A 57,671-nucleotide genomic window follows, 5' to 3' on the forward strand; every position below is an offset into this window, starting at 1 on the left:
TCATTTTTACCGGGAAATCTTCTTCTTTGAGGATCGTATCGCGGTAAACATTGGTAACAGGTACTTCTGCCGTGGGAATCAGGTAAAAATCATCTTCCGTTGCATGATACATCTGTCCTTCTTTATCGGGCAATTGTCCGGTTGCATAAGCAGAATCGGCATTCACCATGAAAGGAGGCAGGTATTCTTTATAGCCGGCTGCGGTATTGTAATCGAGAAAATACTGCACCAGCGCTCTTTGCAATTTGGCGCCCTGTCCGGTATAAACAGGAAAACCACTGCCGGTGATCTTGTTACCCAGTTCAAAATCGATCAGGTTGTATTTTTTGGTCAGGTCCCAGTGTGGTGTTGCATTAGTTGGCAGCACAGGTTTAATACCTCCTTCCCTTACCACTACATTGTCTTCCGGCGTACGTCCTTCCGGCACCTGTGTGCCGGGCAGGTTGGGTAATAATACCAGGGTATCGTTCAGTTCTTTTTCTACCCTGGCCATTTGTTCTTTCAGCGGCTCCAGGGCTGCTTTCCATCCTGCTACATCGCTCTTAAGGGTTTCGGCCGCTTCTTTTTGTCCCTGTGCCATCAGCTTACCGATCTCTTTAGATGCTGTGTTGACTTTCGATTGTGTATTGTCGAATTCGGCCTGCAGGCGTTTACGCTCATCATCCAGTTGAATGATGGTATCCACCAGTTCGGGTTGTTTGAAATGCTTTACTGCCAGTCTTCTCTTTACTTCAGCCGTATCATTGCGCAATACACTCACTTGTAACATAAGGATCGATTTGCCGCAAAGATAACAGTCATTTACCTTTGCCACATGGTATTCGCAACAGATGATTTACAGCAGCGCTGGTGGAACCTCGAAGCCAAACTGGTGGAGCGGTTCGGTAAAAAGCCCGACCTGGAAGCCGTATTGTTCCTTATTGGCATGCAGGAAACCGGTTTTGTGAAAGAGAAAATATCGAAAGAGCAGAAGCAGGACCTCATGCATGTAGCGATATGTACGGTGTTGGCACAGAGTGGCTATTATGCACTGGAGCAACAGGATGCAGAAGGCTGGCCCCATTTCAGGCAATTGAAAGAATTACCTGTGATGAGCATGCCCGAACAGGAGAACTTCATCAAAGACCATATTCTCCTGTATTTTGAACAACAAGGTTTTTGAAAGATCGTTTTTTATTCAATATTTGCACTATTAAACCACGCTTTATGAATTTTCCCGCAGAACTGCGCTACACCAAAGACCACGAATGGATACGCCTGGAAGGCAATACCGCTATCATCGGCATTACCGATTTTGCACAGCATGAACTGGGTGATATCGTTTATGTAGATATTACTTCTACCGGCAAAACACTGGCCGCTGAAGAAGTCTTCGGAACCGTTGAAGCTGTTAAAACAGTAAGCGACCTCTTTCTGCCTGTTGCCGGAACTGTGGTTGAAGTGAACAGCCTCCTGGAAAAACAACCCGAACTGGTAAACACCGATCCTTATGGAGACGGATGGATGATCAAAATGACCGTAGCCAGTCCGGCAGATGTAGCCGCACTGATGACCCATGAAGCTTACAGCACACTGGTAGGATAAATTAATTTTGATTGAAAGCGATTCTTTTTGTCCCTGCGATCCTGCTTTTCGTTCTGTGCACGGTACTGTTAACCCTCCCGGGTGCAGACCTGCCTACGAATTGGTTTTCCGCTATACCTCAATTCGATAAGCTGGTACACATTGGTATGTTTACCTTATTGGGGTTATGCTTTGGCTATCCCGTGGTAAAAAGCCCCTGGACATTGCAAAGACGTTTGAAATGGGTATTGCTCATCGCCTTGTTGAGCATCGGATATGGTATTGCTATTGAATTCATCCAATTATTCTGGATACCGGGGCGGAGCTTTGAAGGATGGGATATACTGGCAGATAGTACAGGCAGTTTGATTGCTTATATATGGAACAGGAATGCCTGTAAAAAAATTGGCCCCGATGGAAATCGGGGCCGCAACCAAAACTAACTGCTTATGAGAAAATTGACTACTTAACTTGTTTTGCGCTTCTACTTATATTAACTCAAAATCGGTGCCAAACCCTTGCTGCCTCTGTTAATACTTTCTAAACCCAGATACACCAGGCTTTTACTTCGCTGCTTTTCTAACACAAAGATCTGTATAAAAGACAAAAACTTTTGTCAATGGTTTAACAATGAAATGTTAAAGGAAATACTACACCCGTCCGTGTTTTAGAACACACTGAAAAATAGCTACTTATATTCCCTTTCCCATAACCCCATTTCCCAAAAAGACCTTTTAATTTACCCAGTAAGTTAAAGAATACAGGGTTATTCTCATAATTATTTTAATAATATTTTTTGCCATTCCAGGGAGTCCCCATTGAAGACATTGAAATCGGTGATATTCCTGACCCCATTCACATGCCCGGCATCGCTGTGCTGCCAGAAAGTCCAGGGGCGGTTCACGTGCGGACTTTCCTGCTCAAAATAATGCGCTACCCATAAAGGATATGCATCGAAAGCCCGCCCCAGGTTCCGCTCATAAAAATCGGCATAAGAATATATGATGGGTTTCACCCCGTATGCTTTTTCGACGGTTACCAGCCATTCCCTGATCCGGCTGCGCATTGAGTCGGGCTTCACGCCATACAACTCTTCAATGTCCAGCACCGGCGGCAGATCGCCCTTCGTCAATTTTACCTGGCTGATAAAATTTTGGGCCTGCAATGCACCGCTCTTGTTAGCCAGGAAAAAATGATAAGCACCGCAAACCATACCGGCGGCTTTCGCCTTTTCCCAGTTCTGTTTGAAACGTTTGTCGGTATCGTTGAGCCCCTCTGTTGCTTTGATGAACACAAAGCCCAGTCTCGTGTTGTTGATCTTCATTGCCCTGACTTCCTGCCATGCAATAAGCTCCTGGTGACTGCTCACATCGATCCCGTGTATGGAATAGCCTGTAGGTATATCGATGCCGAAAGCAGTAAAATGAACAAACTTCGCTTTCGACTCCTCTTCTCTCTCCCAACGCTGGCGCAGGAAAAGGTACGATGCCGTGCCGCCCAGGCAACACAACACCACCAACCACAATATCCTTTCTATCCTGTTCTTTGTCCGTCTGCTTTTTTTCATCCGTATCTTTATGGTTCGCCGCCCCTGGCGGCTGTTATTTTTGCTGGATGAGGCGCTTCAGCTATCTGTGCGCTCCATCCCTTGCAAAACTCGTGCATTTAATACTACTTTTACAATCCTATGGCCTATTTCAACTGGAACGATAGTATCAATCTCCTACAAAAACTGACCCTGCGGCGCTTCTGGAATGCCATCAAAGTGTACGGTAGTTACCAGCTTACACGTTTAACAGGAAAACCCGTTCAATGGGGATACCCTGTTTCCATCTCTTTTGAACCTACCACTTCCTGCAACCTGCGTTGTCCCGAATGCCCCAGCGGACTTCGCGCGTTTACCCGGCCTACCGGCATGCTACAGAAAGACTTCTTCAGAGAAACCATCGACGATATCCACCAGGACCTGCTCTACCTGATCTTCTATTTCCAGGGAGAGCCTTACCTCAATCCCGAATTCCTGAACATGGTGAAATATGCGCATGATAAAGGAGTCTATACCGCTACCTCTACCAATGCGCATTACCTCACCGATGAAAAGGCCAGGCAAACGGTAGAAAGCGGGCTCGACCGCCTCATCATTTCCATTGATGGCACTACACAAGATGTGTACCAACAATACCGCGTAGGCGGAAAACTGGATAAAGTACTCGAAGGCGCCCGGAATATTGTTAAATGGAAAAAAAAGCTGAAAAGCAAAACGCCTTTTGTTTTCTTCCAGTTCCTGGTGGTGAAACCCAATGAACATCAAATTGAGGAAGTAAAAAGATTGGGTAAGGACATTGGTGTAGACCAGGTACGTTTTAAGACCGCACAGGTATACGATTATGAAAATGATCCGCACCAATTGATCCCTCAAAATAACAAATACAGCCGTTATAAAAAAGACCGTAACGGAAAGATGCAAGTGAAAAGCGGTCTGAAAAATCATTGCTGGAAACTCTGGCATGCGAACGTGATCACCTGGGATGGATTGGTAGTACCCTGTTGTTTTGATAAAGATGCCACCCATCAATTGGGCAACCTTACAACACAAAGTTTCCGGGAAACATGGCATAACGACAACTACAGGCAGTTCCGGCGTGAACTGCTCAGCAGCCGCAAAAACATTGACATTTGTGCCAATTGCAGCGAAGGGTTGAGTGTTTGGGAAAACTGATGAGTTGTGAGTTGATAAATGTTAGTTGTTAGAAGGGATTTGCATCTTTCATATTAGTTTAATATATTGAGAGTCACAACCAGTCAATCTAATAACTAATACCCATCAACTCACAACTAAATATGTCTCTCGAACAGGATATACAACAACCACTTTTTCGGAATGAATACCAGAAAGCGGCTATTAATTTGATCTTTTCATCCAACTGGTTGAATGAAAAGATCAAATATCTGTTAGAATCGGAAGACATCACACAACAACAATACAATATCCTTCGCATACTCAAGGGATGCCAGCAACCATTAAGCACATTGCAGATCAGGAGTCGCATGCTCGACCGTATGAGCGATACCAGTCGTATCGTGGAGCGCATGCTGAAAAAAGGGCTCGTGGAAAAAAGAACCTGCCCTTCCGACAAACGCCTGGTAGATGTAAGCATTTCGCACAAAGGGCTTGAATTACTGGAAAAACTCGAACACAAAAATGCAGCGCTCGATAGTATTCTGCAATCCCTCTCTGAATCAGAAGCAATCACATTGAATCGTTTACTCGACAAAATGCGCGGATGAATGGTTAGCTCTACACTTGCTTCTTCTTTATCTTCGTGGCATGAAAAAATTTCTGGCGTTTTGTTTGATAGTTGTAGCCGGCTTGGAGCCGGGTATTGCGCAATATTCTCCTAATTACGAGTTCCGTGGCGTATGGGTAGCCTCCGTTAGCAATATCGACTGGCCCAGCAAGAAAACCCTCTCCGTGGCAGAACAAAAAGAAGAATTCATCCGGCTGGTAGAAATGCACAAACGCAATGGCATGAATGCGTTGATTGTACAGGTAAGGCCCGCCGCTGATGCATTGTATCCTTCTGCTTATGAGCCCTGGAGCGAATTTCTCACGGGTAAACAAGGACAGGCTCCTGTGCCATTTTACGATCCGCTCGCTTTTATGATCGGCGAAACACACAAACGCGGCATGGAGTTCCACGCCTGGCTCAACCCTTACAGGGCTGTATTCAACATGCGGAATTCTTCCATTGCATCCAACCATCTCACCAAAACACATCCTGAATGGTTCCTGGTTTACGGCGATAAAAAATATTTCAACCCCGGTCTGCCGCAGGTAAGACAACACACTGTGAAAGTAGTGGAAGACCTGGTGAAGCGATACGATATAGACGGCATTCACCTCGACGATTATTTCTACCCTTATCGTATTGCAGGAAAAGAATTTCCCGATGCAAAAGAATACAAACGCTATGGCAACGGATTGAGTAAAGACGAGTGGCGCCGAAGCAATTGCGACAGCATTATTTACGATCTGTTCACAGCCATCAAGGCAATCAAGCCCAAGCTGCGATTCGGCATCAGTCCGTTCGGCATCTGGCGCAACAAAAGTCAGGATCCCATGGGCAGCGATACAAAAGGCGGGCAAACCAATTACGACGATCTCTATGCCGATATCCTGTTATGGCTGGAAAAAGGCTGGATCGATTATGTAGCACCTCAGTTGTATTGGGAACGTGGTCATAAGCTGGCCAATTACGATGTATTGCTGGAATGGTGGAACGATCATGCCTATGGCAAAGACCTTTATATTGGGCATGGTATTTACCGCGCCGGCAGCAATGCTGCATGGAGGGATCCCAATGAGTTGCCGGAACAAATACGCGAACTAAGAACATACCCAACTACCCGTGGGAGCATTTATTTCAACAGCAAGGTATTTGAGAGCAATCCGAACGGATGGAGCGACAGTTTGCGCAATCACTATTACCGTTATCCGGCCCTGGTACCTGCCATGCCCTGGGTAGACAATACTGTTCCCATACAACCCCTGGTTGAGAAACTGGAGGGGAATAAAATAAAGCTGGTGTATAAAGGTGAAGAAAAGATCAAGGCATTTGCCATACTGGTATTGCAACCAGGCGCCGAACCACAATTCATCAATACACAACTGGTACAGGTGATCCCCACCAGCAAAACTGCTACCGTAGACCTTGGCTCTTTGCCTGATATCGCCACAGGCAAAAAAATATATGCCATAACAGTCAATCCGAATAACAATGTGAGTCAGCTTACAGAAATTAGATGAGTTAATCACGCTGTTTTGCCTTTTGACTTTTAATTTTGACTTTAAATCAGTCATTTTGGGCAACATCCTTCTCATAGACGACGAAGAAAAGCTCCGCACCCTGCTCAGCCGCATCATCCGGCTCGAAGGGTTCACGGTATGGGAAGCGCCCGACCTCAAATCGGCACGCAAGCTGATGGATAAAGAGGCCATAGATGTGGTGCTCTGCGATGTAAAATTACCTGATGGCAACGGCCTGCAGTTTGTACAGGAACTCAAGTCCAAATATCCTTCCGTTGAAATCATATTGCTCACCGCTTATGGCAATATTGCCGATGGCGTTCAGGCCATGAAGAGTGGTGCTTTTGATTATATCACCAAGGGTGATGACAACGAAAAAGTAATTCCTCTCCTCAATCAGGCAATGGAAAAAGTACAACTGCGCAAGCATGTTGAGTTATTGGAACGACGCGTGGGCAAGCGATATGGTTTCGAACAGATCCTTGGCCGCTCACCCCTGATCAAGGAAGCTGTAGCCCTGGCGCAAAAAGTAGCACCTACCGATGCCACGGTTTTGCTACTGGGAGAGACGGGCACCGGCAAAGAAGTTTTTGCCCAGGCCATACACCATGCCAGTAAAAGAACGGGCAAGCCTTTTCTGGCACTCAATTGCAGCGCATTTGGGAAAGAATTGCTGGAGAGTGAATTATTCGGACACAAAGCCGGTGCTTTCACCAGTGCAGTGAAAGACAAAAAAGGACTTATAGAAGAAGCGAATAATGGCACCCTGTTTCTCGACGAGATCGGCGAAATGCCGATGGAACTGCAGGCCAAATTATTGCGCGTGTTGGAAACAGGAGAATTCATCAAAGTAGGTGATACCCGCTCTACCAAGGTGAATGTGCGCATCATTGCCGCTACCAACCGCAGTTTACAGAATGAAATACAATCAGGACATTTCCGCGAAGACCTTTATTACCGGCTGAATGTTTTCACCATTACATTGCCGGCCCTGCGCGAAAGGGTCAAAGACATCCCATTACTCTCCGAACATTTCCTGCGCCAGTTTGCTCTCAAAACCAATCAGCATGTTACAACTATGAACACTGAATTCATAGAGCGCCTGCAGCAACACGATTGGAAGGGCAATATCCGCGAACTCAAGAATGTCATGGAAAGAGCAGTGATACTTGCCACCGGCGATACGCTTACAACAGAAGACCTGCCGGTTGAATTGCAATCCAGTTTAGGCTCTATCCATAAGAGCTCATCCCAACTTTCCGCTTTTGATCTCTCCAGTGTTGAAAAACTGCACATACAACGCGTATTAAACCATACCAAAGGAAATAAAACCGAAGCCGCCAGGCTATTGAACATCGGGCTCACTACTTTATACCGGAAGATTGAGGAGTATCATATCCTGTGATGTCCCTATGAATCAATGCACGCCTCTTAACTGCAAAAACATTATCTTAGAAAACACTAACGCCCCCGGTACTACAACACCAGGAGTCGAAAGATCAAAAATAATAGTAAGCATGAGAAAACTATTCCTTGCTCTTACAGGCATTCTCTCAGTTGCACAGGCACAAACAAACAACAGGCCTCAAACCCCTAAACCTCCTTTCCATTACAATGTTGATAGTGTTGAATATGACAATACAGAGAAGACCGTTCATTTAGGCGCCACATTAACGTATCCGAAAACAAAGGGCCCCTTCCCGGTAGCCATAATGATCACCGGAAGCGGGTTACAGGATAGAGATGAAACCATTTTTAATCATAAGCCTTTTGCTGTAATTGCCGATTACTTAACCAACCATGGCATTGCCGTATTAAGGGTAGACGACAGGAATATCGGCAAAAGCAAAGGAGATGTATTAAATGCTACCAGCGCTGATTTTGCAAATGATGTGGAAGCAAGTATTCATTATTTATTAACCAGAAAAGAAATTAATAAGCGCAAGATAGGCCTTATCGGACATAGTGAGGGCGGCTTTATTGCACCTTTGGTGTACACGAAATGGCCCCATTTGTCTTTTATAATCTCCTTAGCGGGAACGGGTGTATCGGGCGCAGAAGTATTGCTGAAACAGCAAACGGACCCTTTAAAAAATGCAGTAAATGGCGATACATACAATGCTTTCTATTCACTTACGAAACAAACACTACAAATGATTCATGATCATGCTAATGAAAATGACTCGTTGATATTGAATAGGGCAAAAGAATTATTTGCCAGTTGGAAAAATGGTTTACCCGATAGCATTTTAACACCGCTTAATGCAAAAAAAGTAACACCAGAGATATATGCTGATTTCCAAGTCAAAGCGGAATTGAAGCCCTGGCTTAAATATTTTATTGCTACGGAACCGGATCTGTTTTGGAGTAAAGTAAAATGCCCGGTATTGGTATTAAATGGTGGGAAAGACATCCAGGTATCCCCGGAACAGAATGTGTCTGCGATTACAGCGTCACTAAACAAAGCCGGAAATAAAAATGTAACGGCTAAGATCTTCTCCGGATTAAACCATTTGTTTCAGCATTGTACCAAATGCACCATCCAGGAATATGCACAATTGTCAGAAACCTTCGCCCCGGAAGTATTAGAAGTAATGAACAATTGGCTCGTTAGTAAAATACTGTAAATACCCCATTTCTCAGCTGACACTGTTATTATAGCTCGTCTTAAGGATGGCCTCTCTCTTCCTTCCCAAAATGAAAAAACCACCCCAAAATGAAAAGGTACAGCGGAGCGGCTTTTCTACCTCTTTTTTCTTCCGTAACAGCAAACCCTCACAAACAAAGGGCTTTCCATCCCCAATACGCTAACCTGTCTTTAGTGGCACCTTTTTGGCACATTGCTCAAAAACATGCTATGCAAACAATTCTGCTCATTGCCACCGGGCTCGTCCTCTTCGTCCTGTTTTTCAAATTCATTCAATGGTTCGAAAAAATATAATCCATGTTATTACTATTCATTATTGCCATCCTGGTTTTCTGCTACCTCTGTTATGTACTGGTAAAACCTGAGAAATTTTAAACCCCAACAGACTGAATTATGAACACAGAAATTTTGGGCATCAGCGTCACTTTTATTCTTACCCTGTTACTGGCCCTTCCACTGGGCCGTTATATTGGGAAAGTGTACAGTGAAGAAAGAACCTGGCCCGACAAATTCCTGGCGCCCCTGGATCGCCTCTTTTTCAAACTCTCAGGCATCCGGCCGGAAAAAGAAATGAATTGGAAACAACACTTAACCGCCTTACTCACCATCAACCTGGTATGGTTTCTCTTTTCCATGTTCGTACTCATGAATATGGGATGGCTGCCACTCAACCCCGATGGCAACCCTGGCATGTCGGCCGATCTGGCTTTCAATACCACCATCAGTTTCGTTAGCAATACCAACCTGCAGCACTACAGTGGCGAAACAGGTGTTTCCTACCTGGGCCAATTGGTGTTGATGTTATTCCAGTTCATCAGTGCAGGTGCAGGTATGGCTGTTTGTGCAGTAGTATTCAATGCAATGAAAGAAAGGACCACCGACAAACTCGGTAATTTCTATAACTACTTTGTAAAAAGCTGCACCAGGATATTATTGCCGCTTTCAATTGTGCTGGCCCTGTTACTGGTATTCAATGGTACGCCCATGACTTTCCAGGGTAAGTCGCAGTTTATTTCATTGCAGGGAGATACCGTGCATGTGTCAAGAGGCCCCGCCGCAGCAATGGTGGCCATCAAGCAACTCGGCACCAATGGGGGCGGCTTTTTCGGCGCCAATTCTGCCCACCCGCTGGAGAACCCCAACTATCTCACCAATATAGCTGAATGCGCTTCTATCTTTCTCATCCCTGTGGCACTTGTTTTTGCCATGGGATATGTACTCAAAAAAAGAAAGCTGGCCTGGACCATCTTTGGTGTTATGACCATCGGATGCCTGCTCTTCCTGCTGCCTTCCGTGTATTATGAAATGAAGGGCAATCCTGCCATTGCACAAATGGGTATTGACCAACGAATGGGTAGTATGGAAGGAAAAGAAGTCAGGTTCGGTTCTGCAGCCACCGCTTTCTGGTCGGTCGTTACTACGGTTACTTCCAACGGTTCTGTTAATGGCATGCACGATAGTCTTACCCCATTACCGGGTATGATGGCCATGCTGGGGATGATGGTGAACTCATTTTACGGAGGTGTAGGTGTAGGCTTTCTCAACTTCTACATTTTTATCATCATTGCTGTTTTCATCAGTGGGTTGATGGTAGGCAGAACGCCTGAGTTCCTTGGTAAAAAGATCGAAGCAAAAGAAATGAAAATCGCTGTCATCATTGCATTGCTGCACCCTTTGCTGATCCTTGCTGCCACTGCTTTGTCTTCATACCTCTATGCACAGGATCCTGTTGCCCATGCAGCCTGGTTGAACAATCCCGGCAGCCACGGTTTCAGCGAAATGCTGTATGAATACACCTCCTCTGCCGCCAATAACGGAAGCGGTTTTGAAGGATTGGGTGATGGTGTCCCTTACTGGAACATCACTTGCGGCATTGTAATGTTATTGTCACGCTTCCTGCCCATCATTGGTCCATTGGCCATTGCAGGCATCCTGGCGAAGAAAAAATACATACCTGAAAGTGCAGGAACACTTAAAACAGATACCGGCACATTCGGTATCATGGTGCTGGCAGTGATCTTCATCGTTGCGGCGCTGAGCTTTTTCCCTGCACTGACCCTTGGTCCTTTGGCTGAATTTTTTGGAATGAAATAATTGATTGAATATGTCAAAACACAGAACAACCCGGCTTTTTGAACGCGAGCTCGTTGGAGAAGCATTGAAACAATCTTTCATCAAGCTCAATCCCCGCATCCTGTTCCGTAACCCCGTGATGTTTACCGTTGAAATCGGCTGTATCATCATGCTGGGCGTATGTTTATGGATACTCAGCGGTAACCAGTCGCAAGGCAGTCTTACTTACAATATCCTTGTCTTCGCCATACTCTTCATCACCATTTTGTTTGCCAATTTCGCTGAAGCCCTTGCCGAAGCCCGTGGTAAAGCACAGGCCAACAGCCTGCGCAAGACAAGGGAAGAAACACCTGCCAAATGGATTCAAACGGTAGGAGAAATATTCGTGAACGAGATCAAGATCGTTCCTTCTTCCCGTTTGAAAAAAGGCGATCTGTTTTTATGCGAGGCGGGCGATATCATTCCGATGGACGGAGAGATCGTACAAGGTTTGGCCACCATCGATGAAAGCACCATCACCGGCGAATCAGCGCCGGTAATACGTGAAGCCGGCGGCGATAAAAGCTCTGTTACAGGCGGCACCAAAGTATTATCAGATAAAATCAAAGTGCGTGTAACTACTGAACCCGGCGAATCATTCCTTGATAAAATGATCGCATTGGTGGAAGGCGCTTCCCGTCAGAAAACACCCAATGAAATTGCGCTCACTATTTTGTTGGCTGGTTTCACACTAGTGTTTGTGATCGTGTGTGTTACCCTGAAACCATTTGCCGATTTTGCGCACACACCCATTACCATCGCTGCATTCATATCATTGTTCGTATGCCTGATCCCTACCACCATCGGTGGTTTGCTCAGTGCCATTGGCATAGCGGGTATGGACAGGGCCTTGCGCGCCAATGTCATTACCAAAAGCGGTAAAGCAGTAGAAACAGCGGGAGATATCGACACGCTCTTGTTAGATAAAACAGGTACCATCACTATTGGTAACCGTAAAGCCACTCATTTCTGGCCGGCAGAAAACATATCGCAGCAGGATTTCATAGAAGCTTGTGTACTTGCTTCTCTTGCAGACCAGACGCCGGAAGGAAAATCCATTATTGAACTGGCCGTAGCACAGGGACTGAACGCCCCTTCTCTCAAAGGCGGTGAAGAAAATGGCATGCGTTTCATTGATTTTACTGCCGAAACCAGGAGCAGTGGCGTAGACCTGCCGGGTAATATCCAAATACGCAAAGGCGCTTACGATTCCATTCACCATATCGTAAGCAAAGCAGGTAATTCCTTTCCCGATAAGACCACAGAGAAGGTAAAATCCATCGCCTCCAACGGTGGTACACCACTGGTGGTATCGCATCAAAAAAAGGTATGGGGTGTGATAGAGTTACAAGATATTATCAAGCCCGGCATACAGGAACGTTTTGACAGGTTACGCAAAATGGGCGTGAAAACAGTAATGGTAACCGGCGATAACCCGCTCACCGCAAAATACATTGCACAAAAAGCAGGTGTAGATGATTTCATTGCCGAAGCAAAGCCGGAAGACAAAATGAATTATATCAAAAAAGAACAGAACAGCGGTAAGCTGGTGGCCATGATGGGTGATGGCACCAACGATGCACCCGCATTGGCACAAGCCGATGTGGGCGTTGCGATGAACAGCGGTACACAGGCTGCCAAAGAAGCCGGCAATATGGTGGATCTGGATAATGATCCTACCAAGCTGATCGAGATCGTGGAAATCGGTAAACAATTGCTCATGACACGCGGCACACTTACTACGTTCAGCATTGCGAATGATGTAGCCAAATATTTTGCCATTGTTCCGGCACTCTTCATCACTTCACTGCCCTCTTTGCAGGCATTAAATATTATGCGCCTGCACAGCCCGGAAACGGCCATTCTTTCTGCCGTTATTTTCAATGCCATCATCATACCCTTGTTGATACCCCTGGCATTGAAAGGAGTAGCTTACAGGCCCATTGGCGCCAGCGCTCTGCTGAGAAGGAACCTGTTGATATATGGGTTGGGCGGCATACTGGTACCCTTCATCGGCATCAAACTGATCGATATTTTGATTGCAAACTTTCTTTAATCATAGATATGAAACAGCATATTCTTCCCGCAATAAAATTGACACTCGTCTGCATAGTAGTTTTTATGGTAGCATACCCGCTGCTGATATGGATAGCGGCGCAGGCTGCTCCGGCCAGGGGACGCGGCGAAACGGTAGTATCACAAAACAAAGTCGTAGGCTATCGATTGGAAGGCCAGTCGTTCACACGCGACAATTATTTTCAGGGCCGTCCTTCAGCAGCAGGATACAATGCAGCCGGCAGCACGGGCAGTAACAAAGGCCCTTCCAACCCCGATTACCTGAAAGAAGTGAGCGCGCACATCGATAGTTTCCTGGCACACAACCCGGGAATTGAGAGAGCCGACATTCCTTCCGATCTGGTAACGGCTTCAGGTAGCGGACTAGATCCCCATATTTCTCCGCAAGCTGCCATGGTGCAGGTAAAAAGGATTGCTGCTAACAGGCATATTTCCGAAGAGCGGCTCAAACAACTCGTTCAGCAATATACGGAAAGCCCGTTTTTAGGCGTTTTAGGAACAAGTGTGGTGAACGTACTGCAATTGAACCTGGCATTAGACCAATTAAACAATCAAAGATGAAAGGGAAACTATTGACGATCATTGGCTGCATTACAACCATCGCAGCACAAGCACAGCAAGACACGACCAAGCCCAAAATACCTTTTGATGGCATTGACATGACCTGGCAGAACGGCAACGACCGTCGCGATTCCAGCGTATTCAAAGGGGTTTATTTCATACCCAGTATTTTGTTGGATGTGAACTACAATTACTCCTTCAACAACCCCATTGATAATACTGTTGTAGGATCTACTGCAATGGCCAGGCATAACGAAGTACAGTTGTCGGCCCTGCATCTTGGCGGCGATTTCACCTACCTGAACGCACACGCAAGGATCATGACGCAATTCGGCACCCGTTCTACGGTGGTACCCAGGAACGATCTCAGTATATACCGTGGCCAATATCATCTCGATGATGTGTATCGTCACCTCAGCGAAGCTTATGCCGGTTATCACATTGATAAATGGTATGGCATCAATATCGATGCAGGATTGTTCATGTCTTATATCGGATTGAACTCTTATTACCAACCCGAGAACTGGGAATACCAGGCTTCTTTCACTTCAGATAATACACCCTGGTTTTTTAACGGTATTCGCATACAGATCTTTCCTTCCAAACACATCAAGTTCGAACCCTGGATCATTAACGGATGGCAGAGTTATGGCAAATTCAACAGCATGCCGGGTTTCGGTTTCAATTTTACCTGGATACCCAACGACTACATGAAGCTCCTCACCAACAACTATTACGGCACCGATGCGGGGGGTATTCCCGGCAGGAAACGTTTCCACTCGGATAACAGTTGGCTCTTGCGCTATTATAACCGTCCAAATTCCAGTGGCATCAGTAAAATGGCATTTTCTCTTACCGGTGACCTGGGCTTTGAAACCGGCGCCGGTGTAAAAGCTTTTGGCGGCGATGCAAATACACCATCACAAAATTTCCTGAGTGCTATGTTCTACAACCGTACCTGGTTTGCAAAAAATAAATTCGCCTGGACCATCGGTGGTGGTGTGATGACTAACCCGGGAAGATACCTGGTACTTTATCCAACTGGCCAGGCCAGTCCTTTACCCAACCCGAATAATCCCACCCTAACCGAGGGAGCATTCCCTTTCAGCGCAAATCCGGGGGATAAATTCAGTGGATGGGATGCTTCCACCAACCTGGATTACCTGCCCAATCAAAGTATTACCTTTCGTCTTGAATTCGTTACGCGGCATACCAGCGTTCCTTATTTCGCAGGCAGGGGCGGTGTAACTTCTCCCGACGGATACACTACTACTCCCTTGCCACCCAACTGGAGGCCCGACCTGGTGAAATCGGAAAACAGGCTGATCCTGGCTATGCTTTTCAGGCTATAACTACTTGTACTATGTCTGACGATAACAACAAAGAAACCAATGTGCAGCATTTCCTCGATCTCATCAAAAGATCAAGAAGGGGCAAGCTGAAAATATACATTGGCATGAGCGCCGGCGTAGGTAAAACTTACCGCATGCTGCAGGAAGCCCATGCTTTGTTGCGCAACGGAGTAGATGTTAAGGTCGGTTATATAGAAACACACCAACGGAAAGAAACGGAAGCGTTATTGGAAGGATTACCCCTGATCCCGCGCAGGACCCTGTTTTACAAAGGCAAAGAGCTGGAAGAAATGGATGTACCTGCTATACTGGCGCTCCGGCCCGAAATCGTGATTGTTGATGAACTGGCCCACACCAATATAGAAGGCAGCAAAAATGAAAAACGCTGGCAGGATGCGATGGACATCCTTGATGCCGGCATTAATGTGATCAGTGCGATAAACATCCAACATATTGAAAGTCTGAACGACGAGGTTAAACAAATCACCGGGGTTGATATGGCTGAAAGAGTACCGGACAGTATATTACAACAAGCCGATGAAGTGGTGAACATTGATCTCACCGCAGATGAACTGATCACCCGTTTGAAAGAAGGGAAGATATATACCCCGGATAAAATTGAGATCGCGTTAAAGAATTTTTTCCAAAGTGAAAAGATCCTGCAGTTGAGGGAGCTGGCACTCAAAGAAGTGGCCTCACAAGTTGAAAGGAAGATTGAAACCGAAATGCCCGGCATCAACAATTACCGCCAGGAGCGTTTCCTGGCCTGTATCAGCAGCAATCATGAGATAGCCCGTAAAGTGATCCGCAAGACTGCGCGACTCGCCGCTTACTATAATTCCAAGTGGTTCCTGCTCTATGTGCAAACACCCAGGGAGGAAGGCGATAAAATAGGCCTTGCCGCACAACGTCACCTCATCAATAATTTCAAGCTGGCTACCGAACTTGGTGCCGAAGTGATCCGCGTGAGAAGCAGTAATATTGCCAGGGGTATTTTTGAAGTCACTGGGCAGAGAAACATTACTACCATCTGCATCGGCAAACCTCATATTAACCTGCTGAATGTGATCATGAGTACTGCCGTATTCAACCAACTGCTGAATAAACTGTCTGCTTCCGATATCGATATTGTAATCCTTTCCTGATATGGCCATCAAACTAAAAACAAAACTCGGACTGGGATTATCCTTCCTCTTCATTGTCATCTTAACTTATGGCATACTGGCCATTTTTTATATCAACCGGTTAAGTGGCGATGCAGAAAAAGTGCTGAAGAACAATTACGAATCGCTCGTGTATTGTAACAATATGCTGAAATCCCTGGAAGATATCCCACAGAAAAAAGAAGCCATCCAACTTTTCGATAATAACCTGAGCAAACAGGAAAACAACATCACAGAGGTCGGCGAAAAAGAAGCCACGCAGACTTTGCGCAGGAATTTTTCAGTACTTCTGTCCGATCCGGGCAGCCCGGCTAATTATGCCACAGTACGGCAAGATATCTTACGTGTTGACGAGCTCAACCAGCAAGCCATGCTCCGGAAAAATGCCGTGGCATTAAAAACGGCAGAAGACGCAACTTTATGGCTTACGATCATTTTTGTAGTGTTGGGGCTGGTTGCTTTCTCCTTTGTAGTGAATTTCCCCGCCATCATTGCCACTCCCGTTCGCCTGCTCAACGACGGTATACATGAGATCGCCAACAAAAATTACCGGAAAAGGATTTTCCTGCAACAGGAAGACGAGTTCGGCGAGCTGGCAGCCGCGTTTAACAGTATGGCTGAAAAGCTGGATGAATACGAGCACAGCAACCTGGCACAGATCAAGTTTGAAAAAAGCCGGATAGAAACCATCATAAACCAAATGAAAGACGGCATCATTGGACTGGACGCTAAACGAAACATACTTTTCCTGAACCCGGTAGCCGAAGTTTTATTGGGCATCAAAGAAAGTTCCATCATTGGCATGTATGCTCCTGATGTGGCTTTAAGCAATGACCTGATGCGTACTTTGTTACACGAGGATAAAAAAGAATTGAAAATTTTCGCAGATAATAAAGAGAGCTATTTCAACAAAGACACACTCAATGTAACCAATAACGAAACCATTATCGGGCAAGTCATCATTTTGCGCAACATCACTCCCTTCCATGAACTGAATACAGCTAAAACCAATTTCATCGCTACTGTTTCACATGAACTGAAAACGCCTATTTCGGCCATCAAAATGAGTGCGCAGCTCCTCACAGACAACAGGGTGGGCTCTCTGAACAATGAGCAACAGGAGCTTATCGGCAGTATCCGCGACGATGCTGAACGGTTGTTGAAGATTACCGGCGAACTGCTGAACATGTCGCAGGTAGAAACAGGACATATTCACCTGAAATTACAGGCCACCAATCCAGCCTCCATTATAGAACAAGCTACACAGGCCGTTGCATTACCTGCACAACAAAAAAACATTGCTATTCATCGTCAGTTGGCCAACGACTTGCCTTCCATCCAGGCGGATGCTGAAAAAACATCCTGGGTACTGGTTAACCTGCTCACCAATGCCATCAAATACTCTTCCGAATCCTCATCCATCGAAGTGAGCGCATCACTGCACGAAGGCAAAATCATTTTTACCGTAACCGATCATGGCAAAGGCATTGATGAGAAATACCTACCCCGCATTTTCGATCGCTATTTTAAAGTGCCGGGGGTTCATGAAGGAACTGGCACAGGACTGGGTCTATCCATTTCCAAAGAGTTCATTGAAGCACAACACGGACAGATATGGGCCGTGAGTCGCACCGGTGAAGGCAGCCAGTTTTCTTTTTCGTTACCCAAAGCATGATTAAACAGAAGAAGACCTTCTGTCAACACGCTGCAACGGCAGGTATACTTTGGGGTTTATGAGTAACGGCACGTTTTCAATAACAGTGGATGCATTGTCGAGGCCGAACGCTTTCTGGTCGGATTGTGCCCAGTTTTTGATGGCAAAATAGGAATCCATGATGAATCCTTCCTTGAGCGAAAGCTCGTTCTCCACCGAGAGGAACGATTCTATGATTACAAAACGTATGTCGGCATGGAAAGTTTCTCTTTGCAGGCTTTCGTATTTATTGACCACACAGATCTCTCCCCTGTTAAACATTTCCTGCACTACTTTCTTAAACAGCAGGTTGATACGAGGTTGTACACGGAAGCCCAGCTTAAAGTCGATCCGTATCACTTTCCCTTTCACGAGTTCTTTGGTAGAATACTCCATGGTAAAAGGAGCATCAGCTCTGTCGATATGTATAAACCAGTAAACTTCGGCCCGCTTGGCCCTGCGGTGCAGGATGGAATGCATGATCCTTTTTTCAATCTCTCCATCGTAATCAGCCTTGGTAAGGTAAACCAGGTGGGTGGCGTATTTGGGGAAATTCGTATCCTCGCTGAGTTCTACCAATCGTGGGAGATATTCCGAGAACTTCACAAACTGTAAATAGCGATTGGTGATCTTGCGGGCCCTGAACCATATTACCATGATGAAAGTGAGTCCGAATTCAAAGAAAAGGAACATCCACCTTTGCTTGATCTTGGCCACATTGGCAATGAAGAAAGCCACTTCCACGGTAATGAACACCATCATAATAAGGGTGATCAATGCAAAATTCCATTTGCGAACCCGGTGCATGTACACATACATCAGCGTGGTGGTCATCAGCATGGCAATGACAATGGAGAAGCCATAAGCCGCTTCCATATGTCCGCTCTCCCGGAAATACAACATCATGGCTATACATCCGATCCATAATATGATATTCAGGCTGGGAATATAGATCTGCCCTTTGATGTCGGTGGGGAATTTAATGGTAACCCTCGGCCAGAAGTTCATGCTGATGGCTTCACTGATAAGTGTAAATGACCCACTGATCAAAGCCTGGCTGGCAATGATAGTGGCCATCGTGGCAATGATGATACCCACAAGCAGGAACCAGTGTGGCATCAGCTCATAAAAAGGATTCAGTGCGCCCAGCGATTTACTGTGCTGCATCAGCAGCCAGGCACCTTGTCCCATATAATTGATAACAAGGGAGAATTTCACAAATATCCAGCTCACCTGGATATTCCTGCGGCCACAATGTCCGAGGTCGCTGTACAAGGCTTCTGCTCCTGTTGTACAAAGGAAAACGGCACCCAGTATCCAGAAACCTTTGGGATAGTTGACCAGCAGCTCAATGCCATAATAAGGATTGATGGCCTTAAGAATTTCAGGCATGTGCACAATCTGCGCAGCCCCTAATATCATGATCATGGCAAACCAGATGAGCATGATAGGTCCAAAAGAAAAGCCCACTACTTTGGTACCGAACCGCTGGAAAAAGAACAGTAGGGAGATGATACCGATCACAATACCTACCGTAAGGTTATTGCCGGGAACAATGGTAGTTTCCAAACCTTTTACTCCACCCAATCCTTCAATGGCCGAAGCCACGGAAATGGGCGGGGTGATGATGCCATCGGCCAGCAGGGTGGCCGCACCGATGATGGCCGGTACATAGAGCCATTTTACATAACGGCGAACCAAGGCATAGAGCGAAAAAATCCCTCCTTCACCACGGTTATCGGCTCTCAAAGTGAGGAATACATATTTGAAAGTGGTTTGCAGCGTCAGCGTCCACACCACACAGGATATACCACCATAGACCAACTCTTCCGTAATGGGCCGTTCGCCGATGATGGAGCGGAATACATATAAAGGAGAAGTTCCGATATCACCATAAATGATACCCAGCGTTACCAATAAGCCCGCAAAACTCAATTTGCTCAAATAATTATGACCAGCCGAAGAAGAGGTAGGCATGATAAGTCAGGATAGTTTAGTTTATGATTAAATACAAAATAAGTAAAAAGGATATTGGAAAGATGGCTGGCAATCATAGCAATTATCAAGAATCAAAACTATTTTCAAAATCAGCACCTATACAGTTTTTACCAAAATATTAATCGACATTTAAGCAATAACAATTGTTCGTTTTACCTTTCGGGTCCGAATCCCTTCATCCAGTTATCTTTAACTCATGTCAGCACACCAGCACTTTACGAACCTGTTCACCGATATTTACGGCTCGCTCAACGAGCAGCAGAAAAAAGCCGTAGATACCATTGAAGGTCCTGTGATGGTGATTGCCGGTCCGGGTACAGGTAAAACACAGATACTGGCGGCCCGCATTGGAAAGATATTGATGGATACCGATGTTTTACCCGAAAATATCCTCTGTCTTACTTATACCGATGCCGGTGTGGTGGCCATGCGCAAAAGACTGGTTGGCTTCATGGGTCCCGATGCCTATAAAGTGAACATCTATACTTTTCACGCCTTCTGCAACGACATCATCCAGGAAAACCTCTCACTCTTCGAAAAAACAGCCCTGGACCCTATTTCAGCGCTTGAAAGCATCGAACTGTTCAAAACGCTGATCGACAACTTTCCCAAAAACCATCCTTTAAAACGCTACCGGGGCGATGTTTATTTTGAGGTCAGGAACCTGCAATCGCTCTTCAGCACCATGAAGCGCGAAGGATGGACACCAGGGTATATTTCGTCTCAAATCGACGCTTATCTCAACGACCTGCCCAACCGGCAGGATTATATCTACCAGCGCAATGGCAAAAATTATAAGGCCGGCGACCTGAAGACAGCCCGCATAGAGGAAGAAACTGAGAGGATGGAAAAGCTGCGCGCCGCTGTCAACGAATTCAATCGTTTCCAGGAGATGATGCTCAGGAAGAACCGTTACGATTTCGACGACATGATCAACTGGGTGATACGAGCTTTCAATGAAGAAAAGCATTTACTGGCCCGCTACCAGGAACAATACCAGTATATATTGGTTGATGAATACCAGGATACCAGCGGTACGCAGAACAGGCTGGTGGAACTGCTCATCAGTTATTGGGATAAACCCAATGTATTCGTGGTGGGCGATGATGACCAAAGCATCTATCGCTTCCAGGGAGCCAACGTGGAGAACATGCTCCATTTCGCCAACCAGTACCGCGAGCACCTGCGAACAGTAGTGCTGACCAACAATTACCGTTCAACCCAACCCATCCTTGATGCTTCCAAAACACTGATTGACCGGAACAGTGAAAGGCTGGTGAATAAAATAGAGGGGCTTTCCAAAACATTACTTGCTTCTAATGCTGCTATCGCCCAACTGGATCACCAGCCACAACTAAGGGTCTATGAAACGCAACAGGATGAAATGATCGACATCACCCTGCATGTTGGCCGTTTACTTGAACAAGGCATTCAACCTGGAGCCATCGGTATCATTTATAAAGAGAACAAATACGGCGAAGAACTGACGCAATACTTCAGGCAGCAAAACATTCCCGTGTACAGCAAACGCAGGCTGAACATATTGGAATTACCCCTGGCCAGGAAGATCATCTTATTGCTCAAATACCTGGCAGCAGAGCACGATATTCCTTATGGTGGTGATGAAATGTTGTTCGAGATCCTGCACTTCGACTGGTTCGGCATCGCACCGCTCGACATTGCCCGGTTGAGCATTGAAGTGGCTGAACGGAAGTTTGGAAAAGATAAGACTTCTATCAGGCAATTATTGCATGACAAAATTAACCAACCTCCGCAGGACCTGTTCAGTCAGCCTGTTCCAGCAGCATTGAAAAACGCCGGGCTCATGCTTGAATCACTGATTGCTGATGTGCCCAATATCACCCTGCAAAACCTTTTTGAAAACTGTATCCGCAAAGCAGGGGTATTGAACTTCATCATGCAGCAGCCCGATAAACACTGGCACCTGCAGGTACTCACCGGCCTCTTCAATTTTATAAAAGAAGAGACTCGCCGCAACCCCTTGCTTTCCCTGGAAACACTGGTGAACAATATAGCACTGATGGAGAAAGAAGTCATCAGCCTTCCGTTGGTACAGGTAAGCGGCACCGACAAGGGCGTTAACCTCATGACTGCGCATGGTTCAAAGGGATTGGAATTTGAGCATGTATTCTTTGCAGGTTGCAATGCCAGTAACTGGGAAAAGAAACGCAAGCCGGGCGGTGGATACAGTTTCCCGGATACACTCTTTATTTCTCAACCTGCGCATAAGGAAGAGGAAGAATTGCGCCGCCTGTTTTATGTGGCCCTTACACGTGCCGAAGAGCACCTCGTTATTTCTTATGCCCGGTTCAAAGACGATGGCAAAGAGCTGGAGCCTTCCATGTTCATTGCCGAGATACAGGAAAAACATGCATTGCCTGCAATGACGGTATTGGTTGATGAGGAAACCCGCAGCAGATTTGCCGCACTGGCTTTCCAAACCGCTTCGGCTCCGGAGATCGACCCCATGGAAGCCGATGTGGTTACACACCTGCTCGACCGATTCGTGATGAATGTGACTGCATTGAACAATTATTTGAAATGCCCATTGCAATTCTATTTCAATAACCTGGTTCGCGTTCCCTCGGGTAAATCGGAAGCCACAGAATTCGGTTCCGCCGTTCACGATGCCTTGCACAAGCTCTTCAGCAAAATGAAGGATACCAATACTTTCCCGCCGAAAAGCAGTTTCATTGAGGACTTTGAAAAATACATGCACCGGCATCGCGAGAGTTTTACCAAAGAGCAGTTTGCAAGAAGGAAGGAATATGGGCAGGAAGTGTTGTCCAATTATTACGATCACTATGTTGATACATGGAACAAGATCGTAGTAGTGGAAACCAGCATCCGGAATGTGGTAGTGAAAAATGTTCCGCTCAAGGGCAAGATAGACAAACTGGAATTCGACGGTAAAAATGTAAATGTGGTGGATTACAAAACCGGTGATATTGAAAATGCAAGAGATAAGTTGAAGCCGCCGCATGATAAAAATCCCAACGGGGGCGATTACTGGCGGCAGGCAGTATTCTACAAAATACTGATAGATAACATGGAGCAGAAGAACTGGAACGTGGTGAGCGCCGAATTCGATTTTGTAGAGCCCGACAAAAAGAAGCAGTACCGCAAAGAAAAGATTGTTATCAAGCCGGAAGATATTACCACCGTTACCCAGCAGATCAGCTCTGTATGGCAGAAGATACAGGATCGCGCGTTCTATACCGGTTGCGGCAAGGCCGATTGTCACTGGTGTAATTTTGTTAAAACCAACAGCCTGGCCATATCACTCCACAATCTTAACGAAGAAGAAGACAACGATTAACCTCAAACAATATAAGTTTGCAACTGATCAATGATCCAGATGAAGCATACGGTATCCTTTTTTATTGCAATCCTGTCGGTCTCCATCGCCACACTGGCGCTGCATTCCTGTGCCAATATCATTCCGCCGGGCGGAGGACCCAAGGACAGTCTCCCTCCCCGGCTGGCCCTGGCATCGCCCCGGGACTCATCCCTCAATATTCCGCTGACCACTAAAAACATCGTACTCACTTTCGATGAGTTCGTGCAGTTGCAGAACATACAGGAAAACCTCATCGTTTCTCCCACGCTTAAAAATATTCCAACAGTAGATGCACACCTGCGCAATGTAACGGTGCGGCTCAGGGACACACTGGAAGCCAACACAACATACACGCTCAATTTTGGCGATGCCGTTAAAGATGTGAATGAAGGCAATGTGGCAAAAGGTTTCAGCTATGTTTTCTCTACAGGAAAAAGCATCGACCATTTTACTTATAGAGGTAAAGTCTTTTTAGCAGAAACAGGTAAGGCAGACAGCACATTGATCGTTGTACTGCACAACAACCTGTCAGACACAGCCATTTCGAAAGATCGTCCGCGTTATTATGCACGCATCAACGGCAAGGGAGATTTTGTATTCCGCAACCTTCCCGCGGCTACTTTCAACGCCTATGTAGTGCCCAATGATTATACCAAGCGATATGATGACAGCACCAAGTTGTTTGCTTTCCTGGATTCGTCTGTAACGGTGGCCGCCAATACCAGGATTGATACTTTTTATGCTTTTCAACAGGTAAAAAAGAAAGAAAAAATTACGACCGTTCCTAAAAACACTGCTGCACCCAACAAACCCAAGGAAGATAATAAGCTCAAATTGTTTGCCGGTTCATTGGAAGGTGGCAGTCAGGACCTGTTGAGCGATCTCCAATTGAATACCAACCATAAGCTGGCAACGATCGACAGTACGAAGATCCTTTTATGCGATACCAATTACCAGGTGGTAAAAGGATATACCCTTTCGCTCGATACCAGTAAGACCAGGATCCATCTCCGGTACGATTGGAAAGAGAACATCCCGTTCAGGCTGGTCATTGCCAAAGATGCTATGACCGATACGGCCGGGAATATGCGGGCCAAAGCAGATACCATCCGCTTTTATACAGAAAAAGAATCCAGCTATGGCAGCCTTTTTCTTCAATTCAAAAACCTCAACCTGCAGCAGAATCCGGTATTGCAGTTTGTACAGAACGACCACATCGTGGAATCGGTAGCGCTGACCTCGCCGGAATTCAAACGCAAGCTTTTCAAGCCCGGCAATTACGAGTTGCGTGTATTGTACGATACCAACCAGAACGGTGTATGGGATACCGGAAGATTCCCGGACAACCGCAAGCAGCCGGAACGCGTGCAGTCCATTCCAACCCAATTGAACATCAGGGGCAACTGGGACAACCAGGTATCGGTGAATCTCTGATGATGTATCTTTGCAGCTATGCAGCTTCCTTCCGCTTTATTAGAGAATGCAGTGGCGCAGTTTGCCAAATTGCCGGGCATCGGCAAAAAAACAGCGCTGCGGCTGGTCCTGCACCTGCTCAAACAGGAAGTGAACGAAGTACAACATTTTGGAGAGACCATCGCCCGCATGCGGCGCGATATTAAATTCTGCCAGCGTTGCTTCAACATCAGCGATGGCGATATCTGTGCCATCTGTTCCAATTCCATGCGCAACCAGCACATGATCTGCGTGGTGGAGAACATCCGCGACGTTATTGCCATTGAAAGCACCCAACAATTCAACGGCGCCTATCATGTACTGGGGGGCGTTATTTCGCCACTCGACGGTGTTGGTCCCGACCAGTTGAACATCAGCGCCCTTATACACCGTATTGAAAAAGAAGAAACGGAAGAGCTGGTGTTCGCGTTAAGTCCGAATATACAGGGCGATACCACCATTTATTATATCCAGAAAAAAATAACCCACCTCCGCTGCCGCGTTACCACCATTGCCCGTGGCATTGCTTTTGGCGGCGAACTGGAATATGCCGATGAGATGACATTGGCGCGCAGCATCGCCAACAGGCTGCCTGTACAGCAATATGTAAAGTAAAATAGCGCAGCAAGCAACCTTTCCTTACCCATTACCGTAATAGTATATAATTAATGCATAACATTGAATAATTTGCATATCAACCGCAAATTCAATTTTATGAAAAGATGGATACGGATCATTTTAGTAATTGCTGTGGCATGCGCTGTAACCGGCGGCATCATTGCCTATCGCATTTTCAACAAACCCCACAGGGATGTTACACAGGAAACAGGCGTAGCGCTTACCGCACAGCAGCTTTATGACGCTTTCAAGACCAACGAGCAGGCAGCCAATCAAAAGTACCTCGACAAAGCCATCCAGCTTACCGGAGAGATTGTTGATATCAGCAAAAACCAGGAAGGCAATATTGTCGTAAATTTTAAGACCAATGACCCGCTTGTTATGATCAATTGTACTTTCAAAACCAACCCCGGCGAGTTAAAACCGGGACAGAACATCACTTTCAAAGGCATCTGCACAGGGTATATCCCCGATGCCAACGTAGTTATCAATGAAGGCGTTTTAGCAAAATAAACAACCTATGAAGCAAATCATTACCATCCTCCTCCTTGCATTGGCAATGACCGGCGATCTGCATGCACAAAAAATATTCGGCACACGGAATGGAAAGATCGGCTTTATTTCGCCTACCGACGACGATGTGAAAGCCGTGAACAACGAAGTCTCCAGCAGGATGTCTGACAATGGACAGATGACTTTCAGCCTGCTCATCAAAGGGTTTCGTTTTAAATACGCAGAAATGCAGGACCATTTCAATGACCAGTACCTGGAAAGCACCAAATTCCCAAGGGCCGATTTCAAAGGCATGATCACCAACCTGGGCGATATCAACTTCTCGAAAGATGGTACTTATAAAGCCATTGTAAAGGGCGATCTGCTCATGCACGGCGTTACCAAAAATGTTCTGGTGAATGGTGTGATTGAAGTCAAAGGAGGTAAACCTTCGGTCAAAGCCTCTTTTGTGATTGTGATGAAAGACTTTAAAATAGATGCGGCCAATGTAACCGACAAGGTAACAGTCGAAATCAATTGCCAGTACCAATAAACATCATTGTGATATAATAAACCATCTGTATGTACCGCTCCTATAAGAAACTCGTTGTACTGATCACTTGCTGCTTGACTGCCTCATTGTTGCAGGCGCAACAGGTAGATCTTTTTAAAATGCAGGACAGCGCCAATAAAGCAACCGACAAAACCATTACTGCCGGACCTGTGATCAATACTTTTTATTCCACACGACTGGTAAATGCACATACGACAGAAATCACGGGCCCTGGCAGTATGGACTTTCGCATCAATCACCGTTTTTCACCGGTGAACCAGGGTTTGTATGAATTATTCGGTCTCGACGGCGCCTCGTTTCGTTTTGGGTTCGACTTTGGTATTGCCAAAGACCTGATGATCGGTGTGGGCCGTACTACATATAACAAAGAATACGACGGGTTTATCAAATACCGTCTCATGCACCAGAGCAACGGAGCAGGGGCCATGCCTTTATCCATTGCAGTACTCGGGTCGGCCATGTACAAGACCATTGATTTGGATACCAGTCTGAAAGCGACCACCACTGACCGGCTCACTTATGTGCTACAGCTGATGGTCGCCCGCAAATTCAATGAGCATACCTCTGTTCAAATATCGCCTACCATCACACATTACAACCGGATCATCGGCTTCACCGGCGGATCTTCCGATATGCTTTCCATAGGTTTTCTCGCCCGGCAGAAAGTGAGTAAACGCATCAGTATCAATGCTGAATATTTCTGGCAGGCGAATCGCTTCAACGGCACATACGACCCGCTTTCCATTGGTGTGGATATTCAAACGGGCGGGCATGTTTTCCAGCTTCATTTTACCAATTCCATTGGTATGAACGAACATGCGTTCATCCACGAAACCACTGGTTCATGGGGCAATGGGGCCGTTCGCTGGGGCTTTAATATATCCCGTATCTTCAATATCAGCTCGAAGAACAAGAAAGGGAATTGGTAATCCATTCCCTTTTTCCTTACCTTTGCACTGCCTCAGGCGGATTTGTTTATTGTTCAGCCTGGCGTTCCGCACCATTGCGGAATCAATTGAACTAATAAACGTATTGAAGAGCTCCTCATTTTTTCTCTCACAAGCGTTTATTGGTTCCATAATTTAACCGGTTGCTCATGTTCTGTTACAACGGAACGGCAGCAGCCCAAAGTGTGCATTATGGATATCAGAAAAGAGCTGGAAAAAAGGATACTGGTGATCGACGGCGCTATGGGCACCATGATCCAACGACACAAACTTACAGAAGCCGATTACCGCGGTGAGCGTTTCAAAGACTGGCAATGCGATGTAAAGGGCAATAACGACCTGCTGTGTATTACACAGCCACAGATCATCAAAGGCATTCATAAGCAATACCTTGCTGCCGGCGCCGACATTATTGAAACCAATACCTTCAGCAGCACTTTCATTGCCATGGCCGATTATGAAATGCAATCGCTGGCTTATGAGTTGAACGTAGCCGCTGCGCGCTGCGCCAGGGAAGCTATTGATGAATTCACCGCAGAAAATCCGGGCACTGCACAACGATATGTGGCAGGTGCTATCGGTCCGCTCAATAAAACCCTCAGCCTCTCTCCCGATGTAAACAATCCCGGCTACCGCGCCGTAACATTCGATGAAGTGGCCGATGCTTATTATGAGCAGATACGCGGACTGGTGGATGGCGGCGTTGATATCTTATTGATTGAAACCATCTTCGACACCCTCAATGCCAAAGGCGCCATCTATGCGGCGAAAAAATATTTCAGAACAAGCGGCAAACCGGAATTGCCCATTATGATCAGCGGTACCATTACCGATGCTTCGGGGCGTACGTTGAGCGGACAAACACTGGAAGCCTTTTATACTTCCATCATGCATGCCAACCCCTTGAGCGTGGGATTGAACTGTGCATTAGGTGCCGCCGAAATGAGACCGCATATTGAAGAACTGAGCCAGATAGCCGCTTGTTATACTTCGGCATATCCCAATGCAGGTCTGCCGAATGCCATGGGTGAATACGATGAAGCACCCCATGAAACGGCACATTTTATAGAAGAATGGGCCAAAGAAGGATTCGTGAACATCGTAGGCGGTTGCTGCGGTACCACGCCCGATCACATCAAACACATTGCCGACAACGTTAAAAAGATTGCGCCGAGAGCAATACCGGTTATCGAGACCGAGTTGGTTTAATCATCAAGTCAAGTATCATGAGTGGAGACATCATCATCAAACCTTATTTGCGCCTTTCCGGACTGGAGCCATTGGTTATACGGCCTGAAACGAATTTTGTCAATGTAGGCGAACGTACCAATGTAACCGGTTCCAAAAAATTCGCGCGGCTCATCAGGGAAGGTAAATACGAAGAAGCACTGTCCGTAGCGCGGCAACAAGTGGAGAGCGGAGCACAGGTACTGGATGTGAACATGGACGATGCACTGCTGGAAGGCGTAACAGCCATGACCACTTTTCTCAACCTGGTCCAGAGCGAACCCGATATTGCCAAGATTCCCATTATGATCGACAGCTCGAAGTTCGAGATCATTGAAGCGGGATTGAAATGCGTACAGGGTAAATGTATTGTGAACTCCATCTCCATGAAAGAAGGAGAAGAGAAATTCATTGAGCAGGCCATCATTTGCAAATCTTTTGGCGCTGCGGTAATTGTGATGGCATTTGATGAAATAGGACAAGCCGATACCAAAGAAAGAAAAGTCACCATCTGCCACAGGGCTTATAAAATATTGACTGAGCGTGTTGGTTTTGCACCTCAGGAGATCATCTTCGATCCCAACATCTTCGCTATTGCTACCGGTATTGAAGAGCACAACAATTATGCAGTTGATTTTATTGAAGCGACACGCGAGATCAAGCAACTGATGCCGCTGACCAAAGTGAGTGGAGGTGTTTCCAACGTTTCTTTCTCTTTCCGCGGTAACGACCATGTGCGGGAAGCCATTCACTCGGTATTCCTGCTCCATGCCATCAAAGCCGGTATGGACATGGGTATTGTGAACGCAGGTCAGTTAGTGGTATACGATGAAATAGAACCCCACCTGCGCGAATTGTGTGAAGACGTGATCCTAAACCGCAACAACGATAACAACGAGGCAACCGAAAAACTCATTGCCCATGCCGAAACAGTGAAGGCCAAAGGCAAGGTGGAAGTGAAAGACGAAGCATGGCGGAATGAGCCCATCGAGAAAAGGCTGGCCCATGCACTGGTGAACGGCATTACCGATTATATAGATGCAGATACGGAAGAAGCCAGACAAAAATATCCCAAGCCATTGGATGTGATCGAAGGCCCGTTGATGGATGGTATGAACATCGTAGGTGACCTGTTTGGCGCCGGCAAGATGTTCTTGCCACAGGTGGTGAAGAGCGCAAGGGTGATGAAAAAAAGCGTGGCCATCCTTACACCATATATAGAAGCCGAAAAAGAAGAAAAGAAAAAAGCACAGCTAATTAGTGGTGAGGCAGATACATCATCTGCCGGTGCTGCCAAGATATTATTGGCTACTGTAAAAGGCGATGTGCACGATATCGGGAAAAACATCGTAGGCGTGGTATTGGGATGTAACGGCTATGACATAGTTGATCTGGGTGTGATGGTGCCGGCTGACAAGATACTGGAGACGGCGATCAAAGAGAAGGCAGATATTATTGGGTTAAGCGGATTGATCACGCCTTCACTCGATGAAATGGTGCATATAGCCAAGGAAATGAAGCGTCGCAATATGCAGCAGCCGCTGCTCATCGGAGGCGCTACCACTTCACGCATACATACTTCGGTTAAGATTGCACCGGAATATAATAATGGCGTTGTGCACGTGCTTGATGCTTCACGAAGTGTTACTGTAGCAGGTTCTTTGTTGAATAAGGAACAGAAAGAAGCCTTCCTGAAAAATACCGCTGAAGAATACGCCCGGTTGAAACACAATTTCGACAACAAAAAGCCGGTGAAGCAATACCTTCCTTACGAAGACGTATTACAGAACAAAACAAAGATCAACTGGGATGATTTTCAGGCAACCGACCCGCAATTCCTGGGCACTAAAGTATTCAGCGATGTAGACCTCTCCGAGATCAGACCTTATATTGACTGGAAGCCTTTCTTCATTGCCTGGGAAATGCACGGCAATTTTCCCGACATTCTCAGCGATGAACTGGTTGGAAAAGAAGCCACCAAATTGTACAACGATGCCAATGCACTGATTGATAAGATCATTGCGGAAAAATGGCTCACAGCTAAAGGCACCATCGGCTTTTGGGAAGCGGGCAGCGAGAACGACGATGTGGTGGTAAAGAACGGAACAGCAGATACCCGTTTATCCTTCCTTCGACAGCAGGTAAAAAAAGCGCCCGGACAACCCAACCTGTCGCTGGCCGATTTTGTGGCGCCTGTTTCCAGTGGTAAAAAAGATTTCATCGGGGCTTTCGCCGTTACCATACACGGCATTGAACCGCATATCAAAAGATTCGAGCAAAACTTCGACGATTACAACAAGATCATGTTGCAGGCCCTGGCCGATCGTTTTGCAGAAGGTTTTGCCGAATACCTGCACCTGAAAACAAGAAAAACATATTGGGGTTACGATCAGGCCGAACAGCTGAGCAACGAAGAACTCATCAAGGAACAATACACTGGTATTCGTCCTGCACCTGGTTATCCTGCCTGTCCGGATCATACCGAAAAACACAAACTCTTTCACTTACTCAAAGCCACCGATACAGTGGGCATTGAGTTAACGGAAAGCCTGGCCATGTACCCCGCTGCTTCCGTCTGCGGCTGGTATTTCTCTAATCCAAGCAGTCAATATTTCGGTGTGGGTAAGATCCTGCGCGATCAATTGGAAGATTATGCCCGTAGAAAGAACATGCCCCTGGCAGAAGCAGAAAGATGGTTGAGCCCGGTTTTGGATTAGCCCTTACCTTTGCGCCGAACAACCGATTCAGTATGAAATGTGTAAGTAAAGCGCTGTTGGTATTGGCTATGGCATTGCCCGTTTTAACGCAGGCGCAAACAAAGAAGAAAGAAAAAAAAGGTGAGTTTTATTTTTCCTGGGGTTATAACAAAGAATGGTACACGCATTCAGACGTTACGGTAAGTCAGCCTGAGCTGCAGACTAAGTATACAATGAAAAGTGTGCACTCGCACGATCATATCGGATGGGATGAAGGTATTTTCAGCATTCCCATCAGCATACCACAATACAATTATCGAATAGGATATTTTTTTAACCGAAAAAAAGGATGGGCTTTCGAAATCAATTTCGATCATACCAAACATATCATACAAGACGGACAGCAAATTGAAGTGAAAGGCATGCTGAATGGAAGGCCGGTTGATTCCACCATCAATTTCTCCAAAACCAATGGCTTTTATTATTACCTGAACAATGGCGCCAATTTCCTGTTGTTCAACATCGTGAAAAGATGGAACTGGTGGGAAGCAAAAAACAGCTGGTTCAAATTGGATGCACTTGCAAAAGCGGGTGCAGGTCCTGTTATCCCGCACGTAGAGAACAGCCTGTTCGGTCAGCACAACGATGCCGGTTTCCAATTGGGCGGATGGAACATGGGTTTCGAAGGCGCTTTACGCGGCACTTTCTGCAAGCATGTTTATCTTGAGTTTGCCAATAAGCTGGATTATGCCAGCTATTCTGGATTGAAAGTGTACAAAGGAACTGCGTCGCAGGCTTTTGGAACTTATGAGCTTATCCTAAACCTGGGATTTACTTTTTAATATCATCTTTTCTCAAACAGCCACCATAATCTTCTACGTGGTTTAACCTTGAAGTTTTTGCGCACATACGTCGCGATGTGGTGCATGGCTTCATCCATATCATCGGTAAGGAACAACAATGTTTTGTCAACCGGTGCGATGGTTCCGGCGGCTTCCATGGAGTCGATGGCTTTCATCAATGGTTCGTAATAAGTTTTACCATAGAGTACGATGGGAAAATCGTAGATTACTTTTGTCTGCGCCAACGTAATGGTCTCGAAGAATTCATCCATCGTGCCAAAGCCTCCCGGCATAATGATGAATGCGTAAGAATATTTTACCAGCATCACTTTACGGGCGAAAAAATAATCGAAAGTGATCCATTTGTGCATATACGGATTGGTATGCTGTTCACGCGGCAGTTTGATATTACATCCTACCGAAGTACCACCGTTTTCAAAAGCGCCGCGGTTGGCTGCTTCCATAATGCCCGGTCCGCCGCCTGTCATGGTGGTAAAACCGGCAGCAGCAATGCGCCTGCCGAACCCCCTGGCCACGTGGTAGTAGGGATGATCTTCTCCAAACCTGGCAGAGCCGAACACCGTAACACAGGGCCCAAGGAAATGCATGGTCCTGAACCCTTTGATGAACTGCCAGAATACATCCCAGGCAAAACCCAGTTCACTGATCCTGGGGCGGGGTCCTTCGAGATAAATGGATTGTTTTGCAGGAATGACCCTGTCTGTCTTTTTCATATACACATCTTGAATACAAAGAAGGGTCAAATTAGTAAAAAAATAGCATGCGGTGAATGTGGTTTTTGATGCATCTTTATATTCGCTTAAACCCATCAACATGCGCATCATTTCATACAATGTCAATGGCATCAGGGCTGCTATCAAAAAAGGATTTCTCGACTGGTTGCAGACAAATCCGGCAGATATTATTTGTTTGCAGGAAACCAAAGCACAAAAAGAAGACATTGATATTGCATCCATAGAATCGCTTGGCTACCAGACACACTGGTTTTCGGCACAGAAAAAAGGATACAGCGGGGTGGCCATCTTTACCAAAATCAAACCCGACCAGGTTATATCGGGAAATAAAATTGAACAAAGTGATTTTGAAGGAAGGGTGATTCGAGCCGATTTCGGAGATATCACGCTCATCAATGCTTATTTCCCTTCGGGCACCAGCGGCGATGAACGGCAAACTTATAAATACCAATGGCTGGATGAATTCTTTGATTATGTTCAGGACCTGCGTAAAAAAAGACCCAAGTTGATTGTTACGGGTGATTATAATATTGCACATACCGAAGTAGACATCCACGATCCCAAGGGAAATAAAAACTCATCCGGCTTCCTGCCCGAAGAGCGGGCCTGGATGGATAAATTTCTTGGGAAACAATGGATCGATACTTTCCGCCTCTTGCATCCCGATACCAAAGGCGCTTATTCCTGGTGGAGCCAACGTTTCCCTTCTGTAAGATTGCAAAACAAAGGATGGCGGATCGACTATATCTGTATCAGTGAAGCATTAAAGCCCCAGTTGAAAGCCGCTGCTATTTACCCAGATGTAAAACACAGCGATCATTGTCCCATCTACGCAGAAATTAAATGAGCATGTTCATCTACAACGTCACCACGAAAGTCTCCCCGCATATCCACGAAGACTGGGTACGCTGGATGAAAGAAGAGCACATACCGGCTGTTATGAAAAGCGGTTGCTTTACGGAGTACCGTTTTGTAAAACTGTTGGAAACCGACGAATCAGAGGGGCCTACTTATGCCACGCAATATTTCGCAGCTACCAGGGATGATTATGAGCGGTACATTGCACAGCATGCAACTGCATTGCGGCAGGATGCCCTGGATCGATGGGGCAATCATTTCGTTGGTTTTCGCACACTCATGCAGATTGTGAATTGAGTGTGGATAGTTTTTACAGGCGATGTTGGCATATCCAAATCTTCGTTATATTTCTCTGAAACCCGCACGGGAACTGAATTCCAGCCATCTAACCGTTAAAACCCTTTGCTGACAGGCATTCTAGCCGGAAGGCATTTACGGAATTATTTCCAACTATTTGAATAAAATCGGCTGAAATCCTTTACGGCAGGGTGTTTGCAGGTTCCAAAAAAGAGGATAAAAAAGCAATGAAATATTTTGCTGAACGACAAAAGCCAATAAATTTGTTTTATAGAATTAAAACAATCTAAAAACACATCTATGAACAAAGCTGAATTGATCGCCCAGATTGCTGAAGATGCTGGCGTTACTAAAACCCAGGCAAATGCTGCCCTGGATTCTTTTGTTGACACAGTAACCAAAGCGCTGAAGAAAGGCGACAAAGTTACCCTGGTTGGTTTTGGCACTTTCTCTGTATCTAAGCGTGCTGCTCGTACAGGTCGTAACCCTCAGACTGGCGAAACTATCAAGATCAAGGCTAAAAAAGTTGCCCGCTTCAAAGCTGGTAAAGAATTAAGCGCTAAGATCTAACTGAAAGCTCTTCAAAAGAATTGAACCCCGCATTAGCGGGGTTTTTCTATTTTTGCAACTCATTTATTTTCAAAACCAAAAACAATACCATGGGTAGAGGTGATAAAAAGACCGCAAAAGGTAAAAGATTTCAGGGCTCTTTTGGAAAAACGCGTCCTGCCAAGCCGAATAAGAGTAAGAAGCCTGCTGTAAAAGCTTCTTAATCCACTCCGTCGTCATCCCGAGCGTTGCTCGGGATGACGATATAATGGTACGTCAACGATTCTTCGTTGCTATCGTTTCTATTGCCTGAACCAATCTGTCCAGGTCATCTATCCTCGTATATACATGCGGCGTAACGCGCACGCAACTGATGTTTTCCCACACAATACCAACGGTATGTATTTTATAGCGGTTGAATAAAGCGCTGTCGAGCTCTGCCGGTGTCATACCCTCAATGCTTACGCCCGTTATAGCGCAGGAATATTCTGGTTTCAAAGATGTATGCAGTTTTACACGCGGAATGGATTTTACCTTTTCAGCCCAATAATTTTTCAGATAGCGAATGCGTTCTTCTTTCCGTTTGCTCCCGATGGCTGTATGAAAATTGATCGCTTCGCCTATTCCCTGCTCTATCGGAAAGCTGCGCGTGCCAAGGGTTTCAAATTTGCGAATGTCGTCGCTGTGCGGTTTATCGTTACAGAGTAGCGGCCATATCTTGCCAATTTTGTCCTGTTTGATCCATAACATGCCACTGCCAATGGGTGCACTTAAGAATTTGTGCAGACTGGTCCCGAAATAATCGCATTCCAGATCCGGGATCTTGAAATCAAGCAGTCCGAATGAATGTGCACCATCCACAATTACTTCCAGGTTGTGCCGGTGCGCCATCTGGCAAATCTTTTTCACGGGCATGATCTGCCCCACCCAATTGATGATATGGGTAACATGCAATATCCGGGTTTTAGGTGTGATGGCTTTTTCATAAGCGTTTACAATCGCCTCATCATCTTCTATGGGAAAATCAAAACTGATCTGCGTATACTGTAATCCGTCGCGCATGGCACGCTGCTTCCAGGCCTGTATCATGTTCGGATAATCCTGTTTGGTACCGATCACTTCATCGCCCGCTTTGAGTTCCAGTCCATAGATGACTGTATTAAGCGATTCGGTGGCATTCCTGTTCACCGCTATTTCTTCGGGCAGGCAACCGGCCAGTGTTGCCAGCTTTTGGCGCAGCGGCTCCCTTCCCTGGTCCAGTATCCGCCACATATAATAAGAGGGGCCTTCATTGGACAATCGGTTGAAGCGTTCCACCGCTTCCTGTACCACACGCGGAGCGGGACTCACCCCCCCATTATTGAGATTCACCAGGTTGGGATTTACAGTGAAAGATTGTTGTATCACTGACCAGTAGTCTTCATCAGTTGCCACAGTCTCCGGACTAAGACCTGCTACCTTTTGTGCAGCCTGCTTCCATTCTGCCGCATGCAACTGGTTAAAAAGGCTATTGGCAGAGAATGCCCCCGCCATCAGGCCAAGCTGCCCGATGAATTTCCTGCGCTGGTTCATACCCATGAAGTTTAGTGAGAAAGTTAATGATAATTTGTTGTTTTAACCTTTCCGCCTGTAAAACAGGTATGAATACTCAATTTGACTACGCCGCCTACTTGTAGTTTTATCAATCGATCCACAAAATCATTCACGCGAAATGTTACCGATTTGGTAACATTTCATATATTTGCTTCAACTGGTTATGAGAGTTATTGCCGTTAAAACACTCAAAGCTTTTTATTCAAAGTTTCCTGATGCCAAGCAGGGATTATTATCATGGTATGAGGAAGCAGAGCTAGCCAACTGGGATCATCCCAATGAATTAAAAGCAGTGTATTGCAATGCATCTATTCTGAATAAAAAAAGAGTGATATTCAATATTTGTGGCAATAAGTACCGTTTGATTGTTGATGTAGAATATCGTTTAAAGATCGTATTCATTGTGTGGGTGGGTACGCATAAACAATATGATAAAATTGATGCCCAAAAAATCGATTATGCTAAAACCAATAAAAAATGAAAGACAATATGAAGATGCGCTGGCTCGTACTTACGCACTATTGCAAAAAGAATTGAAAGCCAATTCAAAAGAGTCAGACGAATTAGAGATATTGTCTATCCTGATCAAATCGTATGAGAATGAACATCATGCGATGCCTACGCCCAACCCATTGGAAGCCATCAAATTCAGGCTCGAGCAATTGGGCATGTCAGAAGCTCAATTATCTGAAGTATTGGGCTACCGCTCCCGGAAATCAGAAATCCTGTCCGGCAAAAGAAAACTCAGTTTGGCTATGATACGGAAGCTGAACGAGGCACTTCATATTCCCGCCGAAGTGTTAATACAGGCTTATTAAACGCCCATAACCTGGTTTGTGTGTATCTTTGCATCAGAATACAGTTGTTATGAAAACGAAGGGATGGGTACTGGCGGTATGTTTGGTATTGTTGCTGTTGAATGCAGGATATTTACAGGCGCAGTGTTCCATTTGTACCAAAACCGCTTCTCAAATGGGCGAAGGTCCGGCCAAAGCCCTCAATTCTGCCATTATTTATTTAGCAGCAGCCCCGCTGCTCATCATGGGTTATATAGGCATGCGCTGGTGGAAGAACGAGAAAAATATGCATAAATAATGCATGGTCACTGACCGGCTTTTAATACAATCCGCGGTAGATATCTATATACTTTCGAGCCGTATTTTGCCAGTTGAAAGAATAGGCCCTTGCTTTCAGTCTTTCTACCAGGTCCATATCTGTTGAATAAACAGTCATCCCCCTTTGCAGGACTTCCCGCATATTCTCCGGATCAAAATCATTGAAATAAAAAGCATCTTCTCCTCCTATCTCGGGTAAAGAAGTCTGTGTTGATAAAAACACCGGCTTGCCAAACGCCATGGCTTCTATCACCGGTAAGCCGAATCCTTCTGCCAGTGATGGAAATACAAATGCTTCACAATGCTGGTAATACCAATATTTTTCTGCTTCTGTTACCGGCCCTGTAAAATGTACCCTGCTTAGTACACCAGCCTTCTGCGCAGCTGCTATAATCTCCTTTTTATATGCTTCATTCTGCACAATGCCCGCAATAACTAAATGGTTGTTGTTATTCACCAGCAGCGCCGGCAATACATGAAAATTCTTTTTTACCACAATTGTTCCTATGGTAAACAAAAACGGGCTGCCAGGTTGCACAAGTGGGGCAGCAGGCAAAATATCCGCATTGATATTGCATCCGTTATAAATAACCGTTGCCGGTTTGTTATTCAATCGAACATGAGCATACAAATCATCCAGCACAAATTGCGAAATGGCTGCAATATGATCTGCCCGGTCTATTTTATGCTGCAACGCTTGCAGGTAAGTTTTCCTTTTTGCAGCAGATTTAAAGTCTCCTTTTAAAAAATTCAAATCATGTACCGTTAATACAATAGGTATCTTCCTGTTAGCAGGAAAATATTGACTGCCTTGGTGCGTTGCATGCCACACATTGTATCTGCCGGTAGCGGGCAATATCCATTTATGCACAGCATGCTGGTATATATATTGCGCGTGACTGCCAAAAACAGGCCCGCATTTACGAGGCATGAAAAAAGAAATCGCTTCCTCCACAGTTTCTTTCAGCAACGAGCGACCCAATTGCAAACAGAAATGGTATAACCCCGTATGAGGGTATTTCATTCTTTCGCAATCGAGTATGATCTTATGCATGGGTCGGGTGTAAATTATTTGATCTTGTAAAACATTTTCAGGCAAAACAGCCATCGCCTGAGTTGGTTTCGCCGTTTATACGCCAGTATCCTGCGATTGTATCGAAAAAATAAGATCATTCTTTTGAAATTGTTCATCAACGAAAAATCCTGATACGACTGCATCACATCAGCCAGCATCTTTTTTTCATTCACCAGCGACTCGGGACATTTCTCATACTGCAATCGCATCCGTTCCCTGATTTGCGCCAGTTCTGTTTCTTTACCAGGCTTTTTCTTTTTCGCCGGCACCGGCTCTCCTTCCGCCTTCACTTTTGCTGCACCAAACACATTGGCATTGTGCTGCCGGTATTGTACCAGCACCTTATCTACGAATTTGATTTTGCCTGTCAATGTAGCCACAAACCCAAGCCAATGATCGTGCGGTATCATAGGTGCCAATGGAACCGACGCTCTTACCAGGCTTCTCCTGATGATCATCGCATGTCCCGGCGCCGAATTGCCCACCAGAAAACTCAGGCAATCATCAAAATCGCCCAACCTTTTAATATCCGATAATTTTTTCCCTGTCAGGTTGCCATTATAATCGATCAGTTCGGAATTGCAGTATACAACCGGGTGATCGCCTATTTCCTGCATCAGCAGGCTCAGCTTTTGCTTATCCCAAATATCATCCTGATCACTGAGCGCCAGGAAATCACCGGCCGCCAACAGCATGCCTTTTTCAAAATTGCGTACATAGCCGATGTTCTGTTCGTTGAAGAACAACCTGATATTGTTGAACCGTTCTGCATATTGCTTCAGCAGGTTCGCCGTACCATCTGTTGATCCATCATCTACGATGATCAATTCCAGGTTAGGATAAGTTTGTTCCAGGATGCTGTTGAGTTGTGCACCTATGAATCGTTCTCCATTATAAGTGGCCATCACTACCGATATCAATGGTAATTCTGCTGCAGGATTCATGTACTATTTACAGGTATTGCTGAACGAAAGTAAATAAATTAAACCCAGGTTCTTCCAAAGCCCTCGTAATCGATCGCTTCATTTCTTCTTTGTCAATGGATGCCATTCTGTGTTTTTGGATGAGCCGGTAAGCCCTTTCAGTAAATAACCACGATTTTCTTTCCAGTAAACGTGCTGTATGTTGATGCGCCACGATGGCTTCCATCAGGGTATCTATACCTTCTTTCTGCGAAGCGATTGTTTTGATCACAGGCACCTGCCATGCGCGCTGCTGAAATGCAGGCGCCAGCATTTGTTTCAGGTTTTTCACAAACAGATCGGCATCCGGCCTGTCGCTTTTATTTACCACAAATACATCTGCAATTTCCATAAGTCCTGCTTTCATAGTCTGTACTTCATCTCCCGCCTCAGGCACCACTACTACTACTGTTGTATCGGCCAGTCCCGCTACTTCAATCTCGCTTTGCCCAACGCCCACAGTTTCAACAATGATCTCATCAAACCCCGCGGCCTGCATCAATGCAGTGATCTCGATCATTTGCGGATGCAAACCACCCAGTGCCCCCCTTGAAGCAAGCGAACGGATAAAAACATGCGGGTGCTGGTACCATTCACTCATGCGAATCCTGTCGCCCAACAATGCACCCAGGTTAAAGGGGGAAGATGGATCAACGCAAAGCACACCCACTTTTTTCCCTTGCGCCACCCAGGCGCCGATAAGGGCATCTACCAGCGTACTTTTCCCGGCCCCGGGAGGGCCTGTAATACCTGTTATGGCAGTTTTTCCGGAAGGCAACCGGCTCAGGAACGTCTCGTAACCACTCACCGCATTTTCCACCAGGGAAATACTTCTGGCAAGTGCTTTAAAGTCGCCCTGGCCTACCCCTTTTATAAACTGCTCCCACATAGTTCTAAATATAGACCTATTATTTCAACAACCGGTAATTCCTGAAATCAAACAGCCTGATGCCGGTGATTCGTTCAAAATAATAAAGGAACCTGTCTTTCAATGAAAATTGCTTCCTGGTAATATCCAGTTCTACCTGCCAGTTCTTGCGCGCGATCCTGTCTTTCATCACCGCCGGATGGGTATCCGAAAAGCGTTGTAACGAATCGAATTCATTGAAATCATAAAAGTCAGGGCTCGTAATCACCGATCGTATGTTGGCATTGCTATCCCAATACTGGCTGATCTCTTTTTGCTTCTTCATCATTTGCTCAGGACTCTTTACCCAGCCATAGTGATAGATATAAGCATCTGCCGGTTTCACCCACAATTTCCTTTCACCTACGCGAAACCCCTGCGCATCTTTATATGCGGCGATCTTTTTATCATTCCGGATGATACGTACTTCGTGATCGTACCATTTACGGCTATCGCCCACATAATCATAGGTTCCATAAAAATGGAGGTATTTGAAGAGCAATCCTTCTACTTTTTTATCATCTTTATATCGTATACAGGCTTCTTTAATAGCGGGATGATATTTTTCATGCACTACTTCATCGCCCTGGATATAAAAAGCCCAATCACTTTCGGGATCAATCAATTGAAAAGCCTTGTTAGTTTCAACCGCCAGTACCGACCCGCCACTGCGCAATCCGGAATCCCAGACCGACCGGTGTATGCGGATCTTGGGGTCGTTGATCGACTGCATCAGTCCCAATGTATCATCGGAAGAATCTCCTACCAATACGATCATTTCATCCACTACCGGCAGAATAGAGCGAATCGCTTCTACAATGGGATAGTCATTCATCACAGCATTGCGAATGATCGTAAAACCTGAAATTTTCATAATCCAAAATTGTCACGGCAAAGAAAGGCTTTAATTTTGACCTGTAACATACTCGCTTATGCCAACAACCCTCTGCTTCGATTTTGGAAATACCCGCCTCAAATCTGCCGTATTTGAAAACGATGTGATCAAAGAAGTGGTTGTATTGGAAAACGATACCCCCGATGCCATTCGCCCGCTGGTAGAAAAATACAAACCTTCCCGATCGATCCTTTCTTCTGTGATCAGGCATAACGTTGAAACGGAAACTTTCCTGGCAGCACATACACAATTTCACAAGCTCGGCCACCATAGTCAATTACCCTTCACCTCACCGGTAGGCAAGCCCGAGACCATTGGGGCCGACAGACTGGCCATTTGTGCAGCGGCTGTTAAGCTGTTCCCGCACCAGCACAACCTGGCCATCGGGTTGGGCTCCTGCATCACCTATAATTATATCAGTCCTGTTCATGAATTCCTGGGGGGCAGTATCTCTCCCGGCCTCAATATGCGTTTCAGGGCCATGCACGAACAAACCGCCCTGCTGCCCCTGGTGAGCCCTGAAAACAGGTTCCCGCTGATAGGTTATGATACCAAAACCAATATTTTGAGCGGTGTGATACTGGGAATGGCCAAAGAAATAGATGGAATAATTGATGCTTATGCATTGAAATACAGCAACTTTAACGTGCTGTTAACCGGGGGGGATATGGGTTTTTTTGTCTCACATCTAAAAAACAGGATATTTGCCGACCCTTATTTAATCTTTAAAGGCCTCTATGCGATCAGTGAGTACAACAGTGGCCAGGCTTTGCCTGGCTCTATTAGTAACCGGAACCACCCTGCTTAGTGCTGTTGCACAAGAGAATTCTCCCTTTGCACGTTACGGACTTGGTAATATTTATAGCGGATCCAATGTGGTGAGCCGCTCCATGGGTGGACTGGGTGTTGCCTATGCAGATGGCCTGAACAATAATGTGGGGCAATCCGTCAACTTCAGCAACCCCGCTACTTACGGGAACCTGTACATGACTTCTTTTGACCTGGGGCTGATGATCGATTCCCGCACGTTGCGCAGCAATAATCCTTCGGGCCATTTCCAGTCGAACTATTTCATCCCTACTTATGTGGTGGTGGGAATGCCCCTGAACCGTAAAAAAGGATGGGGACTGGCTTTTGGCCTACGGCCTGTTACCAGAATCAGCTATTCTGTACACACTTTTGAACAGATCGGTACCGACAGCCTGGCCAATGTGTATGAAGGCTCGGGTGGGTTGAACCAGCTCTTTGTGGGATTGGGGAAAAAATGGAAATCGCTCAATATCGGTTTCAATGCAGGCTATCATTTCGGAAACAAGGATATTTCTACTAAAAAAGCTTTCGTGAACGACACGGTTTTCCATTACCAGTCGAAATCCTTTGCCAATACGCATTTCAACGGCCTCTTCTTTGATGCAGGCATGCAGTATGAGATAAAACTCAGCAAGAAAGAATTTAAAGAAAAAAAATCGACCGATCAATACGCGCTCCGTTTGGGGGCCACTGCCAGCCTGAAGCAGCAATTATCTGCCTCGCAGGATGTCGGCCGCCAGACCTATACGCAAACTTCCAATGGTGAAGTGACCATCGACAGCATCTATGAAATAAAAAATACCAAAGGCAAAATAACCCTGCCATTCAGTTATGCAGGCGGTATCACTTTTCATAAAACCACTACAGGTGTAAGAGGTGCATTCGAAATGTGGTCGATCGGTGCGGAATATGCTGTTACACAATGGACCCAATACCGTTTTTATGGACAACCCGATCCACTGGTGAATAGCTGGCAGATGAAAGTGGGTGGCCAATTCTGTCCGAATCCCATCAACGGAAAAAACTACTGGAGCAATGTCAATTACCGTGCAGGGGTTTACTACGGCAAGGATTACGTGAACCCCGATGGCAATGGGTTGAAACAATTCGGTGTCTCCCTTGGCGCGGGCCTGCCGGTAAAAAAATGGCGCTCTTACGACTACCAGTTCACGACAATCAACACTGCCTTCGAGTTTGGCAAACGCGGGTCCAGTGTTAACAATATCACAGAAAATTATTTTCAGTTATCTTTCGGACTTAGTTTGAGCGACATTTGGTTCCAGAAACGCAAGTATGATTAATCGCAGGATACATAAAAAACTAATTACAGCAGCCGTGATCACCGGCTGCTTTTTTATGTTTGCCTGCGAAAATGATGTGAATGAAGTGAGAGCGTTGGGTAAGAGAAAGCCTGGTGTTGATGAAGGAAGCAAAATTGAAAGTTACCTGAGTGTAGGAGGCCACATGCGGGCCAAGCTTACTGCACCTGTGATGCTGAGTTTCCAGGGCGATAGCGCACGCAAAGCCGAATTCCCTAAAACGCTGCACGTTGATTTTTATAATGACAGCCTGGTAATCGAAAGCCAGCTCGGCGCCAAATACGGGCGCTACCTTGAAGGAGAAAGCAAAGTATTTCTGAAAGACAGTGTGGTAGCGTTCAATATCAAAGGAGATACACTGTTTGCCAAAGAACTTTACTGGGACCAGTCCCTCGGCCAGTTCCATACCGATAAAGAAGTGACCATCAGTCAACGTACCCCCCGCCAAAAACTGATCGGACTGAAAGGCATCCGCTGCAACCAGGATTTATCGAACATTACATTGTTCGACCTCAAGCCCGGCAGCTTTTTCATTGTTCCCGACAGCACTTCTACGGCTAAAGACACAAGTAAAACTGTAATAAAGTAAATTGCGAATGGATGAGTTCAAAGAACGTCATCCTGAGTGAGCGAAGCGAATCGAAGGACCTACCGAACATTCAGGCAGATCCCTCGACTGCGCTCAGGATAACGACCAACAAACACTCAGGATGACGCGTCAATCAATTATTAAATCAAAAATAGAAAAGTATGGAATATCGCAGGATGGGCAAGACCGGCCTTCAACTCAGCATACTCAGTTACGGAAGCTGGGTAACCTTTCACAAGCAAATCAACGATGGCATTGCCGATGAATTGATGGGACTTGCTTACGACGCCGGCATTAATTTTTTCGACAATGCAGAAGCGTATGCATTAGGCGAAAGTGAGCAAATGATGGGCCGGGTATTGAAGAAAAAAAACTGGGACCGCACCTCCTATACCCTTTCTTCCAAAGCGTATTTCGGCTGGAGAGGTAAACAAAACAAGCCCAACCAGACCGGCCTCAGCCGCAAACACCTGGTAGAAGCCTGCCATGAAGCCTTGCAACGGCTGCAGACAGACTACCTGGATATTTATTTCTGCCACCGTCCCGATCCCGCCGTACCTATTGAAGAAGTGGTATGGACCATGCATAACCTGATACAGCAGGGCAAAGTGTTGTATTGGGGCACCAGCCAGTGGAGCGGTGCAGAGATCATGGAAGCCCATCGCGCAGCGCAACAGTATCACCTCATCGCTCCTACGGTTGAGCAACCGCAATACAATATGTTCGAACGTTTTAAGATGGAGCAGGATTACTTGCCGGTATTCAGGAACGTTGGACTGGGTACTACCATCTGGAGTCCGCTCGCCGCCGGTTTCCTTACAGGCAAATACAACAATGGTATTCCGGAAGGATCGAGACTGGCATTGGAAGGATTCGACTGGTTAAAAGACCGCTGGGTGCAGGAAGCCAAAATAGAAAAGGCGAAGCAATTACTACTCCTGGCCAACGAACTAGGTGTATCCCTTGCCAGTCTGGCCATTGCCTGGACCATTCACAACCCGCATGTAACCACTGCTATCCTGGGCGCTACAAAAGCATCGCAACTGGAAGAAAATTTGAAAGCACTGGACGCTTTGCCACTGCTTACTGCAGAAGTAATGGAGCGGATTGAAAAAATATTACAGAACAAGCCGGTGATGGATCTTTCCTGAGACGATTAAACACTGATCACAACATGAGATTCTTTATCCTGTGCATACTTACCTGTTCCCTGTCGCTTGTCCATGCGCAGCATTTTCAACAGGCGTTATCATTGTTAACTGAGAATAAAAGAACCGAAGCCAAAGCAGCGCTTACTCCCTTCATCAATAATCCATCTGAATCGCAGCAGGCATTGCTTTCACTGACACTGTTGGAATTGAACAACTCGCATTTCGATGAGGCCCTTGCCTATTTCAATCGTTATGTTCAGCAGAGCAACAATCCTTATCCTTATATCTATGCACTTTGGAGCACCGGTATTTTTTCTGCCACCACGCCTAAGTCGGAACCACTGTTAGACAGTTTCATGAATAAGATAGCCGGTGATGAAAAAGCACCGCTGGCCATGAGAGCTATGGCTTATGATAATATGGCGCAGCGGATCGAGAACGGTCCGAAGTTCAAAGAGGCCCTGGCGCTTTACAACCGCATCGGAGATATCCGTAACTGGTCTTCTGTAGGTGTATTCGAAAATATTTCGGCAAGTGGTTTCAATAAAGATTTCGGTGTACTGACCCATCCCGAGCCAGGCTATGTTTTTAAGAACAGTACCGGCGCCGATGTAAGCTGGTTCACGATTCCCGATGCCCGGAACGACCGCTGGCTCGATCTTACTTTTCATTACGATGTATCCAATGCCATTATCTATTCACAAACATTCCTTCAATCCGATGCCGATAAGGATGTAAAAATGCTGTTGGGTGTTTCAGGATCGGTGAAAGTATGGATCAATGATTTCCTGGTATTGAGTGAAGAGGAGGAACGCAATACCGACCTGGATGTTTATACCGCTGCCGTAAAACTGCAAAAAGGCGTGAACCGTATACTGATCCAGTCGGGCTCGAGCGAGATCGACAAATCGAATTTCCTGCTCAGGTTTGCCGATATGAACGATCATCTGCTCACCAATTTCACTTCCACTGCTGCATACAGTCCTTATCAGAAAGCCCTTCCGTATAAAGTTGAACGCTATCCGTTCTTTGCAGAAGCCTATTTCCAGCAACTCACTGCCGGCAAGGCCAACGATCTGCTCAACGCACTCATGCTGGCTTATACCTACAAACACAACGACGCCCGTTTTGAAGCCGCCGGCATCAACAGCAAACTCAAACAGCAATTTCCACGCAGCACCATTGTTTCTGAATTGATGACCGAAGCATATAGCCGCGACAACAACAATACCGATCTCACCCGCGAATTGGAATTCATCAAATCGAACGACTCGCTGAGTCTTTATGGCCTCATGCTCAATTACAGTGAAGCATTCAACAAGGAAGAATACGACGAAGCCAGGAGATTGCTGAACAAACGGATTGAAATTTATGGCGATAATGAAGACACCGAGTACAAGCAACTGGAATTGCTGGTAAAAAGAAGCGATATCGAAGGACTGATCAAAGAACTGGAAAAAGCCTATCAGCGCTATCCCGACAATGTTTCATTCGCCAACATGAAATACAACCTCGAGGCCAATGTGAACAAAGACAAGAGTAAAGCCGATACAGTGCTTGAAACTTTCCTGAACAACCATTATAACGAACAACTGCTTGACATACTGGTGAATGATAAGATGGCCCTTGGCAAAAAAGAAGAAGCCATGCAAATGCTCGCTGCAGTGGTTGAAAAAAAACCTTATGCCATCAAACAATACACCCGTATTGCCGATAAGTATTTTGAATTGCAGGACTATGCAAAAGCCGCGCAGTGGGAACAGAAAGCCATTGCCAGGGCTCCGTTCGCAGGCGAATTCCATCACAACCTCGGCCTCATACAAAGCGCTGCCGGCAAGAACGCAGATGCTATTGGTTCGCTGACCAAAGCCATCCAGTATAACCCCAGTAATTATGCGGCCAGGCGCAAACTGAATGAACTCCAGGGTAAGAAAGACCTGTTTGCCAATTTCAAGGAAACCGATATACAGGCGTTGTATAAAGCTGCACCCAAAGCCGATGCTTATCCGAACGACAACAGCATTTACCTGCTCAGGGATTTGCAGGAAGTGATCTATGCAGAGAATGGCGCTTCTGAAGAAAAATACCAATACCTCGTTAAGATATTCAACCAGGCCGGTATCGACGCCTGGAAAGAGATCAGCATCCCATACAATGGCTATACACAACGGCTCATCATCCTCAAAGCCGATATCCTCAAAAAAGACGGAAGCCGTGTGCAGGCAGAAAGGAGAGACAATGAGGTGGTGTTCTCTTCACTGGAAACAGGTGATGCTGTTTACATCAGCTATAAATTGGAAAATGCATTCTCCGGTAAACTGGCAGAGCATTTCTGGCAAGAATTTACTTTCAACAGCGGCTATCCCGTAAAGCAGGCATCTTTCAGCATGATCGTTCCGGCCGGTCGCCAGTTTCATTATAAACTGTACAACAGTTCTATTGAGCCCGTCATTACCAGCATCGACGATCATTTTAAAATGTACAGTTGGGAAATCAAAGACAATCCACGGGTAGAAACAGAAGCGTATATGCCTGTTTTCTCCGACATCAGTCAGCGTATTGTGGTTTCATCCATTCCCGATTGGAATTATATCCGGAACTGGTATAACGACCTGAGCACCGTAAAACTCAAGGCCGATTTTGCCATCAAAGAAAAAGTAAAGGAATTACTGGCTGGCAAAGAAAACACCAGCGATCTTGTTAAAGCAAAGATCATCTACAATTATATCCAGGATAATTTCAATTACAGCGATGTGCCCTTCCTGCACAGCGCCCTCACGCCGCAACGGGCCAGCCGCACGCTAAGCAGTAAGCTGGGCGATTGCAAAGACCTTTCGGTGCTCTTTACCAGCATGGCCCGGGAAGCCGGTCTTCAATCGAACCTTGTGCTGGTACTCACCAGGGACCAAGGAGACAATGGCCTCGATCTTCCCATGATCGGGTTTAATCATTGTATTGCCCAGTTGCATTCGGGTGGAAAGAATTACCTGGTGGAGCTCACCAATAACCAACTGCCCTTTGCGGCCATGTCAACCAACCTGATCCATGCCAATGGACTGCCCATTGTGAAAGACAGCATTAGCCAGGTAAAGCTGGAAAAACTCGATACGCGCAACCGCAGCATCAACAGCGTTACCCGTGCCTGCACCATCCGGCTGAACGGCAGCAAAGCCGATATCACCCGCAGCAACAGCAGCACAGGAGCCGAAGCCAGCAGGATGAGGGGCAGCTACCGCCATCAAAGCAATGACGACAGGAACAAGCAACTGACCAGCTCGCTCAGCAACGAATTTGCCAAGAATATAATGCTGCAGCAATTGAGTTTCAGTAACCTCGACAATCTCTCCGATACGGTAAAAATGAATTATCATTTCTCGGTCGATAATTATACCAGCGAGGTAGCGGGCATGCAGATCTTCTCATTCCCCTGGGTAGATACTTATGGCTCCCTTGGTTTTGTATCCATGGAAAAAAGGCAATTCCCCATTGCTCTGTGGAGTGTGAGCAGCACACCTGCCGATAAGGAAGTGATCACTTTTATACTTCCTGCGGGTAAAAAGCTGATAGAAGCACCCAAAAATGTTAGCTACAGTTGCCCTGCACTCAATTATAGCCTGCATTTTGAAGTCAAGCCCGATAGGGTCATTGCTACAAGGGAAGTAAAATACCTGGCAGAAGAAGTCCCCACCAGTGAATTTGCAGCATTCAAAGAAGTGCTCAATAAAATGGTGGCGGCAGACAAAAAGCAGATCGCATTCAAATAAATCGATTATTTTTTCTATTTTTCCTATATGTCTGAACTCTATACCCTGATATGGATAGGAGTGACCCTCATACTGATCGGTTTTTTTGCCGGCTACGAGATCGCCTTTGTCACGGCCAACCGCCTGAGCATTGAGCTGAAAAAGAAGCAGGGGAAAAAAAGCGGACTTATCCTTTCCGGTTTCATTGAACAGCCTGCCAAATTCATTGGCAGTTGCCTAATAGGACTCAATGTATTCCTGGTCATCTACGGATTGCTTTTCGATGGCTTCCTGAAAAGTATCGCCTGGAACCCCCTGCACGTAAAAAACGAATTCCTCAAACTCTTCATCGACACACTGGTTTCTTCCCTGGTGGTACTGGTGTTCGGCGAATTCATTCCCAAAGCCATCTTCCGGGCACGTAACGATGCCCTGCTGAGTTTTTTTGCTCCCGTTGCCCAGTTCTTTCATTCGGTATTTCAACCGCTGACCAACACATTTGTAGAAATTTCGCAATGGATACTGAAATATATTTTCAATGTAAGGGTCAATGAAAAAACAGATGCTTTTACCAAAGTAGACCTGGAACATTTCTTCCAGCAAACCAAAGAACAGGATGAAGACAACCAGGAGCTCAATACTGAGCTTTTTGAGAATGCCCTCAGCCTGCCCACCGTAAAGATCAGGCAATGCCTGGTTCCCAGAACCGAAATCGAAGGCATTGAAGTCAATATACCGCTGGAGAAACTGCGGCACCGGTTCATAGAAACGCGGTTAAGCAAACTCGTGGTGTACGACGATACCGTAGATAATATCCTGGGCTATGTGCACCAGATAGACCTGTTCAAGAAGCCTGATTCTATTCAAAGTGTACTGCACCCCATCATGGCCGTTCCCGAAAGCATGAGCGCAGCCGACCTCATCAATAAATTCACCAAAGAAAGAAAAAGCATTGCCTGGGTAGTAGATGAATTCGGCGGCACAGCCGGTATCGTTACCATGGAAGATGTGCTGGAAGAGATCTTTGGCGAGATCAAGGATGAATACGATGTGGAGGAATTCGTGGAAAATAAGCTGGCCGATGACGAATTCATTTTCAGCGGCCGCCTCGAACTCGATTACCTGAATGAAAAATATGATATGGAGTTCCCCGTCTCCGAATCCGAAACCCTGAGCGGGTACATCATCAATGCCCATGAAACCATTCCCAAGCAGAAAGAGACCATTATCATAGGTGATTACCGTTTCGACATCCTCAATGTGAGCGATACCCGCATCGAAATGGTTAAAATGAAAATACTCCGGTAATATATCCTGCTTCCCTTTAACTTTGCCCACTCTTAACAGTCAAAGCAAAGCAATGGCATTATTGGATAGAAACAGGGGTGGCGGATTGGCCGATATGACCTTTATCGATCACCTCGAGGAATTACGGATGCATATCATCCGTTCGGTGCTCGCCATACTCGTCATGGCCATCGTAATATTTGTGTACCGTAACTGGATATTCGATTATATCATTACCGGTCCTATCAATCCCAATTTCATCAGTTACCGGGTGCTTTGCCAGTTCAGCCATTGGGCCCACATGGGCGATGCGCTTTGCATGCCCCCGGTAAAAGTGAACATGCAAAGCAACTCCTTTGGAGGCCAGTTCATTGGCAGCATCAGCATGTCGTTCATCCTGGGATTTATTATGGCTTTCCCTTATATATTCTGGGAATTCTGGCGTTTTGTGAAACCGGCCCTTAAAGAAAATGAACTGCGCACCACCCGCTTTGTGATCTTCTGGGTATCCTTTTTCTTTTTCCTGGGCGCTGCTTTCGGGTTCTTCCTGTTAGGTCCGTTTACCTTTAACTTCCTGGCCGGCTTCCAGTTGGGCACACAGGGCACCCTGGTTACTTTCCCTACCCTTTCAGATTATCTCGATAACCTCACCAATATCATCCTTGGCTGCGGACTGGCTTTCGAGCTGCCGGTACTGGCTTATGCACTCACCCGTATTGGACTGATCACACCTTTTTTCCTGAAGAAAACCAGGAAATACGCTATTGTGGTCATCCTCATCCTTGCAGCTTTTATTACGCCCAGTCCCGACTGGATGAGCCAAACCATTGTATTCCTGCCGCTTTATGCGCTGTATGAGCTGAGCATCATTCTTTCTGTAAGGGTTTACAAGGAAGAGCAGAAGCGCGAGCAGGAGGACGAATGGAGTTAATAATTGAGTAACTTTGCTTTAGAAAAGTAAGAGATCATGAGCTTTGTTTTTGACCCCTCCAAACCGATTGCGATCGGTAGCGACCATGCCGGTGTTGAATATAAGACCGTATTGGTTAAATGGCTGGCCGATAAAGGCTTTGAAGTGAAGGATTTCGGCACTTATACAACCGATTCAGTAGACTATCCCGATTTTGCCCATCCCACAGCCGCCAGCGTTGAGAGCGGCGAATCTTCATTTGGTATTTTATTGTGCGGCAGCGCCAATGGCGTGGCCATCACAGCCAACAAACACCAGCACGTCCGTGCCGGCCTCTGTTGGGAGAACGATGTAGCCCGGCTTGTCCGCATGCACAACAATGCCAACATCATCTGTATCCCTGCCCGTTTTGTAGCCCTGGCCCTGGCCCAGCAGATGATCGAGAACTTTATGTCTACCCCTTTTGAGGGCGGACGGCACGCCACCCGCGTGAACAAGATTGCTTGTGCCTAACAATAAACTACCATATGCGAAAACACTTACTCGTACCTGGGTTGCTGGTCCTTGTCTTGGCCGGCCACGCCCAAAACAATGCCGATCCTGAAAAATATGCTGAAAAGATCACCGCATCAGGTCTGAAAGAAAAACTGACCGTGATCGCCAGCGCTGAAATGGAAGGACGCGAGACCGCTTCTCCCGGACAAAAAAAAGCCGCTGCCTATATTGAAGCCCGTTTTAAAAAAATGGGACTGAAGCCTGGTAACGGTAACGCTTACCAGATGCCCTACCCGGTTTATAAGGATGAACTTACTGCCCAGACCTTTTCTGTAAATGGCAGGCAGTTCAGCTGGGATAAAGATTATACACTGAATATCGGCACTATTGCTTCGGGCGAATGGGCACAACATAATACTGTTTTTGCAGGATATGGTATTGTAGACGATGCCAAAAGCAGGAACGATTTTGCCGGCCTGGACGTAGCCGGTAAAATAGTGATCGTGCTGGATGGTACCGACGATGCCAACCCCGCTCCCGTTGGCAATAGCACACGTGCCCGCAACGCCAACCCCGCTTCTGTTTTTGCGAAAACCAATGCAGCAAAGAAAAACGGGGCCATCGGCCTGTTCGTTGTTACAAAGAATTTTCCGCATACAACTGCTACACCCACCCAGGGTAATATGTACCTGAAGCCCAATACTGCCAGCTTCATCAGCGCTTCTATTTCGGAAGAAATGGCATCTGCCCTGCTGGGAAGGACTTCCCAACTTTCCTCAGATCAATTAAAACAGGTGAATAAAGGAAATTATGTAGCAGAAGTAGCCATCGCCGTTACCAAACACACCGAAACACTCGAAAGCAGTAATGTAGTAGGTATCATTCCCGGTACGGATAAAAAAGATGAATACCTTTTCATCACAGGCCACTACGACCATCTGGGTAAAAAAGGCAATGTGATATGGTACGGCGCCGATGACGATGGATCTGGTACTGTAAGCGTTATGCAGATGGCGGAAGCTTTTTCTGCTGCTGCTAAAAAAGGCGATGGTCCGCGTCGTACTGTTGTGTTCATGACAGTAAGCGGTGAAGAAAAAGGATTATGGGGTTCTGATTATTACTCCGAGCATCCCATCTTCCCCCTTGATAAAACTACTGCCGACCTCAATATTGACATGGTGGGCAGGATAGACACCGAGCGTAAAACAGCCGATACGCTGAACTATGTATATGTGATTGGCCACGATAAACTGAGCAGCGACCTGCCCGTGATCAATGAAGGGGTGAACAACAAATACACCAAGCTGACGCTCGACTATAAATACGATGATCCGAACGACAGGAACTTTATCTATTACCGCAGCGACCATTTCAATTTTGCCAAGAAAGGAGTGCCTATTTTGTTCTTTTACGACGGCATGCTGCTGGCCGATTACCACCAGCCTACCGATACTATTGAGAAGATCAATTTCGATCTGATGGAAAAACGTGTGAAGATGATCTTCCACACTGCATGGGTAATAGCCAACAGAGATGACATGCTGAAACGCGATACACCTTTGAATATGCCGGGCAGATAAAGTCCGCTCCCAATAAAAAAGCCCGTTCGTAATGAATGGGCTTTTTTATTGAATATGGTATGCTGTTACCAGCCCAGTAAATAAGCAAAGATCAACGGCGCTACGATGGTAGCATCGCTCTCCACAATGTATTTGGGTGTGTGTATATCTAATTTACCCCAGGTAATCTTTTCATTGGGTACAGCACCTGAATACGATCCATAAGAAGTGGTGGAATCGCTGATCTGGCAGAAATAACTCCAGAAAGGAACATCATGCCATTCCAGGTCCTGGTACATCATGGGCACTACGCAGATAGGAAAATCACCCGCAATACCTCCGCCGATCTGGAAGAAACCAACGCCTTTGCCTCCGCTATTGGCGCGATACCATTCCGTAAGCATCACCATGTATTCAATACCACTTTTAACCGTACTGGCTTTCAGTTCGTTCTTGATCACATAGCTGGCAAAAATGTTACCGGTGGTACTGTCTTCCCATCCCGGAACAACAATTGGCAGGTTTTTTTCTGCGGCCGCTACAATCCAACTGTTTTTAGGATCGATCTCATAATACTGCTTCAGATCTCCGCTCAATACTGCTTTATACAGGAATTCATGCGGGAAATAACGCTCACCTTTCGCTTCCGCATCTTTCCATTGTTTTACCAGGTGTTTCTGCAATCTGCGGAAAGCCTCTTCTTCCGGGATGCAGGTATCGGTAACACGGTTGTAATGGTTCTCCAACAAGTCCCACTCATCCTGCGGTGTGAGGTCGCGGTAATTGGGAACGCGCTTGTAATGGCTGTGCGCTACCAGGTTCATCACGTCTTCTTCCAGGTTGGCGCCCGTACAACTGATGATGGCAATTTTATCCTGCCTGATCATTTCAGCCAGACTGATGCCCAGTTCAGCGGTACTCATGGCACCGGCCAGGCTCACCAACATCTTCCCTCCTTCCAATAAATGGGCTTCATATCCCTTTGCAGCATCTACCAGGGCCGCCGCATTGAAATGGCGGTAATGGTGTTGAATAAACTGCGAAACAGGTCCTTTACTCATTATTTCCGATTTTAGGGGGCAAAAGTAATTTTTTTGAAACTATTTTTGTTACCTGCCATTCCTGCTCATGAAAAAAAAGGTCTCGATAGTTATACCGGCATTCAACGAAGCAACCAATATTCCAAAAGTTACGGAAGCGGTTGCACATGTCTTCTCTGCACTGGATTATGATTTTGAGATCATTTTCATCGACGATGGCAGTACCGATACATCGGCCAGTGTGCTCAGGCAGCTTGCTGCAGCCAACCGGCAAGTATCTTATATCCTGTTGTCGCGCAATTTCGGTAAAGACAGCGCCCTCAGCGCCGGGTTGTCAAAAGCCCATGGAGATGCGGTGATTACCATGGATGCCGACCTGCAGCACCCGCCAACACTTATCCCTGCTTTTCTGGAATATTGGGAAAACGGCAATGAAGTGGTATATGCCTACCGTGAAAGCAAAAATGAGTACGCCAGCGGGATGAATAAAGTTAGTTCGGGACTGTTTTACAGCATCATCAACAACCTGTCTGACCTGGAACTGGAAGATGGCATTTCCGATTTCAGGCTGCTCGACAAAAAAGTGGTAGACATTTTAAATACCATGTCTGAAGACGAGCCTTTTTTCAGGGGACTGATCAAATGGATCGGTTTTGCCCAGAAGGGCCTGCCTTATGTACCCGAGGAACGCCACAGCGGCCGTTCCAAATACAATACCCGGCAACTGACCAAACTGGCCATCAGGGGCATCACTTCTTTCAGCACAAAACCCCTGTATATTGCCACTTACCTGGGTCTCAGCTTTTCATTACTGTCTCTCTTATACATTCCCTATATCGGTTATAGTTATTATTTTGGTCATACGATCTCAGGATGGAGTTCCATCATCGCCACCATTGCATTTTTTGGCGGCCTGCAACTGATGATCCTGGGCATTATTGGTCTGTATCTTGGCAAGCTGTTCATGCAAAGCAAACAACGTCCCCATTATATTGTTAAAGAATCCAATCTTTCCTGATACTATGTCCCCTACTGATACCAATCGTTCCTTCAAATCATTTTTCGCCAATATTCTTTACAACAGAAATTTTGCAACCGTACTCTGGTTCGGACTGGCCTTTGTAGGCGTGGTGCTCGAATATGCCAAGAGTACAGGCAACAATTATTTGATTTTTAAGGGCGTCTTTGAACACACCATTCATCAGCAGAACCTCTACCTGGCCTATCCTGCCGAATACGGGGATTACAACCATTATGGCCCGGTTTTCAGCCTGGTCATTGCTCCTTTTGCTTTGCTGCCCAATTGGCTGGGCGTGGTATTATGGGTGATGCTGAATACAGCTATCCTGTACACAGCTATCCGTATGCTGCCCATTGCCGAAAAATGGAAGAATGCCATCCTCATTTTCTCTGCCCATGAAATGATGATTGCAGCAGAATGGATGCAGAGCAATGCCATGATCGGCGCTTTCATCATACTGGGATTCGTATTCATTATCCGTGGAAAAGAAGCCTGGGCGTTGTTTTTCATCATGCTGGCCACTTTTATAAAATTGTATGGGGTCGTGGGATTTGCTTTTTTCTTTTTCAGCAAGAACAGGATCAAATTCATCGGATGGGCCATTGTATGGTCGGTAGTGTTCTTCCTTGCTCCCATGCTGATATCTACCCGTGCATTCATTGCACAATCTTATGTGGATTGGTTTACCGAACTGCGTTTCAAAGACCTCAGGAATGCGCGTATGGACATACGCAATGATTTCCAGGACATTTCGGTGATGGGTATGATCAGGCGTATCTTCCATTACCAGGCGCTCAGGAATTATTTCGTTACAGTTCCTGCTGTATTGTTGTTTGCATCTCAATACCTGCAATTCAAATATTTCAATGACGCCCGTTATCGCTTATACCTGCTTTGCTCGGTGCTGATCACTACCGTAATATTTACCACCAGCGCAGAATCGCCCACTTATATCATTGCATTTCCTGCCGTCTGCATCTGGTTCGTTCTGCAACCTGCATCCAGGTGGGCTACTGCTTTTTTTATTTTCGCACTCTTGCTCACCAGCTTCTCTTATTCCGATATTTTCACCCCTTATGTACGGGAACATCTGGTAAGACCTTATTCGCTCAAAGCATTACCTTGTTTCCTGCTATGGTTGATTTTATTGGTACAGATATGGCGGAAGCAATTCCTGGATGTCAGCCTTGACAAGTTGAACCTCAAGTTTGCAAACGCATGACGCAACACCATTCCCGATACATACTATTGAGTTTCGATGTGGAAGAATTCGATATGCCACTGGAATATGGTATGGCGATCGATCCCGGTACGCAAATGGAAGTGGGTAAAGCCGGTCTGGACGCTATCTTACCCGTATTGAACAGTGATGGAATCGCTGCTACTTTATTTACTACTGCTCATTTCGCCATGCATTATCCCGATGCTGTTCGTGCGTTGGCCGCAAAGCATGAAATAGCTTCCCACAGTTTTTATCATTCCAGTTTTTCCAACGAACACCTGCTTGAATCAAGACAGCAGTTGGAGCAGATCAGCGGCCAACCGGTGCTGGGTTTACGCATGCCCAGGATGCGCGCAGTAGACATGGAAGAAGTGAAAAAAGCAGGTTATCGCTACGACTCTTCGATCAACCCAACCTGGATCCCCGGCAGGTACAATCACCTTAACCTGCCACGAACCGTTTATACAGACCATGGGCTCACCCGCCTGCCAACATCGGTCTCGCCACATTTGCGCATTCCGTTGTTCTGGCTGAGCTTTAAAAATTTTCCCTATCCTTTTTTCAAAACACTGGTAAAACAAACCCTGCGGAAAGATGGCTATGTATGCCTGTATTTTCATCCCTGGGAATTTGTCGATATCAGTCAGTATGGACTGCCAGCTTATACCCGGAAACCCTGTGGTGCGCCTTTACTCGAACGTTTATGGCAATTGATAAAAGATTTTCGTGAAGAAGGGGAATTCATTGCCATCAGGGATTACCTGCAATAAAAAAGCCCGGCGCATGCCAGGCTGTAAACCAACTAATCGAACCTTGTTTATTTCCCATTGTTAAATAAGCTAACCCTGCCATATTCTGATACTTCCAGTATCCGCTTCAGGTTTCCATTCTCAAGCGATACATAATAATTCGATTCGCCATTAAGATCCATTTTAACGGCCTCTTTTACCTGGTAATCGGGGTAATTCGCTTTGATTTTTTTAACAGCAGATGCGGGCAGTTTGTCGAAACTTACATGGCGGCTGGTACCGATCTGCTCTCCATCGGATGAATAAAATGCTTCCATCTTTTCATTGTTCAATTCAAAGGCAAAAGAAATGAATTGGGGCTTGATGTGCCAGCTAACATTGGTTGCACCGGCGAATGCTGCTTCAAAAGCAGACTTAACACGGTAATTCAGGTGTGTAGCATCGGCAGCGAATGCGCTGGTTCCAATTGATGCAGCAATTAATACTGCGAGGAATAATTTTTTCATGGTGGTAGTTTTTTTATATAATGATTTGCTTTTCTCTCAATGGCAAGTCAAAAGTATCCTGCATTTTTTCTCTTTTTTTTCAA

At 46.0% G+C, this 57,671-nt stretch carries 54 protein-coding genes (1 of these 54 only partly in view); 43 read left to right on the forward strand and 11 right to left on the reverse strand.

The window, feature by feature from the left end; all coding sequences use genetic code 11:
- Positions 1–769: the 5' portion of a serine--tRNA ligase gene (gene serS / locus SEDOR53_RS0102465; RefSeq protein WP_026768286.1), read on the reverse strand. 512 nt of this gene lie to the left of the window's left edge; the window shows 769 of its 1,281 coding nt (coding positions 1–769); its start codon is at positions 767–769; its stop codon lies beyond the left edge, outside the window.
- A gap of 45 nt (positions 770–814) precedes the next feature.
- Here serS and SEDOR53_RS0102470 point away from each other — a divergent pair, with 45 nt between their 5' ends.
- Genes SEDOR53_RS0102470 through SEDOR53_RS16940 form a run of 3 tightly spaced genes read left to right on the forward strand, consistent with a single transcriptional unit; the run spans position 815 to position 2,006 of the window.
- Positions 815–1,162: a hypothetical protein gene (locus SEDOR53_RS0102470; protein ID WP_026768287.1), complete on the forward strand. Its 348-nt coding sequence runs from the start codon at positions 815–817 to the stop codon at positions 1,160–1,162.
- Positions 1,163–1,206: 44 nt separating this feature from the next.
- Positions 1,207–1,584 carry a glycine cleavage system protein GcvH gene (gene gcvH, locus SEDOR53_RS0102475; RefSeq protein ID WP_026768288.1) on the forward strand — a complete coding sequence of 126 codons (378 nt, stop codon included), beginning with the start codon at positions 1,207–1,209 and terminating at the stop codon, positions 1,582–1,584.
- A gap of 11 nt (positions 1,585–1,595) precedes the next feature.
- Positions 1,596–2,006 carry a VanZ family protein gene (locus SEDOR53_RS16940; protein ID WP_051416459.1) on the forward strand — a complete coding sequence of 137 codons (411 nt, stop codon included), beginning with the start codon at positions 1,596–1,598 and terminating at the stop codon, positions 2,004–2,006.
- A gap of 335 nt (positions 2,007–2,341) precedes the next feature.
- On the opposite strand, the gene SEDOR53_RS0102485 is transcribed toward SEDOR53_RS16940, so the two are convergent.
- The gene (locus SEDOR53_RS0102485) at positions 2,342–3,130 is read right to left on the reverse strand and encodes a glycoside hydrolase family 25 protein (RefSeq protein WP_026768289.1); all 789 of its coding nucleotides are present in this window, start codon (positions 3,128–3,130) and stop codon (positions 2,342–2,344) included.
- 120 nt (positions 3,131–3,250) lie between these two features.
- Here SEDOR53_RS0102485 and SEDOR53_RS0102490 point away from each other — a divergent pair, with 120 nt between their 5' ends.
- From SEDOR53_RS0102490 to SEDOR53_RS0102545, 12 genes are all read left to right on the forward strand, one after another.
- Positions 3,251–4,282, forward strand: a complete 1,032-nt coding sequence (locus SEDOR53_RS0102490; protein ID WP_026768290.1) for a radical SAM/SPASM domain-containing protein — start codon at positions 3,251–3,253, stop codon at positions 4,280–4,282.
- A gap of 122 nt (positions 4,283–4,404) precedes the next feature.
- The gene (locus tag SEDOR53_RS0102495; RefSeq protein WP_026768291.1) at positions 4,405–4,851 is read left to right on the forward strand and encodes a MarR family winged helix-turn-helix transcriptional regulator; all 447 of its coding nucleotides are present in this window, start codon (positions 4,405–4,407) and stop codon (positions 4,849–4,851) included.
- A 40-nt stretch (positions 4,852–4,891) separates the two neighbouring features.
- Positions 4,892–6,370 carry a glycoside hydrolase family 10 protein gene (locus tag SEDOR53_RS0102500; protein WP_026768292.1) on the forward strand — a complete coding sequence of 493 codons (1,479 nt, stop codon included), beginning with the start codon at positions 4,892–4,894 and terminating at the stop codon, positions 6,368–6,370.
- A 52-nt stretch (positions 6,371–6,422) separates the two neighbouring features.
- A complete protein-coding gene (locus SEDOR53_RS0102505; RefSeq protein WP_026768293.1) occupies positions 6,423–7,775 on the forward strand; it encodes a sigma-54 dependent transcriptional regulator in 1,353 nt (450 codons plus the stop codon).
- A 112-nt stretch (positions 7,776–7,887) separates the two neighbouring features.
- A complete protein-coding gene (locus SEDOR53_RS16945) occupies positions 7,888–8,997 on the forward strand; it encodes a S9 family peptidase (RefSeq protein ID WP_051416460.1) in 1,110 nt (369 codons plus the stop codon).
- Positions 8,998–9,314: 317 nt separating this feature from the next.
- Positions 9,315–9,392, forward strand: coding sequence for a potassium-transporting ATPase subunit F (locus SEDOR53_RS19430; RefSeq protein WP_084220465.1), 78 nt, complete (start codon positions 9,315–9,317; stop codon positions 9,390–9,392).
- Positions 9,393–9,410: 18 nt separating this feature from the next.
- The gene (gene kdpA / locus SEDOR53_RS0102520) at positions 9,411–11,111 is read left to right on the forward strand and encodes a potassium-transporting ATPase subunit KdpA (RefSeq protein ID WP_026768295.1); all 1,701 of its coding nucleotides are present in this window, start codon (positions 9,411–9,413) and stop codon (positions 11,109–11,111) included.
- 10 nt (positions 11,112–11,121) lie between these two features.
- Positions 11,122–13,185: a potassium-transporting ATPase subunit KdpB gene (kdpB, locus tag SEDOR53_RS0102525; RefSeq protein ID WP_026768296.1), complete on the forward strand. Its 2,064-nt coding sequence runs from the start codon at positions 11,122–11,124 to the stop codon at positions 13,183–13,185.
- An 8-nt stretch (positions 13,186–13,193) separates the two neighbouring features.
- Complete coding sequence (locus SEDOR53_RS0102530; RefSeq protein ID WP_026768297.1) at positions 13,194–13,766, forward strand: K(+)-transporting ATPase subunit C; 573 nt, start codon at positions 13,194–13,196, stop codon at positions 13,764–13,766.
- On the forward strand, positions 13,763–15,118 hold the full coding sequence (locus tag SEDOR53_RS0102535) for an outer membrane beta-barrel protein (protein WP_026768298.1): 1,356 nt from the start codon (positions 13,763–13,765) through the stop codon (positions 15,116–15,118). The genes SEDOR53_RS0102530 and SEDOR53_RS0102535 overlap by 4 nt, the downstream gene beginning before the upstream one ends.
- Before the next feature lie 11 nt (positions 15,119–15,129).
- Positions 15,130–16,263: a histidine kinase gene (locus tag SEDOR53_RS0102540; RefSeq protein WP_026768299.1), complete on the forward strand. Its 1,134-nt coding sequence runs from the start codon at positions 15,130–15,132 to the stop codon at positions 16,261–16,263.
- 1 nt (position 16,264) lies between these two features.
- Positions 16,265–17,956 carry an ATP-binding protein gene (locus SEDOR53_RS0102545; RefSeq protein ID WP_232214707.1) on the forward strand — a complete coding sequence of 564 codons (1,692 nt, stop codon included), beginning with the start codon at positions 16,265–16,267 and terminating at the stop codon, positions 17,954–17,956.
- On the opposite strand, the gene SEDOR53_RS0102550 is transcribed toward SEDOR53_RS0102545, so the two are convergent.
- Positions 17,957–19,951, reverse strand: coding sequence for a KUP/HAK/KT family potassium transporter (locus SEDOR53_RS0102550; RefSeq protein WP_037360423.1), 1,995 nt, complete (start codon positions 19,949–19,951; stop codon positions 17,957–17,959).
- A gap of 217 nt (positions 19,952–20,168) precedes the next feature.
- On the opposite strand from SEDOR53_RS0102550, the gene SEDOR53_RS0102555 reads away from it, so the two are divergent.
- The 9 genes from SEDOR53_RS0102555 (at position 20,169) to SEDOR53_RS0102595 (ending at position 32,181) form a co-directional block, all read left to right on the forward strand.
- On the forward strand, positions 20,169–23,312 hold the full coding sequence (locus SEDOR53_RS0102555; protein ID WP_037360426.1) for an ATP-dependent DNA helicase: 3,144 nt from the start codon (positions 20,169–20,171) through the stop codon (positions 23,310–23,312).
- Positions 23,313–23,351: 39 nt separating this feature from the next.
- Positions 23,352–24,767 carry an Ig-like domain-containing protein gene (locus SEDOR53_RS0102560; protein WP_026768303.1) on the forward strand — a complete coding sequence of 472 codons (1,416 nt, stop codon included), beginning with the start codon at positions 23,352–23,354 and terminating at the stop codon, positions 24,765–24,767.
- Between the two features lie 18 nt (positions 24,768–24,785).
- On the forward strand, positions 24,786–25,400 hold the full coding sequence (gene recR / locus SEDOR53_RS0102565) for a recombination mediator RecR (RefSeq protein ID WP_026768304.1): 615 nt from the start codon (positions 24,786–24,788) through the stop codon (positions 25,398–25,400).
- A gap of 99 nt (positions 25,401–25,499) precedes the next feature.
- Complete coding sequence (locus SEDOR53_RS0102570) at positions 25,500–25,916, forward strand: hypothetical protein (RefSeq protein WP_157576678.1); 417 nt, start codon at positions 25,500–25,502, stop codon at positions 25,914–25,916.
- A 7-nt stretch (positions 25,917–25,923) separates the two neighbouring features.
- Positions 25,924–26,448 carry a YceI family protein gene (locus SEDOR53_RS0102575; RefSeq protein WP_026768306.1) on the forward strand — a complete coding sequence of 175 codons (525 nt, stop codon included), beginning with the start codon at positions 25,924–25,926 and terminating at the stop codon, positions 26,446–26,448.
- Between the two features lie 29 nt (positions 26,449–26,477).
- On the forward strand, positions 26,478–27,398 hold the full coding sequence (locus SEDOR53_RS0102580) for a DUF5777 family beta-barrel protein (protein WP_026768307.1): 921 nt from the start codon (positions 26,478–26,480) through the stop codon (positions 27,396–27,398).
- Between the two features lie 210 nt (positions 27,399–27,608).
- Positions 27,609–28,625 carry a homocysteine S-methyltransferase family protein gene (locus SEDOR53_RS0102585; RefSeq protein WP_026768308.1) on the forward strand — a complete coding sequence of 339 codons (1,017 nt, stop codon included), beginning with the start codon at positions 27,609–27,611 and terminating at the stop codon, positions 28,623–28,625.
- Between the two features lie 17 nt (positions 28,626–28,642).
- Positions 28,643–31,360 (forward strand): methionine synthase, encoded by a 2,718-nt coding sequence (gene metH, locus SEDOR53_RS0102590; protein ID WP_084220292.1) that lies wholly within the window; start codon positions 28,643–28,645, stop codon positions 31,358–31,360.
- Between the two features lie 32 nt (positions 31,361–31,392).
- Positions 31,393–32,181, forward strand: coding sequence for a hypothetical protein (locus SEDOR53_RS0102595; RefSeq protein ID WP_026768310.1), 789 nt, complete (start codon positions 31,393–31,395; stop codon positions 32,179–32,181).
- A gap of 2 nt (positions 32,182–32,183) precedes the next feature.
- Here SEDOR53_RS0102595 and SEDOR53_RS0102600 read toward each other — a convergent pair whose 3' ends face one another.
- On the reverse strand, positions 32,184–32,915 hold the full coding sequence (locus SEDOR53_RS0102600; RefSeq protein WP_026768311.1) for a TIGR00730 family Rossman fold protein: 732 nt from the start codon (positions 32,913–32,915) through the stop codon (positions 32,184–32,186).
- A 100-nt stretch (positions 32,916–33,015) separates the two neighbouring features.
- Here SEDOR53_RS0102600 and SEDOR53_RS0102605 point away from each other — a divergent pair, with 100 nt between their 5' ends.
- The 4 genes from SEDOR53_RS0102605 to SEDOR53_RS18755 all read left to right on the forward strand — a co-directional run bounded on the left by SEDOR53_RS0102605 (position 33,016) and on the right by SEDOR53_RS18755 (position 34,864).
- Complete coding sequence (locus tag SEDOR53_RS0102605; RefSeq protein ID WP_026768312.1) at positions 33,016–33,783, forward strand: exodeoxyribonuclease III; 768 nt, start codon at positions 33,016–33,018, stop codon at positions 33,781–33,783.
- 2 nt (positions 33,784–33,785) lie between these two features.
- On the forward strand, positions 33,786–34,091 hold the full coding sequence (locus SEDOR53_RS0102610; protein ID WP_026768313.1) for a DUF4286 family protein: 306 nt from the start codon (positions 33,786–33,788) through the stop codon (positions 34,089–34,091).
- A gap of 300 nt (positions 34,092–34,391) precedes the next feature.
- On the forward strand, positions 34,392–34,661 hold the full coding sequence (locus tag SEDOR53_RS0102615; RefSeq protein ID WP_026768314.1) for an HU family DNA-binding protein: 270 nt from the start codon (positions 34,392–34,394) through the stop codon (positions 34,659–34,661).
- An 89-nt stretch (positions 34,662–34,750) separates the two neighbouring features.
- Positions 34,751–34,864 carry a 30S ribosomal protein THX gene (locus SEDOR53_RS18755; RefSeq protein WP_070415550.1) on the forward strand — a complete coding sequence of 38 codons (114 nt, stop codon included), beginning with the start codon at positions 34,751–34,753 and terminating at the stop codon, positions 34,862–34,864.
- A gap of 52 nt (positions 34,865–34,916) precedes the next feature.
- Here SEDOR53_RS18755 and SEDOR53_RS0102625 read toward each other — a convergent pair whose 3' ends face one another.
- Positions 34,917–36,212 (reverse strand): aminotransferase class V-fold PLP-dependent enzyme, encoded by a 1,296-nt coding sequence (locus SEDOR53_RS0102625; protein ID WP_198018779.1) that lies wholly within the window; start codon positions 36,210–36,212, stop codon positions 34,917–34,919.
- Positions 36,213–36,396: 184 nt separating this feature from the next.
- Between SEDOR53_RS0102625 and SEDOR53_RS0102630 the strand changes: the two genes are divergently transcribed.
- From SEDOR53_RS0102630 to SEDOR53_RS0102640, 3 genes are read left to right on the forward strand one after another with little or no spacing between them, the layout of a single operon-like run.
- Positions 36,397–36,714 (forward strand): type II toxin-antitoxin system HigB family toxin, encoded by a 318-nt coding sequence (locus tag SEDOR53_RS0102630; protein ID WP_026768316.1) that lies wholly within the window; start codon positions 36,397–36,399, stop codon positions 36,712–36,714.
- Positions 36,692–37,051 carry a type II toxin-antitoxin system HigA family antitoxin gene (locus SEDOR53_RS0102635; protein ID WP_026768317.1) on the forward strand — a complete coding sequence of 120 codons (360 nt, stop codon included), beginning with the start codon at positions 36,692–36,694 and terminating at the stop codon, positions 37,049–37,051. The genes SEDOR53_RS0102630 and SEDOR53_RS0102635 overlap by 23 nt, the downstream gene beginning before the upstream one ends.
- A 49-nt stretch (positions 37,052–37,100) precedes the next feature.
- The gene (locus SEDOR53_RS0102640; protein ID WP_026768318.1) at positions 37,101–37,328 is read left to right on the forward strand and encodes a hypothetical protein; all 228 of its coding nucleotides are present in this window, start codon (positions 37,101–37,103) and stop codon (positions 37,326–37,328) included.
- 21 nt (positions 37,329–37,349) lie between these two features.
- Here the strand turns inward: SEDOR53_RS0102640 and SEDOR53_RS0102645 are convergent, their stop codons facing one another.
- From SEDOR53_RS0102645 to SEDOR53_RS0102660, 4 genes are read right to left on the reverse strand one after another with little or no spacing between them, the layout of a single operon-like run.
- The gene (locus SEDOR53_RS0102645; protein ID WP_026768319.1) at positions 37,350–38,402 is read right to left on the reverse strand and encodes a glycosyltransferase family 1 protein; all 1,053 of its coding nucleotides are present in this window, start codon (positions 38,400–38,402) and stop codon (positions 37,350–37,352) included.
- Between the two features lie 14 nt (positions 38,403–38,416).
- Positions 38,417–39,367 carry a glycosyltransferase family 2 protein gene (locus tag SEDOR53_RS16950; RefSeq protein WP_051416462.1) on the reverse strand — a complete coding sequence of 317 codons (951 nt, stop codon included), beginning with the start codon at positions 39,365–39,367 and terminating at the stop codon, positions 38,417–38,419.
- A 7-nt stretch (positions 39,368–39,374) separates the two neighbouring features.
- Positions 39,375–40,274: a methylmalonyl Co-A mutase-associated GTPase MeaB gene (gene meaB / locus SEDOR53_RS0102655; protein WP_026768320.1), complete on the reverse strand. Its 900-nt coding sequence runs from the start codon at positions 40,272–40,274 to the stop codon at positions 39,375–39,377.
- Between the two features lie 19 nt (positions 40,275–40,293).
- Positions 40,294–41,166, reverse strand: a complete 873-nt coding sequence (locus tag SEDOR53_RS0102660) for a glycosyl transferase (RefSeq protein WP_026768321.1) — start codon at positions 41,164–41,166, stop codon at positions 40,294–40,296.
- A gap of 58 nt (positions 41,167–41,224) precedes the next feature.
- Here SEDOR53_RS0102660 and SEDOR53_RS16955 point away from each other — a divergent pair, with 58 nt between their 5' ends.
- The 9 genes from SEDOR53_RS16955 to SEDOR53_RS18760 all read left to right on the forward strand — a co-directional run bounded on the left by SEDOR53_RS16955 (position 41,225) and on the right by SEDOR53_RS18760 (position 53,071).
- Positions 41,225–41,995, forward strand: coding sequence for a type III pantothenate kinase (locus tag SEDOR53_RS16955; protein WP_051416463.1), 771 nt, complete (start codon positions 41,225–41,227; stop codon positions 41,993–41,995).
- Positions 41,925–43,298: a hypothetical protein gene (locus tag SEDOR53_RS0102670; protein WP_157576680.1), complete on the forward strand. Its 1,374-nt coding sequence runs from the start codon at positions 41,925–41,927 to the stop codon at positions 43,296–43,298. The genes SEDOR53_RS16955 and SEDOR53_RS0102670 overlap by 71 nt, the downstream gene beginning before the upstream one ends.
- Positions 43,291–43,905, forward strand: a complete 615-nt coding sequence (locus SEDOR53_RS16960) for an LPS export ABC transporter periplasmic protein LptC (RefSeq protein WP_070415551.1) — start codon at positions 43,291–43,293, stop codon at positions 43,903–43,905. The genes SEDOR53_RS0102670 and SEDOR53_RS16960 overlap by 8 nt, the downstream gene beginning before the upstream one ends.
- Before the next feature lie 161 nt (positions 43,906–44,066).
- Positions 44,067–45,056 (forward strand): aldo/keto reductase, encoded by a 990-nt coding sequence (locus SEDOR53_RS0102680; RefSeq protein WP_026768323.1) that lies wholly within the window; start codon positions 44,067–44,069, stop codon positions 45,054–45,056.
- A 23-nt stretch (positions 45,057–45,079) separates the two neighbouring features.
- The gene (locus SEDOR53_RS0102685; RefSeq protein WP_037360430.1) at positions 45,080–48,820 is read left to right on the forward strand and encodes a DUF3857 domain-containing protein; all 3,741 of its coding nucleotides are present in this window, start codon (positions 45,080–45,082) and stop codon (positions 48,818–48,820) included.
- A 27-nt stretch (positions 48,821–48,847) separates the two neighbouring features.
- A complete protein-coding gene (locus SEDOR53_RS0102690) occupies positions 48,848–50,107 on the forward strand; it encodes a hemolysin family protein (RefSeq protein ID WP_026768325.1) in 1,260 nt (419 codons plus the stop codon).
- Positions 50,108–50,159: 52 nt separating this feature from the next.
- Entirely contained in the window at positions 50,160–51,017 is an 858-nt protein-coding gene (gene tatC, locus SEDOR53_RS0102695) for a twin-arginine translocase subunit TatC (protein ID WP_026768326.1), read from the forward strand.
- A 36-nt stretch (positions 51,018–51,053) separates the two neighbouring features.
- Entirely contained in the window at positions 51,054–51,509 is a 456-nt protein-coding gene (gene rpiB / locus SEDOR53_RS0102700; RefSeq protein ID WP_026768327.1) for a ribose 5-phosphate isomerase B, read from the forward strand.
- Between the two features lie 14 nt (positions 51,510–51,523).
- Complete coding sequence (locus tag SEDOR53_RS18760; RefSeq protein ID WP_026768328.1) at positions 51,524–53,071, forward strand: M28 family peptidase; 1,548 nt, start codon at positions 51,524–51,526, stop codon at positions 53,069–53,071.
- A 65-nt stretch (positions 53,072–53,136) separates the two neighbouring features.
- On the opposite strand, the gene SEDOR53_RS0102710 is transcribed toward SEDOR53_RS18760, so the two are convergent.
- Entirely contained in the window at positions 53,137–54,111 is a 975-nt protein-coding gene (locus SEDOR53_RS0102710; protein ID WP_026768329.1) for a deoxyhypusine synthase family protein, read from the reverse strand.
- 67 nt (positions 54,112–54,178) lie between these two features.
- On the opposite strand from SEDOR53_RS0102710, the gene SEDOR53_RS0102715 reads away from it, so the two are divergent.
- From SEDOR53_RS0102715 to SEDOR53_RS0102725, 3 genes are read left to right on the forward strand one after another with little or no spacing between them, the layout of a single operon-like run.
- Positions 54,179–55,108: a glycosyltransferase family 2 protein gene (locus SEDOR53_RS0102715; protein WP_026768330.1), complete on the forward strand. Its 930-nt coding sequence runs from the start codon at positions 54,179–54,181 to the stop codon at positions 55,106–55,108.
- 4 nt (positions 55,109–55,112) lie between these two features.
- The gene (locus SEDOR53_RS16965; protein WP_051416464.1) at positions 55,113–56,333 is read left to right on the forward strand and encodes a glycosyltransferase family 87 protein; all 1,221 of its coding nucleotides are present in this window, start codon (positions 55,113–55,115) and stop codon (positions 56,331–56,333) included.
- The gene (locus SEDOR53_RS0102725) at positions 56,330–57,103 is read left to right on the forward strand and encodes a polysaccharide deacetylase family protein (RefSeq protein WP_026768331.1); all 774 of its coding nucleotides are present in this window, start codon (positions 56,330–56,332) and stop codon (positions 57,101–57,103) included. Before SEDOR53_RS16965 ends, SEDOR53_RS0102725 begins: the two co-directional genes overlap by 4 nt.
- Positions 57,104–57,150: 47 nt before the next feature.
- Here the strand turns inward: SEDOR53_RS0102725 and SEDOR53_RS0102730 are convergent, their stop codons facing one another.
- Positions 57,151–57,588 carry a hypothetical protein gene (locus SEDOR53_RS0102730; RefSeq protein ID WP_026768332.1) on the reverse strand — a complete coding sequence of 146 codons (438 nt, stop codon included), beginning with the start codon at positions 57,586–57,588 and terminating at the stop codon, positions 57,151–57,153.
- Between the last annotated feature and the right edge of the window lie 83 nt (positions 57,589–57,671).

It is taken from the genome of Asinibacterium sp. OR53 (assembly GCF_000515315.1).
GTDB lineage: Bacteria > Bacteroidota > Bacteroidia > Chitinophagales > Chitinophagaceae > Sediminibacterium.

Excerpts from the sequence above, each read along its gene's own strand:
- SEDOR53_RS18760 (WP_026768328.1), top strand. The coding sequence starts at position 51,524 with ATGCGAAAACACTTACTCGTACCTGGGTTGCTGGTCCTTGTCTTGGCC.
- SEDOR53_RS0102570 (WP_157576678.1), top strand. The coding sequence starts at position 25,500 with ATGAAAAGATGGATACGGATCATTTTAGTAATTGCTGTGGCATGCGCT.
- SEDOR53_RS0102490 (WP_026768290.1), top strand. The coding sequence starts at position 3,251 with ATGGCCTATTTCAACTGGAACGATAGTATCAATCTCCTACAAAAACTG.
- SEDOR53_RS0102715 (WP_026768330.1), top strand. The coding sequence starts at position 54,179 with ATGAAAAAAAAGGTCTCGATAGTTATACCGGCATTCAACGAAGCAACC.
- meaB (WP_026768320.1), bottom strand. The coding sequence starts at position 40,274 with ATGTGGGAGCAGTTTATAAAAGGGGTAGGCCAGGGCGACTTTAAAGCA.
- SEDOR53_RS0102575 (WP_026768306.1), top strand. The coding sequence starts at position 25,924 with ATGAAGCAAATCATTACCATCCTCCTCCTTGCATTGGCAATGACCGGC.
- SEDOR53_RS16950 (WP_051416462.1), bottom strand. The coding sequence starts at position 39,367 with ATGAATCCTGCAGCAGAATTACCATTGATATCGGTAGTGATGGCCACT.
- SEDOR53_RS0102670 (WP_157576680.1), top strand. The coding sequence starts at position 41,925 with ATGCGATCAGTGAGTACAACAGTGGCCAGGCTTTGCCTGGCTCTATTA.
- kdpA (WP_026768295.1), top strand. The coding sequence starts at position 9,411 with ATGAACACAGAAATTTTGGGCATCAGCGTCACTTTTATTCTTACCCTG.
- metH (WP_084220292.1), top strand. The coding sequence starts at position 28,643 with ATGAGTGGAGACATCATCATCAAACCTTATTTGCGCCTTTCCGGACTG.
- SEDOR53_RS16960 (WP_070415551.1), top strand. The coding sequence starts at position 43,291 with ATGATTAATCGCAGGATACATAAAAAACTAATTACAGCAGCCGTGATC.
- SEDOR53_RS19430 (WP_084220465.1), top strand. The coding sequence starts at position 9,315 with ATGTTATTACTATTCATTATTGCCATCCTGGTTTTCTGCTACCTCTGT.
- SEDOR53_RS0102585 (WP_026768308.1), top strand. The coding sequence starts at position 27,609 with ATGGATATCAGAAAAGAGCTGGAAAAAAGGATACTGGTGATCGACGGC.
- SEDOR53_RS0102710 (WP_026768329.1), bottom strand. The coding sequence starts at position 54,111 with ATGAGTAAAGGACCTGTTTCGCAGTTTATTCAACACCATTACCGCCAT.
- SEDOR53_RS0102685 (WP_037360430.1), top strand. The coding sequence starts at position 45,080 with ATGAGATTCTTTATCCTGTGCATACTTACCTGTTCCCTGTCGCTTGTC.
- SEDOR53_RS0102470 (WP_026768287.1), top strand. The coding sequence starts at position 815 with ATGGTATTCGCAACAGATGATTTACAGCAGCGCTGGTGGAACCTCGAA.
- SEDOR53_RS0102555 (WP_037360426.1), top strand. The coding sequence starts at position 20,169 with ATGTCAGCACACCAGCACTTTACGAACCTGTTCACCGATATTTACGGC.
- SEDOR53_RS0102730 (WP_026768332.1), bottom strand. The coding sequence starts at position 57,588 with ATGAAAAAATTATTCCTCGCAGTATTAATTGCTGCATCAATTGGAACC.
- kdpB (WP_026768296.1), top strand. The coding sequence starts at position 11,122 with ATGTCAAAACACAGAACAACCCGGCTTTTTGAACGCGAGCTCGTTGGA.
- SEDOR53_RS0102660 (WP_026768321.1), bottom strand. The coding sequence starts at position 41,166 with ATGAAAATTTCAGGTTTTACGATCATTCGCAATGCTGTGATGAATGAC.
- SEDOR53_RS0102605 (WP_026768312.1), top strand. The coding sequence starts at position 33,016 with ATGCGCATCATTTCATACAATGTCAATGGCATCAGGGCTGCTATCAAA.
- SEDOR53_RS0102530 (WP_026768297.1), top strand. The coding sequence starts at position 13,194 with ATGAAACAGCATATTCTTCCCGCAATAAAATTGACACTCGTCTGCATA.
- SEDOR53_RS16945 (WP_051416460.1), top strand. The coding sequence starts at position 7,888 with ATGAGAAAACTATTCCTTGCTCTTACAGGCATTCTCTCAGTTGCACAG.
- SEDOR53_RS0102595 (WP_026768310.1), top strand. The coding sequence starts at position 31,393 with ATGAAATGTGTAAGTAAAGCGCTGTTGGTATTGGCTATGGCATTGCCC.
- tatC (WP_026768326.1), top strand. The coding sequence starts at position 50,160 with ATGGCATTATTGGATAGAAACAGGGGTGGCGGATTGGCCGATATGACC.
- SEDOR53_RS0102540 (WP_026768299.1), top strand. The coding sequence starts at position 15,130 with ATGTCTGACGATAACAACAAAGAAACCAATGTGCAGCATTTCCTCGAT.
- SEDOR53_RS0102485 (WP_026768289.1), bottom strand. The coding sequence starts at position 3,130 with ATGAAAAAAAGCAGACGGACAAAGAACAGGATAGAAAGGATATTGTGG.
- SEDOR53_RS0102610 (WP_026768313.1), top strand. The coding sequence starts at position 33,786 with ATGTTCATCTACAACGTCACCACGAAAGTCTCCCCGCATATCCACGAA.
- SEDOR53_RS16955 (WP_051416463.1), top strand. The coding sequence starts at position 41,225 with ATGCCAACAACCCTCTGCTTCGATTTTGGAAATACCCGCCTCAAATCT.
- SEDOR53_RS0102580 (WP_026768307.1), top strand. The coding sequence starts at position 26,478 with ATGTACCGCTCCTATAAGAAACTCGTTGTACTGATCACTTGCTGCTTG.
- gcvH (WP_026768288.1), top strand. The coding sequence starts at position 1,207 with ATGAATTTTCCCGCAGAACTGCGCTACACCAAAGACCACGAATGGATA.
- SEDOR53_RS0102690 (WP_026768325.1), top strand. The coding sequence starts at position 48,848 with ATGTCTGAACTCTATACCCTGATATGGATAGGAGTGACCCTCATACTG.
- SEDOR53_RS0102725 (WP_026768331.1), top strand. The coding sequence starts at position 56,330 with ATGACGCAACACCATTCCCGATACATACTATTGAGTTTCGATGTGGAA.
- SEDOR53_RS0102600 (WP_026768311.1), bottom strand. The coding sequence starts at position 32,915 with ATGAAAAAGACAGACAGGGTCATTCCTGCAAAACAATCCATTTATCTC.
- SEDOR53_RS0102635 (WP_026768317.1), top strand. The coding sequence starts at position 36,692 with ATGCTAAAACCAATAAAAAATGAAAGACAATATGAAGATGCGCTGGCT.
- SEDOR53_RS0102630 (WP_026768316.1), top strand. The coding sequence starts at position 36,397 with ATGAGAGTTATTGCCGTTAAAACACTCAAAGCTTTTTATTCAAAGTTT.
- recR (WP_026768304.1), top strand. The coding sequence starts at position 24,786 with ATGCAGCTTCCTTCCGCTTTATTAGAGAATGCAGTGGCGCAGTTTGCC.
- rpiB (WP_026768327.1), top strand. The coding sequence starts at position 51,054 with ATGAGCTTTGTTTTTGACCCCTCCAAACCGATTGCGATCGGTAGCGAC.
- SEDOR53_RS18755 (WP_070415550.1), top strand. The coding sequence starts at position 34,751 with ATGGGTAGAGGTGATAAAAAGACCGCAAAAGGTAAAAGATTTCAGGGC.
- SEDOR53_RS0102625 (WP_198018779.1), bottom strand. The coding sequence starts at position 36,212 with ATGAACCAGCGCAGGAAATTCATCGGGCAGCTTGGCCTGATGGCGGGG.
- SEDOR53_RS0102615 (WP_026768314.1), top strand. The coding sequence starts at position 34,392 with ATGAACAAAGCTGAATTGATCGCCCAGATTGCTGAAGATGCTGGCGTT.
- SEDOR53_RS0102545 (WP_232214707.1), top strand. The coding sequence starts at position 16,265 with ATGGCCATCAAACTAAAAACAAAACTCGGACTGGGATTATCCTTCCTC.
- SEDOR53_RS0102560 (WP_026768303.1), top strand. The coding sequence starts at position 23,352 with ATGAAGCATACGGTATCCTTTTTTATTGCAATCCTGTCGGTCTCCATC.
- SEDOR53_RS0102640 (WP_026768318.1), top strand. The coding sequence starts at position 37,101 with ATGAAAACGAAGGGATGGGTACTGGCGGTATGTTTGGTATTGTTGCTG.
- SEDOR53_RS0102500 (WP_026768292.1), top strand. The coding sequence starts at position 4,892 with ATGAAAAAATTTCTGGCGTTTTGTTTGATAGTTGTAGCCGGCTTGGAG.
- SEDOR53_RS0102495 (WP_026768291.1), top strand. The coding sequence starts at position 4,405 with ATGTCTCTCGAACAGGATATACAACAACCACTTTTTCGGAATGAATAC.
- SEDOR53_RS0102535 (WP_026768298.1), top strand. The coding sequence starts at position 13,763 with ATGAAAGGGAAACTATTGACGATCATTGGCTGCATTACAACCATCGCA.
- SEDOR53_RS16965 (WP_051416464.1), top strand. The coding sequence starts at position 55,113 with ATGTCCCCTACTGATACCAATCGTTCCTTCAAATCATTTTTCGCCAAT.
- SEDOR53_RS0102680 (WP_026768323.1), top strand. The coding sequence starts at position 44,067 with ATGGAATATCGCAGGATGGGCAAGACCGGCCTTCAACTCAGCATACTC.
- SEDOR53_RS0102645 (WP_026768319.1), bottom strand. The coding sequence starts at position 38,402 with ATGCATAAGATCATACTCGATTGCGAAAGAATGAAATACCCTCATACG.
- SEDOR53_RS0102550 (WP_037360423.1), bottom strand. The coding sequence starts at position 19,951 with ATGCCTACCTCTTCTTCGGCTGGTCATAATTATTTGAGCAAATTGAGT.